This is a genomic window from Actinophytocola glycyrrhizae (assembly GCF_042653545.1).
Classification (GTDB): Bacteria; Actinomycetota; Actinomycetes; order Mycobacteriales; family Pseudonocardiaceae; genus Actinophytocola; species Actinophytocola glycyrrhizae.
Window position 1 is genome coordinate 508643 of sequence record NZ_JBHSIS010000020.1, and the last position, 56775, is coordinate 565417.

The 56775-nt window shown below is 70.2% G+C and carries 53 protein-coding genes (2 of these 53 only partly in view); 35 read left to right on the top strand and 18 right to left on the bottom strand.

Going from position 1 to position 56775, the window contains the following annotated elements; all coding sequences use genetic code 11:
• A protein-coding gene (locus ACFPCV_RS30575) for a ChaB family protein (RefSeq protein WP_378059914.1) crosses the window boundary here: on the bottom strand, window positions 1-216 show its 5' portion. The gene continues 192 nt to the left of window position 1, outside the view; 216 of the gene's 408 nt are visible here — the first part of the coding sequence; the start codon lies at window positions 214-216; its stop codon lies beyond the left edge, outside the window.
• An 842-nt stretch (window positions 217-1058) separates the two neighbouring features.
• Between ACFPCV_RS30575 and ACFPCV_RS30580 the strand changes: the two genes are divergently transcribed.
• The 18 genes from ACFPCV_RS30580 to ACFPCV_RS30665 all read left to right on the top strand — a co-directional run bounded on the left by ACFPCV_RS30580 (window position 1059) and on the right by ACFPCV_RS30665 (window position 19562).
• Window positions 1059-2318, top strand: a complete 1260-nt coding sequence (locus tag ACFPCV_RS30580; RefSeq protein WP_378059915.1) for a class I adenylate-forming enzyme family protein — start codon at window positions 1059-1061, stop codon at window positions 2316-2318.
• A 59-nt stretch (window positions 2319-2377) separates the two neighbouring features.
• Window positions 2378-2653: an acyl carrier protein gene (locus ACFPCV_RS30585; protein ID WP_378059917.1), complete on the top strand. Its 276-nt coding sequence runs from the start codon at window positions 2378-2380 to the stop codon at window positions 2651-2653.
• Window positions 2654-2724: 71 nt separating this feature from the next.
• Window positions 2725-2967 carry a hypothetical protein gene (locus ACFPCV_RS30590; protein ID WP_378059918.1) on the top strand — a complete coding sequence of 81 codons (243 nt, stop codon included), beginning with the start codon at window positions 2725-2727 and terminating at the stop codon, window positions 2965-2967.
• Window positions 2964-4055 (top strand): beta-ketoacyl synthase N-terminal-like domain-containing protein, encoded by a 1092-nt coding sequence (locus ACFPCV_RS30595; RefSeq protein WP_378059919.1) that lies wholly within the window; start codon window positions 2964-2966, stop codon window positions 4053-4055. Before ACFPCV_RS30590 ends, ACFPCV_RS30595 begins: the two co-directional genes overlap by 4 nt.
• Window positions 4052-4543, top strand: coding sequence for a beta-ketoacyl-[acyl-carrier-protein] synthase family protein (locus ACFPCV_RS30600; protein WP_378059920.1), 492 nt, complete (start codon window positions 4052-4054; stop codon window positions 4541-4543). Before ACFPCV_RS30595 ends, ACFPCV_RS30600 begins: the two co-directional genes overlap by 4 nt.
• Window positions 4540-6147: a class I adenylate-forming enzyme family protein gene (locus ACFPCV_RS30605; RefSeq protein ID WP_378059921.1), complete on the top strand. Its 1608-nt coding sequence runs from the start codon at window positions 4540-4542 to the stop codon at window positions 6145-6147. Before ACFPCV_RS30600 ends, ACFPCV_RS30605 begins: the two co-directional genes overlap by 4 nt.
• A complete protein-coding gene (locus ACFPCV_RS30610; RefSeq protein WP_378059922.1) occupies window positions 6144-7457 on the top strand; it encodes a beta-ketoacyl-[acyl-carrier-protein] synthase family protein in 1314 nt (437 codons plus the stop codon). Before ACFPCV_RS30605 ends, ACFPCV_RS30610 begins: the two co-directional genes overlap by 4 nt.
• Window positions 7454-8518: a 4-hydroxyphenylpyruvate dioxygenase gene (gene hppD / locus ACFPCV_RS30615; protein ID WP_378059924.1), complete on the top strand. Its 1065-nt coding sequence runs from the start codon at window positions 7454-7456 to the stop codon at window positions 8516-8518. Before ACFPCV_RS30610 ends, hppD begins: the two co-directional genes overlap by 4 nt.
• Window positions 8519-8528: 10 nt before the next feature.
• A complete protein-coding gene (locus tag ACFPCV_RS30620) occupies window positions 8529-9452 on the top strand; it encodes a phytanoyl-CoA dioxygenase family protein (protein WP_378059925.1) in 924 nt (307 codons plus the stop codon).
• A 12-nt stretch (window positions 9453-9464) separates the two neighbouring features.
• Entirely contained in the window at window positions 9465-10262 is a 798-nt protein-coding gene (locus ACFPCV_RS30625; RefSeq protein WP_378059927.1) for a DUF3050 domain-containing protein, read from the top strand.
• An 8-nt stretch (window positions 10263-10270) separates the two neighbouring features.
• The gene (locus tag ACFPCV_RS30630; RefSeq protein WP_378059928.1) at window positions 10271-11296 is read left to right on the top strand and encodes a methyltransferase; all 1026 of its coding nucleotides are present in this window, start codon (window positions 10271-10273) and stop codon (window positions 11294-11296) included.
• A gap of 34 nt (window positions 11297-11330) precedes the next feature.
• The gene (locus ACFPCV_RS30635; RefSeq protein WP_378059929.1) at window positions 11331-12593 is read left to right on the top strand and encodes a cytochrome P450; all 1263 of its coding nucleotides are present in this window, start codon (window positions 11331-11333) and stop codon (window positions 12591-12593) included.
• A complete protein-coding gene (locus tag ACFPCV_RS30640) occupies window positions 12590-13846 on the top strand; it encodes a 3-oxoacyl-[acyl-carrier-protein] synthase III C-terminal domain-containing protein (RefSeq protein WP_378059931.1) in 1257 nt (418 codons plus the stop codon). The genes ACFPCV_RS30635 and ACFPCV_RS30640 overlap by 4 nt, the downstream gene beginning before the upstream one ends.
• A 4-nt stretch (window positions 13847-13850) precedes the next feature.
• Window positions 13851-14720: a hypothetical protein gene (locus ACFPCV_RS30645; RefSeq protein ID WP_378059933.1), complete on the top strand. Its 870-nt coding sequence runs from the start codon at window positions 13851-13853 to the stop codon at window positions 14718-14720.
• Window positions 14721-14961: 241 nt separating this feature from the next.
• Complete coding sequence (locus ACFPCV_RS30650; RefSeq protein ID WP_378059934.1) at window positions 14962-16197, top strand: MFS transporter; 1236 nt, start codon at window positions 14962-14964, stop codon at window positions 16195-16197.
• Complete coding sequence (locus ACFPCV_RS30655; RefSeq protein ID WP_378059935.1) at window positions 16187-17608, top strand: condensation domain-containing protein; 1422 nt, start codon at window positions 16187-16189, stop codon at window positions 17606-17608. Before ACFPCV_RS30650 ends, ACFPCV_RS30655 begins: the two co-directional genes overlap by 11 nt.
• On the top strand, window positions 17605-18588 hold the full coding sequence (locus ACFPCV_RS30660) for a thiamine pyrophosphate-dependent dehydrogenase E1 component subunit alpha (RefSeq protein ID WP_378059937.1): 984 nt from the start codon (window positions 17605-17607) through the stop codon (window positions 18586-18588). Before ACFPCV_RS30655 ends, ACFPCV_RS30660 begins: the two co-directional genes overlap by 4 nt.
• Window positions 18588-19562, top strand: a complete 975-nt coding sequence (locus tag ACFPCV_RS30665; protein ID WP_378059939.1) for an alpha-ketoacid dehydrogenase subunit beta — start codon at window positions 18588-18590, stop codon at window positions 19560-19562. The genes ACFPCV_RS30660 and ACFPCV_RS30665 overlap by 1 nt, the downstream gene beginning before the upstream one ends.
• A 20-nt stretch (window positions 19563-19582) precedes the next feature.
• On the opposite strand, the gene ACFPCV_RS30670 is transcribed toward ACFPCV_RS30665, so the two are convergent.
• Window positions 19583-20290: an SGNH/GDSL hydrolase family protein gene (locus ACFPCV_RS30670; protein WP_378060057.1), complete on the bottom strand. Its 708-nt coding sequence runs from the start codon at window positions 20288-20290 to the stop codon at window positions 19583-19585.
• 59 nt (window positions 20291-20349) lie between these two features.
• Between ACFPCV_RS30670 and ACFPCV_RS30675 the strand changes: the two genes are divergently transcribed.
• From ACFPCV_RS30675 to ACFPCV_RS30695, 5 genes are all read left to right on the top strand, one after another.
• On the top strand, window positions 20350-20940 hold the full coding sequence (locus ACFPCV_RS30675) for a TIGR03086 family metal-binding protein (RefSeq protein ID WP_378059941.1): 591 nt from the start codon (window positions 20350-20352) through the stop codon (window positions 20938-20940).
• Between the two features lie 438 nt (window positions 20941-21378).
• A complete protein-coding gene (locus ACFPCV_RS30680; RefSeq protein ID WP_378059942.1) occupies window positions 21379-22701 on the top strand; it encodes an SGNH/GDSL hydrolase family protein in 1323 nt (440 codons plus the stop codon).
• A 180-nt stretch (window positions 22702-22881) separates the two neighbouring features.
• Entirely contained in the window at window positions 22882-23820 is a 939-nt protein-coding gene (locus ACFPCV_RS30685; RefSeq protein ID WP_378059944.1) for an alpha/beta hydrolase, read from the top strand.
• Window positions 23810-24907 (top strand): alpha-hydroxy acid oxidase, encoded by a 1098-nt coding sequence (locus tag ACFPCV_RS30690; protein WP_378059946.1) that lies wholly within the window; start codon window positions 23810-23812, stop codon window positions 24905-24907. The genes ACFPCV_RS30685 and ACFPCV_RS30690 overlap by 11 nt, the downstream gene beginning before the upstream one ends.
• A complete protein-coding gene (locus tag ACFPCV_RS30695; RefSeq protein ID WP_378059948.1) occupies window positions 24904-26310 on the top strand; it encodes an aminotransferase-like domain-containing protein in 1407 nt (468 codons plus the stop codon). Before ACFPCV_RS30690 ends, ACFPCV_RS30695 begins: the two co-directional genes overlap by 4 nt.
• A 144-nt stretch (window positions 26311-26454) precedes the next feature.
• On the opposite strand, the gene ACFPCV_RS30700 is transcribed toward ACFPCV_RS30695, so the two are convergent.
• Window positions 26455-26613: a hypothetical protein gene (locus tag ACFPCV_RS30700; protein ID WP_378059950.1), complete on the bottom strand. Its 159-nt coding sequence runs from the start codon at window positions 26611-26613 to the stop codon at window positions 26455-26457.
• A 173-nt stretch (window positions 26614-26786) separates the two neighbouring features.
• Window positions 26787-27734 (bottom strand): 3-oxoacyl-[acyl-carrier-protein] synthase III C-terminal domain-containing protein, encoded by a 948-nt coding sequence (locus ACFPCV_RS30705; RefSeq protein ID WP_378059951.1) that lies wholly within the window; start codon window positions 27732-27734, stop codon window positions 26787-26789.
• 50 nt (window positions 27735-27784) lie between these two features.
• Here ACFPCV_RS30705 and ACFPCV_RS30710 point away from each other — a divergent pair, with 50 nt between their 5' ends.
• Window positions 27785-28216: a PaaI family thioesterase gene (locus ACFPCV_RS30710; protein ID WP_378059952.1), complete on the top strand. Its 432-nt coding sequence runs from the start codon at window positions 27785-27787 to the stop codon at window positions 28214-28216.
• A 10-nt stretch (window positions 28217-28226) separates the two neighbouring features.
• Here ACFPCV_RS30710 and ACFPCV_RS30715 read toward each other — a convergent pair whose 3' ends face one another.
• Together ACFPCV_RS30715 and ACFPCV_RS30720 are read right to left on the bottom strand one after the other, a co-directional pair.
• Window positions 28227-29501: an MFS transporter gene (locus ACFPCV_RS30715; protein ID WP_378059954.1), complete on the bottom strand. Its 1275-nt coding sequence runs from the start codon at window positions 29499-29501 to the stop codon at window positions 28227-28229.
• Entirely contained in the window at window positions 29498-31066 is a 1569-nt protein-coding gene (locus ACFPCV_RS30720; protein ID WP_378059956.1) for a class I adenylate-forming enzyme family protein, read from the bottom strand. Before ACFPCV_RS30720 ends, ACFPCV_RS30715 begins: the two co-directional genes overlap by 4 nt.
• A 237-nt stretch (window positions 31067-31303) precedes the next feature.
• Between ACFPCV_RS30720 and ACFPCV_RS30725 the strand changes: the two genes are divergently transcribed.
• Complete coding sequence (locus ACFPCV_RS30725; protein ID WP_378059957.1) at window positions 31304-32191, top strand: hypothetical protein; 888 nt, start codon at window positions 31304-31306, stop codon at window positions 32189-32191.
• A gap of 132 nt (window positions 32192-32323) precedes the next feature.
• Here ACFPCV_RS30725 and ACFPCV_RS30730 read toward each other — a convergent pair whose 3' ends face one another.
• The 4 genes from ACFPCV_RS30730 to ACFPCV_RS30745 form a co-directional block, all read right to left on the bottom strand.
• Window positions 32324-33421 (bottom strand): sensor histidine kinase, encoded by a 1098-nt coding sequence (locus ACFPCV_RS30730; protein WP_378059958.1) that lies wholly within the window; start codon window positions 33419-33421, stop codon window positions 32324-32326.
• Window positions 33414-34109, bottom strand: coding sequence for a response regulator transcription factor (locus ACFPCV_RS30735; protein ID WP_378059959.1), 696 nt, complete (start codon window positions 34107-34109; stop codon window positions 33414-33416). Before ACFPCV_RS30735 ends, ACFPCV_RS30730 begins: the two co-directional genes overlap by 8 nt.
• A 90-nt stretch (window positions 34110-34199) precedes the next feature.
• A complete protein-coding gene (locus ACFPCV_RS30740; RefSeq protein ID WP_378060058.1) occupies window positions 34200-35564 on the bottom strand; it encodes a UDP-N-acetylmuramoyl-tripeptide--D-alanyl-D-alanine ligase in 1365 nt (454 codons plus the stop codon).
• Between the two features lie 5 nt (window positions 35565-35569).
• A complete protein-coding gene (locus ACFPCV_RS30745; protein ID WP_378059960.1) occupies window positions 35570-36526 on the bottom strand; it encodes a D-alanine--D-alanine ligase family protein in 957 nt (318 codons plus the stop codon).
• Between the two features lie 163 nt (window positions 36527-36689).
• On the opposite strand from ACFPCV_RS30745, the gene ACFPCV_RS30750 reads away from it, so the two are divergent.
• The gene (locus ACFPCV_RS30750; RefSeq protein WP_378059961.1) at window positions 36690-37382 is read left to right on the top strand and encodes an aspartate/glutamate racemase family protein; all 693 of its coding nucleotides are present in this window, start codon (window positions 36690-36692) and stop codon (window positions 37380-37382) included.
• Window positions 37383-37975: 593 nt separating this feature from the next.
• Here ACFPCV_RS30750 and ACFPCV_RS30755 read toward each other — a convergent pair.
• Entirely contained in the window at window positions 37976-40003 is a 2028-nt protein-coding gene (locus ACFPCV_RS30755; protein WP_378059962.1) for an AAA family ATPase, read from the bottom strand.
• Window positions 40004-40247: 244 nt separating this feature from the next.
• Window positions 40248-40715, bottom strand: coding sequence for a hypothetical protein (locus ACFPCV_RS30760; protein WP_378059963.1), 468 nt, complete (start codon window positions 40713-40715; stop codon window positions 40248-40250).
• 93 nt (window positions 40716-40808) lie between these two features.
• Here ACFPCV_RS30760 and ACFPCV_RS30765 point away from each other — a divergent pair, with 93 nt between their 5' ends.
• The 3 genes from ACFPCV_RS30765 (at window position 40809) to ACFPCV_RS30775 (ending at window position 43832) form a co-directional block, all read left to right on the top strand.
• Window positions 40809-41630, top strand: coding sequence for an NYN domain-containing protein (locus tag ACFPCV_RS30765; protein WP_378059964.1), 822 nt, complete (start codon window positions 40809-40811; stop codon window positions 41628-41630).
• A gap of 103 nt (window positions 41631-41733) precedes the next feature.
• On the top strand, window positions 41734-42774 hold the full coding sequence (locus ACFPCV_RS30770; protein ID WP_378059965.1) for a fatty acid desaturase family protein: 1041 nt from the start codon (window positions 41734-41736) through the stop codon (window positions 42772-42774).
• Window positions 42775-42902: 128 nt separating this feature from the next.
• Window positions 42903-43832: an HflX GTPase family protein gene (locus ACFPCV_RS30775; protein WP_378059966.1), complete on the top strand. Its 930-nt coding sequence runs from the start codon at window positions 42903-42905 to the stop codon at window positions 43830-43832.
• Between the two features lie 55 nt (window positions 43833-43887).
• Here the strand turns inward: ACFPCV_RS30775 and ACFPCV_RS30780 are convergent, their stop codons facing one another.
• The 4 genes from ACFPCV_RS30780 to ACFPCV_RS30795 are packed head-to-tail and all read right to left on the bottom strand — an operon-like array spanning window position 43888 to window position 47806.
• A complete protein-coding gene (locus ACFPCV_RS30780; protein ID WP_378059967.1) occupies window positions 43888-44649 on the bottom strand; it encodes a PIG-L deacetylase family protein in 762 nt (253 codons plus the stop codon).
• A gap of 46 nt (window positions 44650-44695) precedes the next feature.
• A complete protein-coding gene (locus ACFPCV_RS30785) occupies window positions 44696-45589 on the bottom strand; it encodes a carbohydrate ABC transporter permease (protein WP_378059968.1) in 894 nt (297 codons plus the stop codon).
• Between the two features lies 1 nt (window position 45590).
• Window positions 45591-46493, bottom strand: a complete 903-nt coding sequence (locus tag ACFPCV_RS30790; protein ID WP_378059969.1) for a carbohydrate ABC transporter permease — start codon at window positions 46491-46493, stop codon at window positions 45591-45593.
• Window positions 46490-47806, bottom strand: a complete 1317-nt coding sequence (locus ACFPCV_RS30795; RefSeq protein ID WP_378059971.1) for an extracellular solute-binding protein — start codon at window positions 47804-47806, stop codon at window positions 46490-46492. The genes ACFPCV_RS30790 and ACFPCV_RS30795 overlap by 4 nt, the downstream gene beginning before the upstream one ends.
• Before the next feature lie 210 nt (window positions 47807-48016).
• Between ACFPCV_RS30795 and ACFPCV_RS30800 the strand changes: the two genes are divergently transcribed.
• On the top strand, window positions 48017-49066 hold the full coding sequence (locus tag ACFPCV_RS30800) for a LacI family DNA-binding transcriptional regulator (protein ID WP_378059973.1): 1050 nt from the start codon (window positions 48017-48019) through the stop codon (window positions 49064-49066).
• Window positions 49067-49218: 152 nt separating this feature from the next.
• On the opposite strand, the gene ACFPCV_RS30805 is transcribed toward ACFPCV_RS30800, so the two are convergent.
• Together ACFPCV_RS30805 and ACFPCV_RS30810 are read right to left on the bottom strand one after the other, a co-directional pair.
• A complete protein-coding gene (locus ACFPCV_RS30805; protein ID WP_378059974.1) occupies window positions 49219-49488 on the bottom strand; it encodes a hypothetical protein in 270 nt (89 codons plus the stop codon).
• A 121-nt stretch (window positions 49489-49609) separates the two neighbouring features.
• Window positions 49610-51241, bottom strand: a complete 1632-nt coding sequence (locus ACFPCV_RS30810; protein WP_378059976.1) for an ABC1 kinase family protein — start codon at window positions 51239-51241, stop codon at window positions 49610-49612.
• 428 nt (window positions 51242-51669) lie between these two features.
• On the opposite strand from ACFPCV_RS30810, the gene ACFPCV_RS30815 reads away from it, so the two are divergent.
• The 5 genes in view from ACFPCV_RS30815 to ACFPCV_RS30835 are tightly spaced (at most 29 nt apart) and all read left to right on the top strand, a layout consistent with a single transcriptional unit that may run on beyond the window.
• The gene (locus tag ACFPCV_RS30815; protein ID WP_378059977.1) at window positions 51670-51936 is read left to right on the top strand and encodes a phosphopantetheine-binding protein; all 267 of its coding nucleotides are present in this window, start codon (window positions 51670-51672) and stop codon (window positions 51934-51936) included.
• Between the two features lie 29 nt (window positions 51937-51965).
• A complete protein-coding gene (locus ACFPCV_RS30820; RefSeq protein ID WP_378059979.1) occupies window positions 51966-52916 on the top strand; it encodes a beta-ketoacyl-ACP synthase 3 in 951 nt (316 codons plus the stop codon).
• Window positions 52917-52943: 27 nt separating this feature from the next.
• Window positions 52944-53972: a 3-oxoacyl-[acyl-carrier-protein] synthase III C-terminal domain-containing protein gene (locus tag ACFPCV_RS30825; RefSeq protein ID WP_378059981.1), complete on the top strand. Its 1029-nt coding sequence runs from the start codon at window positions 52944-52946 to the stop codon at window positions 53970-53972.
• 14 nt (window positions 53973-53986) lie between these two features.
• Window positions 53987-56605 carry an aminotransferase class III-fold pyridoxal phosphate-dependent enzyme gene (locus ACFPCV_RS30830; protein ID WP_378059983.1) on the top strand — a complete coding sequence of 873 codons (2619 nt, stop codon included), beginning with the start codon at window positions 53987-53989 and terminating at the stop codon, window positions 56603-56605.
• Window positions 56606-56620: 15 nt separating this feature from the next.
• Window positions 56621-56775, top strand: the start of a protein-coding gene (locus ACFPCV_RS30835; protein WP_378059985.1) for an acyl-CoA dehydrogenase. It continues 955 nt past the right edge of the window; the window shows 155 of its 1110 coding nt (coding positions 1-155); it begins with the start codon at window positions 56621-56623; the stop codon falls past the right edge of the window.

Consider the following 56775-nt stretch of genomic DNA (forward strand, 5'->3'; position numbering starts at 1 on the left):
CGCGGCCTGCTCGTCGGAGGGGCCACGCTCGTCCTTCGCCTCCCAGTGGTCACCGACCTTCTCGAACGAGTGCTTGAGCGCGGCGAAGGCGGTCTGGTGAGCCCGCCGCCCCTCGCCGTAGGTCTCGACCGCTGAGTCGTGTGCCTTCACCCAGGTCCGCTGCGCCTTCTTCGGTGAGCGCCGCAGCGTACTCGGCATCGCTTCTTCACCAGGCATGGTCGTCTCCCCGTCGCCGTCGACTGTGCGCCGAAAGGGTTGCCTGCCACCACCGTTTCAAACCGTCGGCCGTGCTGGTCGCGCTCGGCGACGGTGGTAGCGCCACCGGAGCGGCCGACGACATCGCGCTGGGCGGTCCGCGTGACGACCGATATCGGTATCGGCATCGGCTGCGCTTACTGATCCGTCACAGCGGCTGCGGAACACCGAGGCCGAACGGCTCGGCATGCCGGCTACCGCTTTACCGGTCCTTTATGTACCTCACGCTGTGTGTCGACACGGTCGGTGAGAATCGTCGCCCTTGCATTGCGGACAGTCATCGAATTGTTTTCCGTGGCGACGAAAAGGAGGCGGTCAGACCAGTGATGCTACTCCGTTCTGCCGTATTCGGTGGGATGCTGAGCCTATGCGGGAAATGTGCTCCGGGTGTTCGGCTCACCGGACGGTCAACGGGCGCGTCATGCCGTCCCGCCTGTGAAGTGCCGGGAAAGGTGCCTGGTCAAGTGGCATGTGTGTCGTGTATGAGCAGGGCGTCGGCAACCGCCGCGTGATCACGTAATCACGTAGAGCATCGTTCACGTTTTGTCTTCTCAGCGCATGGAATCTGACGTACGCTCCAGTTCGCCGCCAGGACGGAGCTGGCGGTAACCCGGTGAACAACCCTTCGGGGTGTATTTGTGCTGCTCATTTCTCCATGGGAGGTGTCCGCAATTACGGCCAGTGAAGTGCTGCGGACCGGCTCGTCGGAATGGGTCGACGAGATATTGCTGAATGGCCCAGACAACGGCGTCTGTCTACATCTGGGGAATACGCCGGTTGCGCGTTCCGCACTACGCCGCCTGGTGGCCGCCAAGCAGGAAGCGCTGGTCACGGCGGGGTTGCGGGAAGGTGGCTGCGCCGGGTTGAACCTCCCGCCGTCGCTCGCCTACGTGGCCAACCTGCTCGCCGTCTGGCGGATCGGCGCCCAGGCCGTACTGCTGGACCACCGGCTGACGCGGTACGAGGTCGACGCCGCGCTCGAGCGGCTCGGCGTGCAGGTGCTGGTCGGCGTCGGCGGCTCGAAGGGCAGCCCGCTGGCCGTGTTCCACGACGTCACCGAGGCGATCACCGTCCGGGAGGGCAGGCAGGCGGCGACACCGCACGCCGTCCTCCAGCTCAGTTCCGGCTCGACCGGACCGTCCAAGGTGATCGGCCGGACGGCCGAGGACCTCGTCGCGGAGGTCGAGCGGTACACCCGGATCGACGGCGTGCCACTGCCCGGTGAACGGATCATCCTGCTGCCCTCGATGGTGCACGTCCTCGGGCTGGTCGGCGGACTCCTGTACGGATTGCACGCGGGTGTGGAGCTCGTGCCGCCGCGCAGGCTCACCGGCGACAGCGTCCTCGACGCGATCGCCGCGGGCACCTCGCTGGCCACCGTGCTGGGTGTGCCGTTCCACATCGGACTCCTGAACTCGGTCGCCGATCCCGGCAAGCTCCCGCAGCTCAAGCGGATGACCACCGGTGGCGAGCTCGTACCCACCGCGGTCGCGGCTGCCTTCGACGAGAAGTACGGCGTGCCGCTCGGGAACATGTGGGGCATGACCGAGCTGGGGGTCATCGCGACCGACCTGTTCGGCGAGCACCGTCCCGCGTTGCTGCCCGCCCCGGGGATCGAGGTCCGGGAGAGCGGCGGCGAGTTACTGATCCGCCGCCAGGAGTCGCCCTACGTCGGACTGTCCGACCCGTCCCGGTGGGCCGATGGCTGGTTGCACACCAAGGACGCCGGCCGCGTCGACCCGTCGACCGGGCTCGTGACCGTGCTCGGCAGGCTCGACTCCCAGGTGTCGGTCGGCGGGCTCAAGGTCGACCTGACCGAGGTCGAGCACACCATCACCGACCTACCCGGCGTCGAGGCCGCGGTCGTCCTGTACGACAAGGAGATCACCGCCTTCGTCCAGTTGGCCGGTGACCACCCCGAACAGTCGGTGGAGGCGGCACTCGCCGAGCGCCTCGCGGGTTACAAGCGGCCGAGGACGACGCACTTCGTGCCGGTGTTGCCGCGCACCACGACCGGGAAGCTCGTCCGGGACCGTGTGGTGCTCCGCGACGCGGTCTCCTGACAAACCCTTGAACGACAGCGGTTTCCCGATGGACACGCGATCACACTGGAAGGTGAGCGATGAAGGCTGAAGAGGTTCGTGAGTTCGTGCTGGAGTCCCTCCAGGAGATGAACTACGACATCGAGGGGATCGACGACGACAGCACGCTGGGACCCGCGGGTGTCGACCTCGAGTCACTCGCGATGGCGGAGCTCGCGGTGCGCGTCGAGGACCGGTTCGGCGTCCAGTTCGCGGAGGAGGAGTCCGAGGGGCTGGCGCTGATGACGGTCGGGGAGTTCACCAGGACGGTGGCGGAACGGGCGGCGAACGTCGCGGGCGCCGGCCAGGTGCAGTGAGCGAAGCCCGGAACGGAACCGGTGTCACAGGGCGCCCGCGAGCGGCGCCACCGAACCTTCGAGGGGACGGCGTGAACGACAAGACAGCCGTGGAGCGCGACGACGTGGTGTCCATGATCGCGAGCCTCGGTGACCGTTCGGTCAGCGAGGTCGGCGACCGGATCGACTCGCTCCAGCTCGCCTGGCTGGTGAACCAGGCCGAACAGCGTTACGGCGTGGAGATCGACCTGAACGACGGGCAGTACGCCCGGATGAGCACAGTGGACGGTGCGGTCGAGGTGTTGCGAGAGGCGATCGCGGCGGTCCCGAGATGACGGAACCACCGCATCGCGCCGCGATCACCGGACTGGCCGCGGTCAGCGCACTCGGCAGGGGAGCGCAGGCACAGCTCGCGGGTGCCCTTGCGGGTGCCGCCGCGTTCGGGCCGGTGCGCCGGTTCGACACCGGTGGGCGCCGGGTCGCCGACGCGGCGACGCTCGCGGACGCCGGCACCCTGGCCGACGAGCTGACCGGCGTGATCGAGGAGGCGTGCGCGGGCCTGTCCACGGCGGAACGCGCGGAAACCCCGTTGCTGCTGGGAGTTCACGGGCATCCCGACGCCGGGCGCTCGACCACGGCGACCACCGCGGGCTTCGCACGGGACCTGGCCGCGCGGACCGGGCTCGCCGGAGTGGCGCGGATCTACACGTGTGCGTGCGTGTCCGGCAGCACCGCGGTCGCGGACGCGGCGGCGGAGATCCGCGACGGCCGGTCGGGCCGGGTCGTGGTGGCCGCGGGCTATCTCGTGGAACCCGACCAGTTCGCGCTCTTCGACGCGGGCCGCGCGCTCGCGAACGACGGCGCCGCGCGGCCGTTCAGCTCCTGCCGGAGTGGACTGTTGCTGGGTGACGCCGTGTCCGCGGTGGTGCTCGAACCGTTCGGTGCCAGGGAGACGCTTGCCGAGGTCGCCGGGTGGGGCCGGGCGGGGGACGCACACCACGTGGTCCGCCCCGACCCGGAGGGCGCCGGCATGGTGCGGGCGGTCGAGGCCGCCCTGCGCCGCGGCGGGATCGGGCCTGCCGACGTCGGATACGTGAACGCGAACGCGAGCGGCGCGGACGGGGACAGCGCGGAAGCCGCCGCACTGCGCCGGGTGTTCGGCGCGGCACAGCCCCCGGTCAGCTCCACGAAGTCCGTGCACGGGCACGGACTCGAGGGGTCCGGGCTGCTCGAACTGGTCATCACCGTCCTCGCCGCCCAGGCGGGCAAGGTGCCGGTGAACGTCGGCCACCTCGGCCCCGACCCGGCGTGCGACCTGGACCTGGTCCTCGACGGACCGAGGAACGCCGCGAGCCCCTACGCGCTGACCGTCAACGCCGCCTTCGGCGGTGCCAACACGGCCTTGCTGGTGAGGTCGGTATGACCATCACCGAACTGGCCACCGCGACGCTGCCGGAAGGAACGGTCCCGCCGCCGCTTCCGGGGTTCGTGGTGTCGGAGTTCAGCCCGCTCGTCGCCGCGGCCGCCGACCGGTGTCTGTCCGCCCGCCACGGGAGTCCGCCCGCCGCCGACGAGGTGGGACGGCGGACCGCGATCGTTCTCGTCAGCGGGAGCGGCGACGCGCGGATGGCCGGGCACGTCGCCGACGCGGTCGACACCCGCACCCGGATCGGCCCGCTGCTGTTCTTCCAGGCCGTCCCCAACAGCGTCGCCGGGCACGTGGCCGCCCGCTGGCACCTGCGCGGACCCGTGGTCTGCCTGTGCCCGGTGGCCGACCCGCGGGCGGAGGGGCTGGCGTACGCACGACTGCTGATCGAGGACGGAGACGTGGACGAGGTCCTCGTCGTCGAAGTGGAACAGGCGTCCGCACACGCCGTGCTCGTCGGTACCAACCAAGGAGAGTCACGATGAACGCGAAGGGCCTGCGCGCCGTCCTGGCGGCCGACCCGGAGATCGGCGCGGGCAACGTCCTGCGCACCGTGCTCGCCAGCGGCGCGGACCCGGACGGACCAGGGCTGATCTTCGACACCGAGGTCGACGGTCGTCCGGCCGAACACGAGTTCACGCTCGGCGAGCTCGACACCATGGTCGACGCGCGTGCCGCGTGGCTCCACGCCCGCGGGATCCGAAGGCGCGACCCGGTCGCGGTGTGGGCGACCGCCGCGGCGGACACGGTACTGAGCTTCCTCGCACTCACCCGCATCGGCGCGATCCCCGCGCTGATGAACGGGAAGATGGCCCCGGACATCGCCGCCGAGTTCATCCGCAGGCTGCGCGCGCGGGGCGTGCTCGCGGACGCGGCGCACACGGAACTCCTGTCCGGCCACGACCTCGGTGCCGAGCTGCTCGGGCAGCCCGCGGAGCTGGGGAACGGCGACCCCGCCACCGCGCCCCCGCACTACCGCCACCACCAGGACGACCCGGTCGTCATCACGCACACCTCCGGCACCACCGGCGTGCCCAAGGCCGTGCTCCACCTGCACCGCACGCTGTTCGCCTCGCAGCGCCACCTGCTGTCGATGCCACAGGCACAGGGCACCGGACGGGTGCTCAACGCGCTGCCGATCCCGCACACCGCCACCGTGCTGATGGTCAGCCAGATCCTGTGCAACCGGGGGAAGATGCTCTGCCTGTCCCAGCAGGACGGTCCGACCGTGCTGTCCGCCATCGAGCGGTGGCACCCGGAGGCGGTGTACGGGTTCGCGGTCACGTGGGCCGACCTCGCGCGCCAGGACCTGTCCACCCGGGACGTCGGCTCGGTGCGGATGTGGTTCAACACCGGCGACTGCGCGCACGAGACCCACATCCGGCGGCTGGTCGCGGTCGGCTCGCGGGAGGTCGTCACCCGGGCGGGGCGCAAGCGGATCACCGGCTCGCACTTCATCGACGGTCTCGGCTCCTCCGAGATGGGGCACAACGGGTTCCACGTCACCCACACGCCCGACAGCGACCACTACGGCCGCCGGATCGGCAGGCCGTACAAGTTCGCCGAGGTGGCCGTTCTCGACGCCGACGGCAACGAACTTCCTCCCGGCCGGGTCGGCAGGCTCGGCTTCCGGTCGCCCACCCTCTCGCCCGGCTACTGGAACGACTCGGTCACCACGTTCCGGTCGCGGCTGGCCGGCTGGTTCCTCACCGGTGACCTCGTCCACCGGGACGAGGAGGGCAACTACTACCACGTGGACCGTGACCCGGACGCGCTCGTCGGGGACGGCTTCTACACGGCGCTCTCCGAGGAGCGGATCCTCGCCGCCTGCCCCGACGTGCTCGACTGCACGGTCGTGATCGTGCCGGAGGACGGGCGGATCGTCACCGACGTGCTGCTGGAGCTCGCGCCCGGCGCGCGGGCGGACACCGACCGCACCGAGACCATCCGCGCCGCGCTCGGCGAGCCGGTCGGCGCCACGCTCCACCGCGTCGTCGCCGTGCGGCAGGAGGACATCCCGCTGACGGTGACCGGCAAGGTCCGCAAGTTCCTGCTCCGCGAGAAACACCTCGCGAAGGACCCGGCATGACCGCGGCCATCCACCCAGCGGCGATCACCGGCATCGGTCTGCTGACCCCGGTCGGCCGGGGCGTGGAGGAGGTCTTCCACGCGCTGTGCGTCGGCAAGTCCGGGCTGTCCGCTCCGCCGGAAGGCCATCCCGCCGCGGACTCGGTGGACGTCGGCGGCTTCGTTCCGGACGTCGACCCGCGCACCGTGGTGTCGGGCCCCGCCGCCTCGGTCGTGGACAAGGTCGTCGTGCTTGCGTTGCTCACGGCGGCGGACGCGCTCGCCGACGCGGGCATCGTGGTCGGCCGCGACGTCGACCCGCACCGCGTAGGAGTGGTCGTCGGCGGGGTCGGCGGTATGGCCACACTGGAGAAGCAGGTGCTGGCGCGCGGTGCCCGTGGCCGCACCGCGGTGAGCCCGTACCTGCTCACCGGGATCCTGCCGAACATGCCGGCCGCCCGGATCGCGATCGCCCACGGGATCCGGGGCTACAGCTCGAACATCGGCACCGCGTGCGCCTCCGGTGCGCAGGCGGTCGCCGACGGGCTGCGGCTGATCCGGTCCGGCGACGTCGACGTGGTGGTGTGCGGGGCGAGCGAGGCGCCGCTGTTCGGCACCTTCGCCGACACGTTCGGCAACGCGCGGGCACTCGCAAGGCGCTGGCCGGACCCGACCGCCGCGAGCCGCCCGTTCGACACCAGGCGCAACGGGTTCGTGCTCGCGGAGGGGGCCGGGATGCTCGTGCTGGAGCGCGTCGCACACGCGAACGCCAGAGGGGCCGCCGGGTACGCCGACGTGCGCGGCTGGGGTGCCACCACGGACGCACACCACCCGACCACGCCGCGGCCCGACGGAGCGGGCGCGGCCGAGTGCATGCGCAGGGCGCTCGCGAACGCGGGCCTGGCCCCCGGCGACATCGGCTACGTCAACGCACACGGCACCGCGACCAAGCTCGGGGACGTCGCGGAGACCGCCGCGCTCGCGGCGGTGTTCGGTGACGCGTTCGACGGCGGTGGCCCGCCGGTCAGCTCCACGAAGGCGCTGACCGGGCACATGCTCGGCACCTCCGGGGTGGTCGAGGCGGCGGCCAGCGCGCTCGCCGTCGCCCGCGGGGTGCTGCCACCCACGTTCAACCTCGACGAGGTGGATCCGGCGTGCCCGGGCGCCCACATCCGGACCATGCCCCTGGAGAAGGAGATCGACCACGCGCTGACGAACTCGTTCGGGTTCGGCGGCCAGAACGTGAGTCTCCTGTTGAGCGGGGCGAGCACCGACAAGAAGCGAAATGGCCAGGGCGAACAAGCGATGCTTGCGGAGCGAGAATCATCATGAACCTTTCAGGGATTGACCACATCGAGTTGTACGTCGGGGACGCGCGCCAGGCGGCGTTCTACTACTGCACCGCCTTCGGCTTCCAGATCGTCGCCCAGGGCGGCCAGGAGACCGGCCTCAAGGGCAGACGATCGCTGCTGCTGGCCCAGGGCGACATCCGCATGGTCCTCACCTCGCCGCTCGTCGCCGACGACCCGGCCGCCGAGTTCGTCCGCAGCCACGGCGACGGCGTCGCGGTGATCGCGCTGGAGGTCGACGACGCGGAGGGGGCGTACGAGGAGCTGGTGCGCCGAGGGGCGACGGCGGTCTCCGCGCCTGCCAGGTACGCCGATGGCGAAGTGGCGGTGACGACCGCCGAGGTGACCGGGTTCGGCGACGTGACCCACCGCCTCGTGCAGCGCACCGGCCCGAGGACGGAGTTCCTGCCCGGCGTGTTCCGGATGTCCGACGTGGACCCCGCGGCACCGGACCTGCTGAAGGTGATCGACCACTTCGCCGTGTGCGTGCCAGCCGGGGAGCTCGACACGGTCGTGCGGCACTACCAGGAGGTGTTCGGGTTCTCGCAGATCTTCGAGGAGTACATCGAGGTCGGCGCGCAGGGCATGGCGTCCAAGGTGGTGCAGAGCCCGTCGAAGCTGATCACGCTCACGCTCATCGAGCCGGACACGAGCCGCGAGCGCGGGCAGATCGACGACTTCCTCCAGTGGCACGGCGGCCCCGGCGTTCAGCACATCGCGTTCACCACCGACGGCATCAGCGCCACGGTGGGTGCGCTCGCCGAGCGCGGCGTCCGCTTCGGCAGCCCGCCGCCCGCGTACTACGACGCGCTCGCCGAGCGGGTGACCGACCTCGCCGTGCCGGTCGACGAACTGCGGCACGCGAACGTCCTCGTCGACCGCGACCACTGGGGGCAGCTGCTGCAGATCTTCACCGAGTCGATGCACGTCCGCAGGACCCTGTTCCTGGAGATCATCGAGCGCCGCGGCGCACTCACGTTCGGCAGCGGCAACATCAGGGCACTGTACGAGGCAAAGAACCGCGAGCTGACCGGCGTCGCGTGAGGAGGAGTCAGTGACCACACTGGAACGGTTCGCACTGTCCGAAGAGGACAAGGCGCTGCTGCCGTCGGACGAGGACGTCGCGTTCTACGCCGAACACGGCTGGTACCTGAGCAAGAAGCTGTTCACCGACGCCGAGGTCGACGCGCTGGCCGCGGCGAGCGAGCGGTACTACGCGGGCGAACGGTCGCGGCTGCTGCCGGTGCGGCCCCCGAGACTGGCGTACTGGACGCCGGAGAACGGGGACGTGCAGCGGCACAACGACTACGTGCACTACGAGAGCGACGCGCTGGCGGCGCTGCTGCGCAAGCAGATCGTCGGCGCGGTCGCCGCGCGGCTGGCCGGGGCCAGGGAGACCCGGATCTTCCAGTCGACGCTCATCTTCAAGCCGCCGATCGCGGGCGAGCCGTCCAACGTCGTGCCGTGGCATTTCGACAAGCACTACTGGGCGTCGTCCTCATCCGAGAACATGCTGACCGCTTTCATCCCGTTCCACGATTGCGACGAGGAAATGGGCACCATTACGATGGTGGACGGCAGCCACCGGTGGACCGAGATCGGTGCCGACGACAGTACCACCCGCCATTTCGCGGAACGGGACCGGTCGCAGCTGGAGCAGATGCTGACCGAGAACGCGGCGCACAACGGCGTCGAGGTGCGCAAGGTGCCGATGGTGATTCCCAAGGGGCACATGAGCTTCCACCACTGCAAGACCTACCACGGCAGCGGGCCCAACGTCAGTGCCCGGCCCCGGCGCGCAATTTCCCTGCACCTGCAGGACGGCGCCAACGAATTCCGTGAATTCACGTTGTCGGACGGCAGTTCCGCGTTCTACAATCACGACAGTCTGGTCCGGAGAACGGCGGACGGCCGCCCGGACTACGCCGATCCGGATTACTGTCCCGTTTTGTGGCGCGACCAGGACGCCCTTTCCTGAAGGAGTACGAACATGTCCAGATACGACTGGGGACAGACCCATCCGGGAATCGAGAGGCTCGAGGAGGCCGTCACCGAGGCCCGTGACCGGGTCGTGCGGCACCCGCTGTACGCCGGTCTGGACACACACGACGCCATCGTCACCTTCATGGAGCACCACGTCTTCGCGGTGTGGGACTTCATGTCGCTGCTGAAGTCGCTGCAGCGCGAGCTCACGTGCGTCACCGTGCCGTGGATCCCGACCGGTCCCACCGGCAGCCGCAGGCTGATCAACGACATCGTGATGGTCGAGGAGTCCGACGAACTCGGCGACGGGTTCATCAGTCACTTCGAGCTGTACGTCAACGGCATGCGCGAGGCTGGTGCGGACACGACCGCCATCGACAAGCTGATCGACCTGCTCCGTGGTGGTGCCAAGGTCACCGACGCGCTCGTCGAGGCCGGCGTGCCCGCTGCTTCGGTGGCCTTCGCCGCCACCACCTGGAACATCATCGAGAACATGCCGGTGCACTGCCAGGCAGCGGCGTTCGCGTTCGGCCGGGAGGACCTGATCCCGGACATGTTCACCCAGGTGGTGGCGATCAACGAGCGCAGCAGGAAGCTCGGCACGTTCCTCGACTACCTGGAGCGGCACATCGAGGTCGACGGCGAGCAGCACACCCCGATGGCCATGCAGATGGTCACCGACCTGTGCGGCGACGACGAGCAGAAGTGGCAGGACTGCGCCGACACCGTGAACACCGCGCTCGCCGCGAGGGCGACGCTGTGGGACGAGATCCTGACCGCCATCAAGAACCGCGCCGACGGGTGAGACCGGTCGTGGCGGAGACACCGGCGGGCGGCGGGTTCGCGCGGCGCAAGATGCTCGGCATCCTGTCCGGCAGCTGGGTGGCGCAGTGCTGCTACGCCGTGGCGAAGCTCGGGATACCGGACCTGCTCGCCGACGGGCCGCGTTCGGTGGACGAGCTCGCCGAACGGTGCGGGGCGGACCACGGCGCGCTGGCGCGGCTCATGCGGGGCATGGCCTCGATCGGCCTGTTCCGCAGGACCGCGCCGGGGACCTACGCACTGACCGCGGTCACCGAGTGTCTCCGTTCCGACGTGCCGGGTTCGCTGCGGCAGAACGCGGTGCTGGACGGGGAGGAGGTGTTCCGGTCCTTCGCGGACATCATGCACACGCTGCGGACCGGGACGCCCGCCTTCGACAAGGTCTACGGGGAGCCGTTCTACGACTACCTGGGCGGCAACCCGGGGACGGCCGCGTCGTTCACCGAGTCGATGAACGCGAACCGCGTGCCCGCCACACTCGCGTCCTGTGACCTGTCCGGTGTGGACGCGATCGTGGACGTCGGCGGCGGCAGTGGCGGCCTGCTCACCGAGGTGCTGGCCGCCCACCCGGCGATGCGCGGGGTGCTCCTCGAACTGCCGGAGGCGGTCCGCCAGGCCGGGAAGACGCTCGCCGAGGCGGGCCTGGCCGGCCGGGTGGAGCTCGTCGAGGGCAGCTTCTTCGACGCGGTGCCCTCGGGCGGCGACGCCTACGTGCTGGCACGGGTGCTGCACAACTGGACCGACGAGAAGGCCCTGCGGATCCTGCGGTGTGTGCGGGCTGCGGTGTCGCCGGGCACGCGGCTGATCGTGCTCGAACAGCTCGTACCCGACGAGGACAGTGCTCCAGACGGCGCGTCCGGGATGGTCGACCTGCTGATGCTCGTGCTGATGGAAGGCTACGACCGGACCGAGGAGCAGTACCGCGGCCTGCTGACCGAGGCCGGGTTCGTGGTCGGCGAGGTACACCACGGCGACAAGCCCGGTGCGGACAGCGCGCTCGTCGCGGCCGCCGCATGAGATCCCTGCCAGTCCCGGATGAGGAGGTGCGGTGATGACCGAACCGGTTACAGCGGTCCACAGTGGGCCGATCAGCTCGCTCGGCGCGCTGCTCTCCCGACAGGGGCGGCGGGACCCGAACCCGTTCTACGCCGAACTGCACCGGCAGGGACCGGTGTGCGCACTGACCGGCCCGACGGACCGGTTCGACGTGGTCGTGCACGGCTACGACGCGGTGCACGACGCGTTGCGCGACCCGGCCCTGCAGGTGATGACCGGCGAGTACCGCGACCAGATCGGCGGTAAGCGGTGGCGCGACCACCTCTCGCTGCGGGTGCTGGCCGACTCGATGTTCCTCACCGAGGGCGCCCCGCACACCCGTGCGCGGCGGCGGTTCAGCCACGCGTTCAGCGCCCGGCGGGTGGCCGCGCTCGAGCCCGCCGTCGAACGGATCGTCGCGCGGCGGCTCGACCGGCTCGCCGAACTCGGCGCAGGCGGCACGCCGGTGGACCTGCTCGCGGAGTTCGCGCTGCCCATTCCCAGCGACGTGGTCGGCGAGCTGCTCGGTGTGCCGGAGGTCGACCGGGACTGGTTCCCGCCACGGGTGCGGGCCTTCGGCGCGATCCTCGACCTCGGCGCCGGGGTGTGGCGCCACCAGAAGGCGGCCGACGAGGCCGCCGAGGAGCTGACCGCCTACTTCGCCGGCCTGCTCGCCGCACGTCGCGCGGAACCGGAGGACGACCTCGTCAGCGCGCTCGTCGCCGCGCGCGACGACGAGACCGACGGCGAGACCGACGACGCCGAGCTGATCGCGAACCTGCTCACGACCTACAACGGCGGCTTCGTCACCACGACGCACCTCGTCGGCAACGGCGCGCGGCTCCTGATGGACGACCCGGACGAGAAGGCGCGCGTACTGGCCGACCCTGCGCGGTTGGACGACCTCCTGCAGGAGGTCCTGCGGTACGAGCCGCCGGTGCACTTCTCCACCCGCTGGGCGGCGGCCGACACCGAGATCGCCGGCATGCCGGTGGCGAAGGACAGCCGGGTCCTCGTGCTGCTCGGCGCCGCCAACCGCGACCCGCGTCGGTTCACCGACCCGGACACCTTCGACCCGGGTCGTGCCGAAGGACCGCCACTGTCCTTCGGCGCCGGTGTCCACTACTGCCTCGGCGCTGTGCTGTCCAAGATGGAGGGCAGGATCGCGCTTCCCGCGCTCCTGCGCCGCTTCCCGGCCCTGGCACTGGCAGGCGACCCCGGCGAACGCACCACCCTGATGCTCCGCGGCTATGAGTCCCTTCCGGTGAGGGTGTCATGACCACCACTCTCGCGGACGTGGCCGCGTTCCTGCCCGAGCGTGTGGTGCCCGTCGAGGAGATGGGGCCCGAACTGGGGCTCACCCCGACACAGGTGCGGGTGCTGCGCCGGTTCAACGGGCTCGGGGAGGTGCGCAGGCAGCGGCACGGGGAGACGCTGGTCGACCTCCTCGAAGGGGCGGCGCGGGCACTCTCGTCGCTGCGCGGCCGCGAACACCTGGTGCGCTACGTGATCCACGCACGCGGTGTGCCGGTCGTGGTGCCCTACCCGGTCAACCCGGTGCACGAGCTGCGGACACGCCTGGGCCTCACGTGTGCGACCGCGTTCACGGTGACGCACCACGCGTGCGTGTCCGGCCTGCTCGCCATCGACATCGCAGGGCGCCTCGTCGCGAGGCATCCCGATCCGGGCGCGCTGGTGCTGGTGGTGGCCGGGGAGCAGGTGTTCACCCTGGACCGGCGGCTCACCCCGGACCACCGCGTGTTCGGTGAGGGGGCGGGCGCCTGCCTGGTCTCGGCAGGCGGGCCGGGCGACGCGGTGCTGTCCTTCGCGTCGGGTCAGCGCAGCGACCTCGACCACTACGCCGAGGACGGCCTCGCCGCGATGGACCGGTTCGCCGGGGAGTACACCGAGTTGCTCGCCGACGTGATCCTCGCCGCGGTCAAGCAGGCGGACCTGTCGCTGGACGACATCGCGCTCGTGCTGCCGCACAACGTGAACGTCGTGTCGTGGCGCCGGGTGTGCAGGCGGGTCGGCCTGCCGGTGGACCGCGTGCTGCTCGACAACGTGCCGCTGGCGGGACACACGCCGTCGGCGGACACCTTCATCAACCACGCGTCGGCGGTCGCGCTCGGGCGCCTCGCCCCCGGCGACCGGTACCTCACCGCGGGAGCGGGGTTCGGCGCGGTCTTCTCGGCGATGGTCCTCGAACACCGGGTCGCCGGACACACGGCCTTTCCACGACAGGGGAGCGGGAACATGGCGGCAACCGAGGTCACGGACTTGCGCACACGGGTCGTCGGCACCCTCGGCGTCCTGCTGGGACGGCTGCTCGGCGGGGACCTTCCCGCCGTGTCCGAGGAGACCAGGCTGTTCGACGACCTGGGGCTCAGCTCGTCGAAGACCCTCGAGCTGTTGCTCGCGCTGGAGGACGAACTCGACATCCAGGTCGACATCGAGGAGATCGAACGCCGCGACCTCGCCTCGGTCGGCACGCTGAGCGACTTCGTCGTCGCCAACGCGGACGGTGTGTGAGCCGATGTTCGTGACCGGTCCGCCGACGGCGGGAACAGGGCTGGCGTTGCGGCGGGTTGTCCACCGCGGCCACGCGGGTCCGCCCCTCGCCGACTCGGCCCTCGCCGCGCACCCGACCTTGCGGCCGTACCTCACCGACCTCACCGCCACCCGCGGGCTGGCGTTGCGCGAGGAGGTGCTCGGCACCGGGCAGGCGTACGTGGAGCTGGCGGCGCCCGTGGTCGAGGCGGTCACGTCGCCGGACGAGCCCGTCGACCTGCTGGTGCTGGCCTACGGCGTGCCCGACGTGCAACCCGGCCGCAACGCCGCCCTGCAGCTCGCGGCGCACTGCCCCGGCCACCCGCTCGCGTTCGCGGTCTGCGACCAGGGTCCCGCCGCGGCGTTCACGGCGCTGCGGCTGGCCGCCGACTACGCCGCCACCGGCGCGTGCACCCGTGCGGTGCTGGTGGTGGCCGAGCAGACGGCGGTGCCCTACGCGCTCACCACGCAGGCACCCGTGCCGGACCGGCACGCCGCGGTCGCGTTGCTGCTGGAGGGCGGCCCCGCGCCCGCCGACGTCCGCGGGCACCCGGCCCTGCCGCAGGAGGCGGTCGGTGCGGTGCTCGCCGCCGAGGTGGCCGAGCTGACCGGGGAGCGCACCGGCGTGACGCTCGTGCTGGGGCCCGGGCTGGGCGCCGTGCCCGGCGTGCGGGCGGACGAGGTGCTGCTCGGTGCGCCGGGCCTGCCCTACAGCGGGTCGTGGGCGCGCCTCGCCGACGGCGCGCCCGGCCGGTTCGTGGTGATCGCCGACTACGACCCCGCGCTCGGCTACCTGTGCGTGGCCGGGCTCGAACCAGGTCCACGGCCGACCGCCCGCGTGGCGGTGGCCGGTTGAGTGTCCACATCGGACAGTTGGTTGGAAGCCGGAAGGAGGTAACTGCCCATGCGTATTGCCGAGAAGCCGATCGTCGAAAAGCCGATCGCGGAGAAGCCGATCGCGGAGAAGCCGATTCTGGAGAAGCCCTGACGACGTTCGTTCGTCTGAGGCCGGTGGGCGGGGGCGCGGTCAAGCGCGTCCCCGCACACCACACACCACGCGTCGCGTCGTAGGCGCGGGCAGGAGAAAGGGCCGTGCGATGCGCCTTCTCGGTCTCGACGTGCCGAGGGAGAGCAGGCTGCTGGTCTTCGTCGGGTTCGTCGACGCGATCGGCACCGGGTTGTACATCGCGGGCTTCGCCGTGTTCTTCACCCTCAGCGCTGGCCTCTCCGTCGCCGAGGTCGGTCTCGGTCTCACCGTCGCGAACGCGTGCGGGCTCGTCGCGCTCACCCCGATCGGCATGGTCGCCGACCGCATCGGCCCCCGGCTGGCGTCGATCGTGCTGCACTACTGGCGCGCCGCCGGGTTCGTGGCGTTCGCGTTCGTGCACGACTTCGTCGCGTTCCTGGTGGTCTCCTGCATCGTCGGCATCCCAACCAGGGCCATCGAGCCGGTCAGCCAGATGTACGTGGACCGGCACATCGGCAAGGACCTGCGCATGCGGGTGTTGTCGGTGCTGCGGGTCGTCTACAACATCGGCTTCTCCGTCGGCGGGCTGCTCACCACGCTGATCCTCGTCGTCGGCACCCGGCCGGCGTTCCTGGCCATCGTGCTCGGCAACGGGGCCACGTTCTTCCTCGCCGCGATCCTGCTCGCCAGGGTGCCGTTGCTGGCCGACGACCCGCCGGACGGCAGGACGGCCCGAGGGTGGCCGAGGTCGCTGCGCCAGGGCAGGTACCTGATCGTCACCGGGCTCAACGCCGTGCTGGTGCTGAACATCACCGTGCTGACGCTGGGCATCCCGCTGTGGATCGCGACCCGCACCGAGGCGCCGACGGCGGTCGTGGCACCGCTGATGGTGCTGAACATGGTGCTCGTCGTGCTGCTGCAGGTCCGGTTCAGCAGAGGCACCGACACGAGAGAAGGCGGTACTCGCGCGTTGCGCTGGTCGGCGCTGTCGTTCGCGGGCTGCATGGCCGTGCTGGCCCTGTCCGGCCAGCTCGACCCGGTCGGCGCGGTGATCGCGGTCGTCGTCGCGACGGTGCTGCTGACCTTCGGTGAGCTGTGGCACTTCGCGGGCAGGTTGTCGGTGTCCTACGCGCTGGCACCCAGGGACCGGCAGGGCGAGTACCTGTCGGTGTTCTGGCTCGGCTCCGCCGCCGCGCTCATGGTCGGCCCGGCACTGATCACGGTCGGGGTCGTCGAACAGGGATCGTTCGGGTGGCTCGCGCTGGCCGCGGTCTTCCTCGGCGTCGGCCTGCTCATCGGGCCCGCCGTGTCGGCGGCGGCCGCACAGTTGGAAGAGGAACACGAGGTGGCGAACAATGCGACGTGACGACGTGCCGCGCGGTGCGGTGACCGACCGGGTGCCGGTCGCGTTCTCCGGCGAGGGCGACGGCGAGGGCGAACTGGCTTTCGGCCAGCTCGGGCTGTGGCAGTCGATCATGCAGTCCGGCAACTCGAAGACGGTGGCCTACGTCGCGGAAGCCGACCCCGGCACGACGGTGGACGAGGTCGCCGACATGCTCGGCTTCATGGTGGGCAGGCACCAGTCGCTGCGCACCACGCTGGTGTTGCGCGACGGTGAGCGCCCGCCCCGGCAGCGGGTGGCGGCGGCGGGGGAGATCACGCTCCTCGTCGTGGCGGCAGGTGAGGACGACCCGGCCGCGGTCGCCGAGGCGATCTCCGAGCACTGGCAGGTCGTCCCGTTCGCCTACGAGACCGAGTGGCCGGTGCGGATGGCCGCGGTCGTCGCGGGCGGTGCGGTCACGCACGTGGTCACCGTCATCCTCCACACCTCGATCGATGCGTTCGGGCTGAGCGCGCTGGCGGCCGACATCGGCGCACGCGACCCGGTGACCGGTGCGCCTGCCGGGCCCGTCACCGCACTCCCGCCGCTCGCGCAGGCCGCCAGGGAGGCGACCCCGGCCGGCCGGAAGCAGAACGAGCGCTCGCTCAGGTACCTGGAGCAGGTGCTGCGCACGGCACCCACGCAGCTGTTCGGGCCGCCGCGCTACGACGGCGAGGCGCGGTACGAGATGGTGCGCTACCGGTCGCCGGCCATCGCCATGGCCCTCCAGGCGTTCGCCGCGCGGGAGCACAGCGACGACTCGTCGGTGCTGCTGACCGCGTTCCTCGTCGGCGTCGGCCGGGTCACCGGCGTCAACCCCCTCGCCACGATCGTCCTGGTGAGCAACCGGTTCCGGCCCGGGTTCGCCGACTCGGTCAGCGCGTTGCTCAAGGTCACCCCGTTCGTGTTCGACGTCGCGGGCCGCACAGTTCGCGACGCGGTCGCCGCCGTCACCGGCAAGGCGCTCAACGCGTACAAGAACGCCTACTACGACGCCTACGAGCAGGAGGCACGGGTCGAGCAGATCGAACGTGAACGCGGCACGGCCTTCGACCTGTCCTGCTACTACAACGACCGCAGGCAACGGGACCGGGTACACGCCGGGGCGGCGTCGCCTGCCGACGAGGAGATCCGGGCCGCGCTCGCGGACAGCGAGCTGTTCTGGAAGCAGGAGCCCAGCGTCGCCAAGGCGAAGGTGTACCTGAGCATCGACGACCCGGCAGGCGCCATCGAGCTGGTGCTGTCCGCGGACCGGCGGTACTTCTCCCGGGACGACATGACGGCGCTGGCGCTGGCGATCGAGGAGGTGGCCGTGCAGGCGGCGATCGAACCGGACACACCGACCGGCGTCCACGGTGCCGTGGACAGTGCCGTCGACGCGGAGGCGGTCCGATGACGGCATCCACAGTGGACACCGCGGTCGGCTTGTACCGCACGATGCGGTTGATCCGCCGGTTCGAGGAGCGGGCGATCGAGCTGGTGCGGTCGGGCGACATCGTCGGCGGCATCCACCCGTACATCGGGCAGGAGGCGGTCGCCGCCGGGGTCTGCGCCGCCCTCGGTCCCGACGACCTCGTCACCGGCACCCACCGAGGACACGGGCACGTGCTCGCGAAGGGCGCGGACCCGGCGGGCATGATGGCCGAGCTGACCGGCCGGGTCACCGGGCTCAACAAGGGCCGGGGTGGCTCCATGCACGCCGCGGACCTCGGCGTCGGGGTACTCGGCGCCAACGCGATCGTGGGGGCCGCGGGTGCCATCGCAACCGGCGCGGCGTGGGCACGGCAGCGGCTCGGGACCCCCGTGGTCGCGGCGACCTTCTTCGGTGACGGCGCGGTCAACGAGGGCATGCTGCTGGAGGCGTTCAACCTGGCCGCGCTGTGGCGGGTGCCGGTGGTGTTCGTGTGCGAGAACAACGGCTACGCGACCACCATGCGCGTCGACGACGCGGTCGCGGGCAGCATCACCGGGCGGGCCGAGGCGTTCGGCATCCCCGCGGCCACAGTGGACGGCCAGGACGCCGAGGCGGTGCTCGCCGTCACGCGGGAGGCCGTCGCGCGCGCCCGCGGCGGCGGAGGACCGTCGTTCGTCGAGTGCCTGACCCAGCGGTTCGAGGCCCACCACACGTTCGAACACGTGGTGCGCCTGCGCTACCGCACCGACGAGGAACTGGCGCACATCCGCGCCCGCGACCCGCTCGACATCCAGGGCGCGCGGCTCGATGCCGCCGTGCGGGCGGACGTGGACGAGGAGGTGGACGGCGTGCTCGGCCGCGCCGTCGAGTTCGCGCTGGCGAGCGAGTTCCCCGATCCGCTGACCGCGCTGGACCACCTGTACGCAAGCGGGCTGCGCCCGCGGTCCGGGAGTGGTGTCTGATGCCGAAGCTGTCCTACCTGAAGGCGCTCAACCGGGCGCTCGCCGACGCGATGACGGCCGACGAGACGGTGTTCGTGCTCGGCGAGGACGTCCGGGTCGCCGCGTCGAACCTGACCGCGGGCCTGGTCAAGCGGTTCGGGCCCGACCGGGTCCTCGACACCCCGCTGTCCGAACAGGGCTTCACGAGCTTCGCCACCGGTGCCGCCATCGCGGGCATGCGCCCGGTCATCGAGTTCCAGATCCCCGCGCTGCTGTTCCTGTCCTTCGAGCAGATCATCAACCACGCCCACAAGTTCTCGTTGATGACCGGCGGTCAGGCCACCGTGCCCGTGACCTACGTGGTGCCGGGGTCCGGGTCGCGCACCGGATGGGCCGGCCAGCACTCCGACCACCCCTACAGCCTGTTCGCGCACGTCGGGGTCAAGACCGTCGTGCCTGCCACCCCCGCCGACGCCTACGGGCTGCTGCGCTCGGCGATCTCCGACCCCGACCCGGTGGTGGTGTTCGCGCCGTCGGCCGCGCTGGGCGTCCGCGAGGACACCGACTTCACCGCACTCGCGCCGGTGTCGCTCGGGTCCGGCCGGATCCACCGGCACGGCACGGACGTCACGGTTGTCGCCGTCGGACACCACGTGCACGACGCCGTCGCGGTGGCCGACGACCTCGCGGGCAGCGTGTCGGTCGAGGTGTTCGACCCCAGGACGCTCTACCCGTTCGACTGGGACGGACTGACCGAGTCGGTGTCGCGGACCGGGCGGCTGGTGGTCATCGACGACTCGAACCGGATGTGCGGGATCGCGGGCGAGGTGATCGCGACGATCTCGGAGCGCGTGCGGCTGGCGTCCCCGCCGGCCAGGGTCACCCGCCCGGACGGTGCGGTGCTGCCGTTCTCACTCGAGCTGGACCGCGCGACCCAGCCGAGCAGGGCGCAGCTGGCCGCCGCCGTGGCACTGACGGTGAAGGAACGACCGTGAACCCCGGCCGGGGCGCGGGCTCACACGTGGTCCATGCGCACCGGCCGGGTCGCGGCGAGGTGGGCGCCGAGCACCCGCACGGTCTCCGCGAGCGCGATCGCGTCGCCGCGTGCGTTGACGTGCCTGCCGTCGGCGGCGAACAGACCGGGATCCGTCGCGGCCGGGTGCGCGGTGAGGTTCACGTGCAGGGTGCCCAGCTCCGCCGCGATCACCGCGGTGCGCTCGGAGAGCGTCCGCATCCGGGTCCGCAACCCGGGGCGCAGCCAGTCGGGGACCCTGGGGGAGGGGGAGTAGGAAAGGTTGTACAACCCCACCGTGATCACCGCGGCCCCCGCCGCCCGCAGCGCGGTGACCATCGCCCGCAGTTCGGCGTCCACCGCGTCCGGCCGGTACGTCGCGGGGAACGCGTCGTTGCCGCCGCACACGACGAGCGTGAGGTCGGGCCGGAAGTCCAGTGCGGGACCGAGCTGGGTGGCGCGGACCTCTCTCGTCCGCAGCCCCCGGCGGCCCAGGTTGAGGTAGTCGAAGCCCGGCGCGGTGGCGGCCAGCTCGTGCGCGACCCGGTCGGCGAACTGCACCTCGCTGTAGCCGGGCAGAGGCTCGGCCAGTCCCTCCGCGACGCTGTCACCGAGGACGGCGAACCGCCGCCACGGATGCCCGGCGAGCAGGCGCGCGCTGTCGCCCGCACGCAGGCAGTGGGGATCTTCCGACTCGGCGAAGGAGCACATGTTCAATGAGTGACCATCCGGTCCGGGGCCCGTCGAGGGCCGGGAATGCGGTGACTGCCATGGATCTGCGCGACCTGCGGGAACCCAACCGCCGCGTGCTGGCGACGACGACGGGGATCGTCGCACAGGTGCGGACCGGCGACCTCGACCTGCCGACGCCGTGCGCGGGCTGGTCGGTGCGCGACCTGCTGCGGCACATGGTGGGCAACAACAACGGGTTCGCGGCCGCGGCACTCGGCGCGCCGCCGGACCCCGCCGTCTGGGACGGGGTGGACGTGACCGACCCGGTCGGCGAGTTCCCGGCGTCCGCGGCGCGGGTGGTCGCGGCGTTCGCCTCGGTCGAACCGCTGACCGGCACGTTCGCGGTGCTCGGCTACGGGGACGTGCCCGCGGGACAGGCCGTCGCCATGTACTTCATCGACTACCTGGCCCACGGCTGGGACGTCGCCGTGTCGATCGGGGTGGACCCCCGCCTCGACGAGGAGGCATGCGCGGCCGTGCTGCGGATCGGCGCCGCCTGGCCGAAGGACTCGCAGGCGATCTGGGGGCCGGGCGCCCCGTTCGTCCACCGGGTCGAGATGCCCGCGGCCGCGTCGGTGCCCGACCGGATGCTCGGCTTCCTCGGCCGGTCCCCGGCGTGGCCGGGATGACGCCGTGCAATTTTCGGGACGAAAGGTGGTGACCCGTTTCCCCATTCGCTTCCCGCGTTCCGGATCGGGGCCGGCCACCTTATCCATGCGCCCGTGTGTCTCCTCGGTGAAATCATCCGCCGTGTCGATCCTTTTCGGACGGAGACTACCCGCCAGGTACGTGCCCCGCCAGGAACCGTTGCCGGTTGTGCCGGTAGAAGTGCCTGTTGTGGCAACGCATCTCCGTATACGGGGAGGTAGCAGCCCGCCATCAGGGAAACGCACTCCGTTCACCCGTAGTGCGGATGGGTAGGAATGACTGGTCTGGTCGTACGAACACCGGGGGTGCCGTTCGCGAACGGCATTGACCTGGAATCGACGCGCGGCTACGTTCCGGATCCACCACTCGCGTGCTGCCGCCACCGGCACCCCTGACGTTTTACTTGGAGGATCCACCGAATGAACATTTCCAGAAAATGGCGATCGCGATCGCTGATCGCCACCGGGCTGGCGGCGGCGGTCACGGCGAGCGTGCTCGTCGCGGGTGCGGGCGCGGGTGCGGCGGCCGGCGGGCGGGACGACTCGAAGCGGGACTGGGTCGGCAGCTGGGGCGCGGGCGTCACCCGCGGCAACCTCACCGGCACGTCGTCGGTGGGCTTCGACAACCAGAGCGTCCGCATGATCGTGCACGGATCCGTCGGCGGTTCGAAGGTCCGGGTCCGGCTCTCCAACGTCTACGGGGAGAAGGCGGTCGAGGTCGGCAACGCCACCGTCGCGAAGCCGGACACCGCCACCCCGGCGCTGTCCGACGTCGATCCGGCCACGGTCAGGCAGCTCACCTTCGGCGGTTCGCCCTCGTTCGTCATGCCCAAGGGCGCCGAGCTGCTCAGCGACCCGGTCGACCTGCGGGTAGGTGACGACCAGGACCTGGTGGTGAGCGTCTACTTCCCCACGCCGACGGGGCTGACCACGTTCCACTCGACGTCCCGGCAGAACAGCTTCTCCGGCAACGGTGACCTCGCGGACGACGCGGCGGGCACCGGCTACACCCTCACACGCACCTGCTGCTGGTTCTTCCTGTCCGGTGTCGACGTGCTCCGCGACAAGGCGGCGGGCTCGGTGATCGTGTTCGGCGACTCGCTCGGCGACGGCAACGGCATCGCGCTCAACAGCAACCTGCGCTGGCCCGACCAGCTCTTCGACCGGATGCAGAGCAAGGTCCACCACAAGCAGCTGCCCGGCGTGCTGAACGTCAGCCGCGCTGGAGCACGGCTGAGCCACGAGGCCCTCGAACCCGGCGCGGGCGGCTTCCCCGGCTTCCCCGAGCTCGGCGACAACGCGTACTCCCGGCTCGACGAGGACGTGTTCTCCGAGACCGCGGCACACGCGGTCATCCTGGACCTCGGCATCAACGACATCTGGATGAACAACGACTCGTCCGCCACGATCATCGCGGCGATCCGGCAGCTCAACCAGCAGATCCAGCAGCGTGGGTACACGGTGCTCGTCGGCACCCTCGGACCGTTCGAGGGCCTCATGGGCTTCGACGGCACGACGGTGTGGTCGCCCGAGAAGGAGGCGACCCGCCAGGCGGTCAACGACTACCTGCGCACGCACCGCAACGAGTTCGACGCGGTCGTGGACTTCGACCGGGTGCTCCGCGACCCGGCCGCCCCGACCAAACTGAAGCCGGAGTTCGACTCCGGTGACCACATCCACCCGAACGACGCGGGCAGCAAGGCGATGGCCGAGGCCGTCCCGTTGCACAAGATCGTTCGCTGACCGACGCCGGTCCCGGTGGCCACATCAAATGCCACCGGGACCACCGGCGTTCGTGATCAGGCTGAGTGCTTCGCGGCCGCAGCTCAGGGGAACGTGAAGCAGATCAGCCACAGGAACGTGGCCAGCAGAACCATCTGTCCCCAACGCAACCGACACATCGGATTCCGGAGAGGCGGAACAGTGCCGCTTGATCCGCAGGTCGCCGCCATGCGTGCGGAGCGCATGGCGCGCGGGGTGACACCGCTGTACGAGATGACGCTCGCACAGGCACGCGCGGCCGACCTCGCCGACATCCGCGCGGCAGGCGGGGCCGCCGAGCCCGTGTTCGAGGTGACCGACGGGACCTTCCCCGGCAGGAAGGGCGTGCTGCCGGTACGCGTCTACCGGCCCTCCGCCGACCGTCCACTCGCGACCTTGGTGTACTTCTTCGGCGGCGGCTGGACCCTGGGCGGCATCGACACCTCGGACGGGGTGTGCCGCGCGCTCGCGAACGCCGCGGGGTGCCTGGTCGTGACCCCTGGCTACCGGCTGGCGCCGGAGCACCCGTTCCCCGCGGCAGTGGACGACTGCCTCGCCGCGGTGACGTGGGTGGCCAGGAACGCGGAGGTGCTCGGCGCCGACCCCGCCCGGATCGCGGTCGGCGGTGACAGCGCGGGCGGGAACCTGGCCGCCGTGGTGGCGCTCCAGGCCAGGGACCACGGCCCTCGGCTCGCCGCGCAAATGCTCGTGTACCCCAACACCTGCTACCGCGCCGACACCGACTCGCTGCGGGACAACGACGACAGGTGGATGTTCAACCGCCACTCCGTCGACTGGTACTGGCGCAACTACCTCCCGGACCCCGACGCGGGCCGCGACCCCATGGTGTCGCCGCTGCTCGCTCCCGACCTGTCGGGGCTGGCGCCCGCGCTCGTGATCACCGCGGAGTACGACCCGCTGCGTGACGAGGGAGAGCGGTACGCCGAGCGGATGCTTGCGGCCGGGGTGCCCGTCGAGCTGACCCGCTACGACGGGATGGCGCACGGGTTCTTCACCATGTCCGGGGTGCTCCCGGACGCGCGCCGCGCCGTCGCCCAAGCTGCGGAGTACCTGCGGAAGACCCTGTCCGATGACGCGTGACGAACCACTGACCGTCGCCGACATCGCCCGGCTCGCGCAGGCGAGGTTGCCGAGGGAGCTGTGGGACTACGTCGCTGGCGGCAGCGGCGCGGAGACGACCCTCGCGGCCAACCGTGCCGCGCTCGACGAGGTCGCGGTGCTGTCCAGGGTGCTTGCCGGCACGACGGAGCCCGACTCCGCGACCCGGCTGCTCGGCTCGGCGTCGTCGATGCCGCTCGCGGTGGCACCGATGGCCTACCAGCGGCTCCTGCACCCCGACGGGGAGTTCGCCGCCGCGGAGGCCGCGCAGGCCGCTGGGGTGCCGTACGTGGTGAGCACGCTGGCCAGCGTGTCGGTCGAGGAGATCGCGAAGACCGGCGCCACCACCTGGTTCCAGCTCTACTGGCTGCGCTCGCCCGGTGTCGTCGAGTCGCTCGTGGCACGGGCCGAGGACGCGGGCTGTGAGGCGTTGATGGTGACCGTCGACGTGCCGGTCATGGGACGGCGGTTGCGGGACGCGCGCAACTCGTTCGTGCTGCCGGACGACGTGGTCGCCGCCCACCTCACCGACGGCGCGGTTGGCCGCGCGCACGACCGGGTGCCGGGGTCCTCGGCGATCGCCGCGCACACGGCGGCCGTGTTCGCCCCCGGTCTCGGGTGGCCGGACATCGAGTGGCTGCGCGACCGGACGTCACTCCCGTTGGTGCTCAAGGGGATCCTCGATCCCCGGGACGCCGTGCGCGCGGCCGAGTCCGGGGTGGACGCCGTCGTGGTGTCCAACCACGGGGGCCGCCAGCTCGACGGCGCGGCACCGAGCATCCTTGCCCTGCCCGCGGTCGCCGAGGCGCTCACCGGGCGGGCCGCCGTGTACCTCGACAGCGGGATCAGCACGGGCACCGACATCCTGCGCGCCCTGGCCTCCGGGGCGGACGGCGTGCTCGTCGGCAGACCCGTGCTGTACGGGCTCGCGGCCGACGGCGCGCGGGGTGTCGGCCGCGTGCTGTCCCTGCTGACCGAGGAGTTCCGCGCCGCGATGACGCTGGCCGGGTGCACCGACATCGCCGCGGTGCGGGCACTGTCCACCGTTCGAACTGTGAGGGCTTCATGAGTGTCGCCGACATGACCGGAGTGCTGTCCGAGGACGGGCCGCCCGCCGTGGCCCTGGCGCCCGTCGCCGAGCTGCCGCCGCCCCGGCCGCCCGTGCGCACCGACCTGACCACCGAGGAACTGCACCCCTCGCTGGCGGACCCGGCGCTGACGTCGATGAACCTGCTCAACGAGATCGCCAACGACTACCCGGACGCGGTGTCGTTCGCGGCTGGCCGCCCCTACGAGGAGTTCTGGGACGTCGACGACCTCCCGCGCCACCTCGCCCGGTTCAGCGATTACCTGCGCACCGAGCTGGGGTACAGCGAGGAACGGGTGCGCAGGACCCTGTTCCAGTACGGGCGCACCAAGGGGATCGTGCACGAGCTGGTGGCCGCCAACCTGGAGCTGGACGAAGGCATCCGTGTCGACCCGGAGTCCATTGTGGTCACGGTCGGCTGCCAGGAGGCGATGGTCCTGGTGCTGCGTGCGCTGCGGTCCGGCCCGAAGGACGTGCTCCTCGCCGTGTCCCCGACCTACGTCGGGCTCACCGGTGCGGCACGGCTGGTCGACATGCCGGTGCTGCCGGTGGCGAGCGGCGAGGTCGGCATCGACCTCGACGACCTGCTCGAACAGGTCCAGAGCGCCCGCGCCGCCGGGCTGCGGCCACGAGCCCTGTACGTCATGCCGGACTTCGCGAACCCGTCGGGCGTCAGCATGACGGAGAAGACGCGCCGGACGCTGCTGCAACTGGCGCGTGAGGAGGACTTCCTGCTGCTGGAGGACAACCCGTACGGCCTGTTCCACGGCGGCGAGCGGGTGCCGACCTGCAAGGCACTCGACGAGCATCGCCGCGTCGTGTACCTCGGCTCGTTCGCGAAGACGGTCCTGCCGGGCGCGCGGGTCGGCTACGTGGTCGCCGACCAGACGGTGACCGACCAGGACGGTGCGGTCGGCCTGCTCGCCGACGAGCTGTCGAAGATCAAGAGCATGCTGACCGTCAACACGCCGGCACTGGCGCAGGCGGTCGTGGGTGGCAAACTGCTCGAGCACGGGTGCAGCCTGGTGCGCGCCAACGAGGACACGCGGGCGGTCTACACGGCGAACCGCGCCCGGCTGGTCGACGGGCTCGCCGCCCGCTTCGGGGCCGGCTCCCCGGTCACGTGGAACGTGCCCGCCGGTGGCTTCTTCGTGGTGGTCACCGTTCCCTTCCCGGCCGACGACGCGCTCCTGGCCCGCTCGGCCCGCGACTACGGCGTCCTCTGGACCCCCATGCACCACTTCTACGACGCCGGTGGCCACGGCAGGAACGGCCTGCGGTCGCTGCGGCTGTCCTGCAGCGCGCTGACCCCCGAACAGATCGACACCGGTCTTGACCGCCTGAGCCGGTTCATCACCGACGAGATGGCGCGAACGCGGAGGTGACAATTTCTTGATTACCAGGGCGGCAAATCGGCCGCCCTGGTTTTCGGCATGCGCCGGAGAATTCCTGCCGGTTTCGGCGTATCATTTTTCAATGACAGTGGGCCCGTGCCGCGGAAATCCGCGGCACGGGCCCACTGGTCTCAACTAGCTGAGCCCGGCGCCGGACTCGAGCTCGCCGCCACCGAACGCGCGCTCGAGCTCGCCGCCACCGAAGGCCGCGACCTCGCTGCCGCCGAAGGCCAGCTCGGCCTCGCCGCCACCGAAGGCGATTTCCTCGAACTCACTGCCACCAAATTTGCCCATGTTCGGGGCCTCCTTCGTCAGGGGTATTACAGAAAAAGTATCCAGAGTTCGTCTCCGCATTGCAAGCTGCATTCGCTCCGAGATATTGCGCCAAACGGCCTGCGGCCCCTGCGCCAATAGGTGTCTTATGTGGATTGCTCGCCGTCGGTGACGGTTTTCGCGAAAGATACCGCTCAGTGTTCGAGGACCATCGCCGAGAAGATCGCGCCGTACGCGGCCGAGGCCATGAGGTAGCGGTCGCCCGCCCTCAGCAGGCCGCTGTCCACGGCGGTGCGGTAGTTCAGGAAGGGGTCCGCGGCGAACGTGTGGCCGAACAGGGGCACGTTGTCCAACAGCACCGACGTCGGCGGCAGGCCGAGCTGCCTGCACACCTTCCGCCACGAGCGCACGTTCACGTTGTGCGGCAGGATCAGCGCAAGCTCGTCGACACGCAGCCCGGCCCGCTCGGCGGCGGTGCTGATCACCTCGGCCACCAGCACCGTGTACTCCTTCGCGAAACGCTCCGCGTGGTCCGGGCGGTCGGTTGCCCAGTGGTCGAGATCACCGCGCTGCAGCGTCGCGTAGCTCAGTACCCGGTCGCGTGGACCGTCGGCGGCCACCAGGCAGGCAGCGGACGCCTCGCCGAAGATCCGCGCCTCCGGTCGCAGTGTCTCGTCGAGGGTGAAGACCTGCTCGGCGGCGACGATCAGTGCGAGCGCGTCCCGGTCGCCGCCGGTGTCCGCGTCCATGGCCAGCAACCGGCCGGCCATGTCCACCGCGAGAAGGCCTGCGGCGCAACCGTGGTGGGTGACCGCGAAGGCGGTCGCGTCACCGAGGCCGAGCTGTTCGCACACGTCCGGCAACGGGTTGTACGGGTGGGGCTGCGAGACCGGCACGGTGCGCGCGTAGAGCACGTAGCGGACCCGGCTCAGGTTGCCTGCCAGCGACGGCAGGTTGTGCGCGGCCTGGACGAGGAGGTCGGTCAGCGTCTCGCCCGGCTTCTGGCGGCGGACCTCCGAGTAGCCGTAGGACCGCCGTAGAGTGTCGACAGTGGACGCCGGCAGCTGCCAGCCTGCCAGGAGTTCCTCGAGCGGAACACGGTGATCGGGCAGGTGACCCGCGATCTCCCGGAGAGCGGTCATGAGTGGTTCCTTCGCGCACAGGGGAGGGTCCGGCGTACTACTGTTGCCCCATGACGGGAGAACGCACCGGCCATTTCTGGGATGCCGTCGAGGGTCGGACGCCGATGCCTGCGGCGACGACGACGTTGGGCTGGTCGCTGATCCACGCCGACACCGAGCGGGGCGAGATCGAGGTCTCCTTCGAGGCGTCCGAGGAGTTCCTCAACCCGGCGGGCACCGTTCAGGGCGGCTTCCTCACCGCGATGCTCGACGACACCATGGGGCCCGCGCTCGCGGCCACGCTGGGGCCCGGCCTGTACGGGGCGACCATCGAGCTCAAGGTGAGCTTCCTCCGGCCGGCCAGACCGGGTCGGCTGGTGGGACGCGGACGCGTCGTGCACAGCGGCGCCACCATCGCCTTCCTCGCGGGCGAACTGCTGGACGACGCCGGGCAGGTGGTGGCCGTGGGGTCGGCGACCACCCGGATCGTGCGGACCGGCTGAGCCGCCGATCTCACTGATGGGGATCACCCTTGGTGTCAGCGGTGAGCCGGGCGTCCACACCGGACCGGTAACGCAGCAGGGGAATGACGGTAACCACCAGGCAGACGGATCCGGAAAGGACGATCGCGGGCTGCAGCCCGAGCCCGGCGACCGCGAGTCCGGCGATCGTCGCGCCGAAGGCGAGGCTGCTGCCGCTCACCGCCGTCACCATGCCGAACACCCGGTTCTGCAGCTCGACCGGGACGCGGGCGTAGAGCATCGCGCCGAGGATCGGCCGGAACGCCGCCTGGCTCACCCCGCACAGCACCGAGACGACGAGTACGACGACGAGGCTGTCGGTCAGCCCGAGCGTCAGCTGCCGGGGAGCGACGCACAACGCCACGCTGACGCAGAAGGTCAGGTACTGCGGCAACTTCGGCCCGAAGATGGTGAACGCGATGTTGCCCGCGATCGCACCGCACGCGAACGCACCGAGGATGAGGCCGACCGCGGGAGCCGCGCCGAAGTGCTCGTCGACCCACAGCGGTACGAACACCGCGTAGTTGGCGACGGTGAACAGGTTCACCACCGAGGTCATCGCGAGCATCCCGACCAGCAGCCGGTCCTGCCACAGGTGACCGGCACCGCGCCGAAGTGCGGTGAAGTATCCCTCGTTCGCCGCCGCGCCCCGGTCCGGCATGGTGCCGGCAGGCGGGTGCACCAGCAGTCCGATGAGCAGTGCGGACAGGGCGAAGCTCGCCGCGTCGAACCAGATCGCGCCCTGCGGTCCCAACCAGAGGATCAGCAGACCGCCGAGCGGCGCGGCGGTCACCATCGCCACGTTGCCGGCCCCGTCGTAGATGGCGGTGGTCCGGATGATCTGCATGCCAGCGGCGTCACTGACCGGGCGGAGCAGGACGTGCTGGGCACGGCCGCCGACGCCGGTGAGCGCGCCCTTGACCGCGACCAGTACCGCGAGCGGCAGGAACCCGATGTCCGGTGTGGCCGCGACGACGGCCATCGCCAGCGCGGCGACGCACTCCGCGACGATCAGCGTGCGCCGGATGCCGAACCGGTCGGTCAGCGGGGTCGCGAACACACCGGCGAGCAGGGCGGGCACGACCGAGGCCATGGAGATCAGGCCCATCTTCGCCGCGCTGCCGGTGCTCGTCAGCACCAGCCACGGCACGGCGACCGTCGTCACCACGCTGCCGAGCATGGACACGATGTGGCCGGTCAACAGCGCGCCGAGCCCGATCCGGCTCGCGGTTCGACTCCTGCCCGTGTTCTCGCCGACCGTGCTCAATCCGCAGTGCTTTCGGCCAACACGTGCTCAGCGGCGTACTTCTCACGCAGCCGCCGGGTGTTCGTCTTGCCACTGCCGGTTCTCGGCAGGTCGTCGACGAACTCGAACGACCGCGGCGTCCACACCCAGCTCAGCTTCTCCTTGACCAGTGCGGAGAGTTCCTCCTCGGTCACCGTGGCGTCCTCGGTGAGCACCAGGTAGGCGTGGGCGGCCTCACCGAGTTCCTGGTGCGGCACACCGATCACGGCGGCCGCACGGACCTGCGGGTGCGTGGTCAGCACGTCCTCGATCGCACGCGGGAAGATGTGGTGGCTGCCGTACGTGGTGATGATCATGTCGCTGGCGCGGCCGGTGAGGTGGATGTAGCCGTCGTCGTCGACATGGCCGAGATCGCCGGTGCGCACCCAGCCATCGACGAGCGTCGCCGCGGTCTGCTCCGGGTTCCCGACGTAGCCGGTGAAGTTGAGCTTGCTCGCCACCCACAGCTCGCCGGTCTCGCCCGCGGGCAGTACGGTGCGGCCGTCCTCGCCGCGGATCTGCAGCCGCACGTCGCCGTACGCGGGTCCACATGAGCCGATCCGGTCCGGGTCGGTGCCGACGCCGGGATAGGCGGAGATGAACGGCGATTCCGACAGCCCGTAGGTGATGCGCACGACCGGGCCGAACCGGTCGACGGCCTGCCGCAGCCGCACGGGGTTGGTGGCCGCGGTGCCCACGCTCAGCACGGCCATCGCCGACAGGTCGCGCTTGTCGATGTCGGGGTGGTCGAGCAGCTCGTAGAGCATCAGCGGCGTGATGAAGGTGGAGTTGACCTGCTCCCGTTCCAGCAGTTCGAGGAACTCGGTGGCGCGGAAGAACCGCGAGACCACCAGTGTGCCGCCGGTGAACAGGTAAAGGAAGGCCGAGGTCTGCCCGGCCACGAACCACATCGGTGTCACGGTGAGGTGGCGGTAGCGCGGTTCGTCCGCCGCGAGGATGTGCTCGGCGAGGGTGATGAGCTGCTCGTAGAGGGCCGCCGTGTGGAGCAGTGGCTTCGGGATTCCGGTGGTACCGCTGGTCTGGAAGACCGACTCCGGCGTCCCGGCCGCCTTGTCCACATCGAACGGTGCGACGCCGTCCCTGCGCGGCGCGAGGATGTCCGGGCCCGCGCCACCGGGCCCGACGCAGAACGCCGGGATCCCGAGCCGGTCGACGATGTCCTTGCCGATGCGCTCGTGCACCGCCACCTCGTACAGCAGTGCCTCCGGTCGCACCTGGTCGAGATAGGCCCGGAGCTCCAGCGGGGTGCTGGCGTTCGACACCCACGCGGTGCGGCAGCCGATCAGGTGCAGAGCGAGCTGGATCGCCTGCGCGTGCGGGGGGTAGCCGAGGAGGACTCCCACCATGGTGCCCGGTCGCAGCCCCGCCTCCTCGAGGTTCGCCGCGATGTCGAGGACCGCGGCGCGCAACTCGGCGTAGGTGAACCGGGACTCGCCGTTCACCAGGGCCACACGGTCCCCGTACTCGGCGAAGAGTTCCAGTGCGCGCACCACGTAGTCCGGTCCGGAAGCGGGCAGGGAACTCATCACACACTCCAGGTGAACTCGGGCGAGAAGTCGCCACCGACGGATGCGAGCGGGCGAAGCGTACCCGGGAAACCGCGGAAACTGACCGGCACAAAAGAGTTCCTGTCACAGGGTGTGGTGGTGCACGGCTGAACGGATCAGGGAAGTGCTCCCGTCTGGGGAACGTGCTTGGTACGAACAACACCGCGGCGTCCTGACCTGCGCGGGCGGTGCCGCGGACGGCGTACTGTCGCCCGCATGCGTGGAATGTTCGTCACCGGTCCGCCGACCTCGGGTGACCTGAACGGCGACGGCACCGTGCTGCGGGTGCACAGCGCGATGGGCCGGACCTTCGACGAGCTGACCGGCCAGGTGCTGAACCCGACGCTGCGCGGCTACGTCACCGACATGGCGGCACCGTACGGGATCGCGGTGCGCGAGGACCTGATCGAGCAGGGGGTCGGGCACTCCTACGGGGAGATGTGCGCGCCGCTGCTCGGCGACCTGGTGGCCGAGGAGCAGCGGGCCGATCTGCTCGTGCTCGCCACCGCCATCCCGGATGTCCGTTACGGACGGTCCACCGCGACCTACCTGAGCTGGCACTGCCCGGGCGCGCCGCTGGCGTTCACGGTCTGCGACCAGGGGCTGCTGGCCGCGTTCACCGCACTGCACCTGATAGCGGCCTACGCACACAGCGGCGCGTGCGGGCGAGCGGTGCTCCTGGTGGCCGAACAACCGACCCTCTACCACGAACTCCCCGTACCCACCCCGCTCCCGGACCGGGCCGCGGCGGTCGGTGTGGTCCTGGAGGTGGACGGGTCGCGGGACGCGCTGTCGGTCCGGCGGCACACGAGGATCGCGGAGCACCGGGTGCCCGAGGTGCTGGCCGCCGAGATGTCCCGGCTCGCGGGCGGCCGGGCTGGGCCGACGGTCCTGATCGGCGCGGGCCTGGCCGAGGTGACAGCGGACCGGCCTGGCGACGGCAACGTCCTGGTGTGCCGGGAGAACCAGCCGCTGACCGGCATGTGGCTCGAACTCTCGCGTGGACTGCCTGGCTGGCGGGAAAGCGGAGAACAGGTGTTGCTGGCGGAGTACGACCCGGCACTGGGCCACCTGTTCGCCGCGACCCTCCGTTTCGGCCGATGAGTGTCCGGCCGGCGGTTGGGGGACCGGCTCGATGGGGCTCCAGTTCGCACAGCCGGGGGTGGTGAGGACTTCTCGCTGACGTGGAGGAGCCGGGAGAGCCACGTGGGCCGGCGGACCTGGACTCGTCCCGTACTACGTGCGGGGCGGTGGTGGGGCGGGCAGCCGGACGGCGATGCGGAGTCCGCCTGCGGGACGCGGGAGGATGGTGAGGGATCCGTCGTGCACGTCGGTGATGCGCTTGACGATCGCGAGGCCGAGGCCGACGCCCGCGTGGTCGTGGCGAATTCGTTCGCTGCCGCGCTGGAACGGTTCGGTGAGTGTCGAGACCCACTGCGGGGACAGTACCTCGCCGGTGTTCTCGACGGTGAGTACCACGGTTCCGGGACCGACGCCGGTCTCGATCGAGACGGTGCCCTTGTCGGGCAGGTTGTGCACGATGGCGTTGTGCAGGAGGTTCGTCGTCATCTGCAGCAGGAGCGCCGGTGACCCGGACGCCGTGGCGATCTCACCGGAGTTGTCGATCGTGACACCGCGTTTCTCGGCGAGCGGGAGCAGTGTCTCGATGGCCTCTTCCGCGAGCAGCGACAGGTCGACGGGTCTGCGGACGAAGGTCCTCTGGTCGGCGCGGCTGAGCACGAGCAGCGCTTCGGTGAGGTTGATCGCCCGGGTGTTCACGGTGTGGAGGCGGTCGACGAGCTCGCCGGGGTCCTGGCCCGGATCGTTGCGAGCCACGTCGAGAAGCGTCCGGGTGATCGCGAGCGGGGTGCGCAGTTCGTGTGACGCGTTGGCCGCGAACCTCCGCTGTTCGGCGACGTGTGCTTCGAGCCGTGCGAGCATCGCGTCGAAGGCGTCGGCGAGTTCGCGGAACTCGTCGTTGCTGCCTTCCAACCGGATCCGGTGGGCGAGTGACCCGTTCGCGGCCGCGCGGGTGGCGTCGGTGATCCGGGTCAGCGGGGCGAGCATGTGGCCCGCGAGGATCCACCCCCCGAGGAGACCGAACACCAGCAGGAAGACCAGGGCCGTGCCCACGGCCGACACGAAGCCGCGCAGGAGGAACTCCTGTCCGGCGAAGGGCGGCCCCCCGGGAGCCCTTGGCGCACGGCCGTCGGGCACGTTACGCACCAGGTACACCCACACGACCCCGAGCACCAGGACGCCGGCCAGCATGAGGAAGCCGGCGTAGCTGAGAGCGAGTTTGAGGCGAATGCTCAAACCGGGCGCTCTAGCCACCGTCTCCACCCTCGCGGCCGGTGCCGGTTCGAGTGTCGATGCGGTAGCCGACACCGGGCACCGTCGCGATGATCCAGGGCTCACCGAGCCGTTTGCGCAGCGCCGAGACCGTGATGCGCACGGCGTTGGTGAACGGGTCCGCGTTCGCGTCCCATGCCCGTTCCAGTAGTTCTTCCGCGCTGACGACGCCGCCCTCCTCGGCGACGAGGACTTCGAGCACCGCGAACTGCTTCCTGGTCAGCGCGACGTAGCGGCCGTCGCGGTAGACCTCGCGGCGGAACGGGTCCAGCCGCAGATCCGCGATCTCCCGCACGGGCGGCCGGTTGTGCGCACGCCTGCGGTCGAGTGCCCTGAGCCTGAGCACGAGCTCCTGGAGCTCGAACGGTTTCGTGAGGTAGTCGTCGGCGCCGAGCTCGAACCCGGAGGCCTTGTCGTCGAGACGGTCGGCGGCGGTCAGCATGAGGATCGGCATGCCGCTGCCGGACGCGACGATGCGCCTGGCGACCTCGTCACCGGAAGGGCCGGGAATGTCCCGGTCGAGGACGGCGATGTCGTAGGCGTTGATGCTCAGCAGTTCCAGAGCGGTGTCGCCGTCCCCCGCGGTGTCCGCGGCGATGGCTTCCAGGCGCAGGCCGTCGCGGATGGCTTCCGCCAGGTAGGGCTCGTCCTCCACGATCAACACTCGCATGCTCCGATGCTACGAGCCGGGCATGTCGTCGGCGTACGACGGACCGGATCGGTGTGGTGGACGGTGCCGTGGCGGTCTTCGATGACGTGCTCACCGCGCGGCCAGCTCACGTGCGCAGACGCCCAGCCCGTACTCGCTGGACGCCTTGACGAACACCACGTCGCCCGGTTCGATCAGCCCGGTGGCCACCGTGACGGCACCGGCCACGTCGTCGACCGCGTGCACCGCGACGTCCGCGTGGGCCGCCTCCCGTGCCATGGCCCGTGGGTCGTCGTCGCCGACCGCGATCAGCACGTCGATGCCGAGCTCGGCCACCAGCCGGCCCACCTGCTCGTGCCGGGCCCGCGAGGCGTCGGCCTGCTGCCCCATCCCGCCGAGCACCGCGATGGTGCGGCGGTCCCCGGCCAGCGCCCTGAACGCGTGCAGCCCTGCTCGCATGGATTCCGGGTTGGCGTTGTAGGCGTCGTCGACGACGGTGACGCCGTCGGGCCGCTCGGTGATCTCGAAGCGGCCCGGCGAGCGGCGCCTGGCACCGTTCAGCCCGGCGGCGATCTCGGCGGGGGACAGCCCCAGGACGGTGGCGGCCGCGGCGGAGCCCAGCGCGTTGACCACCTGGTGCTCGCCGATGAGGTCGAGTGCGACCCTGGCCCGGCCGGCCGGGGTGACCAGGTCGAACGCGGGCCGGGCCCCGGCGCCGATGGACACCTCCTCGGCCCGCACAGCGGCGTCCGGTGTCCTGCCGAACAGCACGATCCGGGCCCTGGTGCGCTCCGCCATGCCCATGACGTACGGGTCGGCGGCGTTGAGCAGCGCGTACCCGTCGGGCGGCAGCGCCGCCACCAGCTCCCCCTTGGCCTCGGCCACGTCGGCCAGCCCGCCGCCCATGCGCGACACGTGCGCGGCGCCGACGTTGAGGACCAGGCTCACCTGCGGTGGCGCGATCCCGGTGAGGTACGTCAGGTCGCCCTTCCTGCCCGCGCCCATCTCCAGCACCAGGTACCGGGTCCTGCCATCGGCCCGCAGCACGGTGAGCGGCAGCCCGAGCTCGTTGTTGAACGAGCGGTCGGTCGAGACCGTTGGCGCGTGCGGTTCGAGTATCTGGGCCAGCAGGTCCTTGGTCGTGGTCTTGCCGACGGAGCCGGTCATGGCGATCACCGTGCAGTCGAGGTGCGTGAGCACGTGCCTGGCCAGCACGCCGAGCGCCACCTGCACGTCCGCCACCACGATCGCGGGCACCCCGACGGGCCGGGCGGCCAGCACGGCGACGGCGCCGCCTGCGATGGCCGTGGCCGCGTAGTCGTGGCCGTCGACGTTGGCGCCGGCCGTCGCGGCGAACAGGCCACCGGGTGCCACCTCGCGCGAGTCGACCGCCGAGGGCCCCGTGACCAGCGTCTGCGGGTCGGGCACGCTGTCCAGGCCCGCGTCCAGGACGCGAGCGATCTCGGCCAGCGTCATCGGTATCACGCGTTGCTCCTCGCGAGTCCCAGGTCGATGAGACGGTCCACCAGATCCGCGTACGAAAGCCCGCTGGCTTCCCAGCCCCTGGCATAGACGGAACGAGGGGTGAAGCCGGGCATCGTGTTGATCTCCAGTACGTACAGGCGGCCCGTGTGCTCCTCGTAGAGGAAGTCGACCCTGGCCAGGCCGTAGCCGCCGATCGCCCGGTAGGCGCGCAGTGACAGCTCGCGCACCTCCTCGGCGATCCGCTCGGGCAGCGCGGCGGGAACAGTGGCGAGCTCGTGGTCGCTGAGGTATTTCCCCTCGTAGTCGAGCCAGTCGCCTTCGACGTTGAGCTCGACGATGGCCGAGGCGGTCGCGGTGTCGTGGTCGCCGAGCACTCCGCAGGTCAGCTCGCGGGCGACGACGCCCTGCTCGACGACGGCGACCCGGTCGTGGCGGAGGGCCAGCTCGACGCCCGTGCGCAGTTCCTCGGTGGAGGTGACCCGGGAGATGCCGATGGAGGAGCCCATGTTGGCCGGTTTGACGTACATCGGCCAGTCGAGCGACTTCACCAGGCCCCACCGGTCGGTCGTGGTGTTCCAGTCGTGCTCGGTGAACCAGACGTGCGGGGTGACCGGGATGTCCTCGGCCAGGAACACGCGCCGCATCACGGTCTTGTCCATCGCCACGGCCGAGGCCAGGACGCCGCAGCCCACGTACGGCAGGCCCAGCGCCTCGAGGTGCCCCTGAACGACGCCGTCCTCGCCGTACGGGCCGTGCAGCACGGGGAAGACGACGTCGACCACGCCGCGGCGCAGCTCCAGCGACCAGCTGCCCTGCCGGTCGATGACGACGAGGACGGGGTCGTACCGCGCCCTCGGCAGCGCGTCGAGCACCGCCTGCGCGGACTGGAGCGAAACCTCGTGCTCGGCAGACGGTCCGCCTGCCAGCACGGCCACGCGCAGGCGTTCGGTCATGATCGTTCAGCCCTCCTCGCCAAGGTCGACGCGGGGAGTGTCGGATGTCCGGCTGACCGATTACCAGAGCATTCTCTGCCCGATTTCTGGTCATCCCGGGAGCAGTACTCGGACAGTTTTTGGTCTGCGATATGAACAGGGTTTCCGTCTAACCTGCCGGGCCATGCGCACTATCGGGCTGATCGGCGGGTTGAGCTGGGAATCGACGGTCATCTACTACCAGATCGTCAATCAGCGGGTGCGCGAGCGCCTTGGCGGCAGCCATTCCGCCAACAGCCTGATCTGGTCGGTCGACTACACGACCGTCGAAGACCTCATCTTCGCCGACCGGTGGGACGAGGTGGGCGAGCTGCTCGCGGACGCGGGTGTCAAGCTGGCTGCCATGGGGGCCGAACTGCTGCTCATCTGCAGCAACACCTTCAGCCGGGTGAACGACGAGGTGGAGCGGGCGGCGAGCGTGCCGGTGCTGCACATCGCCGACGCCGTCGGCGCCGAGGTCAACGCCGGCGGGATGCGCAGGGTCGGCCTGCTGGGCACCCGTTTCACCATGGAGGAGCCCTTCTACCGGGACCGGCTGACCGCGCACGGCTTCGAGGTGGTCGTCCCAGAACGCGACGAGCGCGAGCTGGTCCACCGGGTGATCTTCGAGGAACTGATACGCGGGGTGCTGCGACCCGCGTCCAGGGACGCCTATGTGCGGACGATCGACGGCCTGGCCGCCCAGGGTGCCGAGGCCGTCATTCTCGGCTGCACCGAGATCGAGCTGCTGATCACCGACAAGGACACCGCCATCCCGTTGCTGCCGAGCGCCCGACTGCACGCGGAGGCAGCGGCCAGCCTGGCCATGAACGATTAGTGGCCCATGATTTCCCGCCCGGGCCCCGCAGGCCGGGCCGGTGCCGTGAAAGGCGCGTTGACGGCACAACCGCTGCCGTGAAAGGCACATTGACGGCGCTGAGCGCCGTGAATGGCACATTGACGGCATCCCGAATGCCGTGAACGCGCCTTTCACAGCACCAAACCCAGAGCGCTCCGCGCCCGGCCCCCGCGAAGCGGGGCCCGAACCGACGCAACCCCGATGGTGGCGCAAGCCCACCAGCAAGGGGCTCCCTGCCATCCCGTCGACCTGGCAGCGCCCGATCACGCCGTGTCAAGGGGGGCCAAACACCCGAATCACAACACGCGGAAAAGGCCCCCCTAGGCGCGGTGTGATAGCCCGTAGGGAGGTCGACGGGATGGCAGGCAGACCCGAACCCAACCGCAGCCGACCTGCCCCTCCGCCACCCCCGAGACCTGCCCGTCCGGCGAGGACAAAGACCACCACGACGTGACCCCGGGCAAGGACAAACCCACAAACAGGCAACCCGTCCGGCGAGGACAAAGAGCACCGATCAGGCAGCCCCGACCCGGAGCCATGAGCGAACGGGCGGCCGGAACGCAACCAACACGTCAATTCCGGGCAGGCGGAGCAAGTTCTTGCCGCCAGAGGTCTTCGCAGATTCGTTCGATACCGGCGATCAGGTGACGGCGGTAGGTGGTGAAGGACAGCCCTAGGCGCTCGGCGGCGGCCTCCTGGGTGGGGGTGCCACGCAGGTAGGTGACGTCGAGCGCGCGGTGCGGCTTACCGGCCCTCGGATCCCGCCCCAGTTCCCGGATGCTCTCTTCGAGCAGCTCGCGCACCGCCCTGCCGGGGTCCGCGCGGCCGGCGAGCAGCCTGCTGCGGGTGAGGGGGTTGGCGGCCAGCTCCCCGTGTTTCGACAGGTGACGCAGGGCCTTGCGGACGGCGTCGGTGAACTCCTCCCGTGACAGCACCGCGAGCGCCGGTTCGTGCTGGACCGGGGTTTCCTGCGCGCCTGCCGACAGCAGCCGGTCGAGCCACACCTGCGCGGGCACGGCCCGCCAGTCGTGGGCGGGCAGGCGGTACTCGACGTCCCCTTCCCGTGCGTGAATCCCGAGATCGCGCATGTTGTAGTACTCGTGGTGGCCGCTCACCGGGTCGTCACCTCGGACGGCCATGAACGACCAGGCCATGCGTTCCGAGCGCAGGAACCAGGCCACGGCCCGCCACTGGATCAGGTTCGTCACCGGCGACCTGCCCCGGTGGCGCCTGCGCACCCAGCTCCGGTGGACGGCCAGGTGCTCGCCGGGCCGCAGCGGGGCGGTGGCGTGGGCGTTGGCCCAGGCCGTGGCGACGACCGGGTCCCCGTGTGCTTCCGCCTCCGTGTCGAGGCGGAGCAGGGCGGCGGCGCCAACCAGCTCGCCGTTCGCGGTGTGCCGGTAGAGCCGGAACGCCCGCGGCTGCCGGGCCGTCCAGTGGGCGACGGCGGCCACGGTCCCCGCGTCCCACTCGCGGGCCAGGCGCAGCAGGTCCTCGGCGTCCCCGGGACGGAGCACGTCCTCGTAGACCTCGCCGACACCGCGCCAGAAGTGCGGCTGCGGTGTCCGGCCTTCGGCGCGGTGCAGGTGGAACAGCGAACCGACGGCCCCGAGCACGTCCGCGTCCCGCGCGGTGCGGACCTGCTGGGTGAGGTGGGCCCTGACGCGCCGGTGCAGGTCGGCGTGGCCCTGCGGGTCGCGCCAGCGCAGGTCGGTTTCGAGGATCTCGCGTACGAGGTCGTGCGGGTACAACCCGAACGGGCCGGACTGGACGAACGGCAGCCGGCGCAGCCAGGAGAACAGCGCCGCCGCGTCCTCGTCGGGCAGCATCGCGCGCAGCAGGTCCTGCGTGGACATGTACGTGTGCGCGCAGACCTCCAGGGCATGCCGGTGCGCGGGACCGGGCACCTCGCCGACGAGCTGGTCGAGCAGGGTGGCGACCACCTCGTGGGTGGGCGTCCAGCGGGAGTCGGTGGCGCTGTCGTCGACCGCCGCCGCGGCCCCGAGCGACAGGGCGAGCGGGTGCCCGCCCGCGAAGGCGAGCAGCGGGTCGTGCAGCTCACCGGCCACACCCCGGGAGTCCAGCAGCGCGGTGGCGTCCATGGGCTCCAGGTCGCCGAGCCCGATGACCCGCAGCAGGTCGGCCCAGCCCGGGTCGGCCCGCCACATCATGTCCGGCGGTGTGCGCCCGGCGACCACGACCAGCGCGCCGACCGGCAGCGTCGGCAGGAACCGCTCGCGCAGCCAGCTCTCCATGCCGTGGAGGCGCTCGAAGGTGTCGACCAGCAGCACCGCGCTCTCGTCGGCGAGCGCGAGCATGGGCCCGGTCCGGGACATGAAGGCCGCTGGGGACTCATCGAGCACCCGCCCGTCCAGCGTCAGCACGGTGCGACCGGCCTCCTCGGCGCGCTGGGCGAAGCGCCGCAGCAGCGCCGACTTGCCGACCCCGCCGGGGCCGTGCACGAACAGCACCCCGCCGTCGCCGCAGAGCGCCTCGTCGAAGGCGGCGAGCTCCTCCTTCCGGCCGACGAAGGCACGTTGCCTCGCCGCGTGGAGCCGCCCTTCCCAGCGCCGCCCCTCGTCACCGAGCTTGCGGAGCACTGCGGATCTCCTGGCTTGCCGGCAGTGTGCCGCCGCAGGCCGGGCGGTCCTGGCGGGCTGCCGCTCGTGCTGGTCCGCTCTCGGTCATGCCGCCATTCAAGGCAGCGTGGTGTTGCCGGCACGTATCCGGTTTTCGATATGCGGACGATATGTGGCCCGCCGGGACACCGTCAGGATGCGGGGAGGTGGAACAGCCAGTCGCCCTCGGACCGGACGAACGTGAGGTAGGCGTCGTCGCCGGTCATCACCGGGGTGCGGTACGGGACGTTCTTCGTGTCCGGTTCGGTGCCGTCGACGGCCGAGGTGAAGACGGCGCCGTCGAGGTGGTCGCCGAGTTCGTGGACCCGTCGCGGATCGTGTTCCGCGCGTCGGCGAGTTGTGCCTCGCTCATGTCGACGGCGTGCTCGCGGACGCAGGCCGGACGCCCGACGCAGGCCAGCTCCAGCAGTTCTTCGCCGGAGCCGGTCTCGGCCGCTGCCGCGAACGACTCGGCGGCCGCCTGCGGGGTGCTGAGGTCGTAACCGGTTCCAGGTCTGGCGGAACCGGTGGTCGTGCTCGTGGCGGCGGTGCTCCGGTCGTCGCTGTCGGTGCCGCCGGTGGCCAGCGCCGTCGTGGCCACCACCGCGGCGGCGACCAACACGGTGGCGGCGAGTGCCCACGGCCATGGCGAGCGTCGTCGGGCCGGGGGCGTGGGGTGCGGGCTCGTCGTCATGACCGGCTTTCTCGAGGCGGGTGTCAACCAGGGGACGTGGACGACACGCGATCGGTTCTCGGCACGTCCCGGCGGGCCGTGGAGGATGATCCGATGAGCAGGGGACCCGGTCGGCGACTGCCGACCACGAGGGAAAGGTCGTACATGGTCAGCGAGAACACCGCGAGACTGGCGGTGCTCATCGACGCCGACAACGCTCGGCCGTCGATCACCGAGGGCTTGCTGGGGGAGGTCGCCAAGTACGGCACAGCGCACGTGAAACGTGCCTACGGCGACTGGACCGGCACGAGCCTGAAGGGCTGGAAGGACCAGTTGCTCGCCCAGTCGATCCAGCCCGTGCAGCAGTTCGCCTACACCACCGGCAAGAACGCGACCGACGCGGCGATGGTCATCGACGCGATGGACCTGCTGTACTCGGAGCGTTTCGACGGGTTCTGCATCGTCTCCAGCGACAGCGACTTCACCCGCCTGGCCGCCCGTCTGCGGGAGTCCGGCCTGACCGTGTACGGGTTCGGCGAACGCAAGACACCGAAGCCTTTCGTCGCCGCCTGCGACAAGTTCATCTACGTCGAGAACCTCACCTACCCGGACAGTCCCGACGCGGCCCCCGACGCGCCGCCCCGGCTCAAGACCGCCACGTCCGCCGCTGCGCTCAAACGCGACTCCGCGTTGCTGAACCTGCTGCGCAACGCCGTCGAGGCGGCCTCGGACGACGACGGCTGGGCGGCGCTCGCGTCCGTCGGCCACATCATCACCAACCAGCAGCCCGACTTCGACTCCCGCAACTACGGCTACGCCAAGCTCAGTGACCTGATCACGGCCACCACACTGTTCGAACTGGACCGTCGCAGCTCGAGCGACGGCAAACCCGGCAGCCTCTACGTCCGCGACAAACGCCGCCGCTCCGGGAAGTGACGCGGCACGGCCGGGAAGGTCCCGGACCATGGGGCTACCCCCCGTATCGACCGGGGTGCCACCTGGCTGCCGTCGCGGTCGGCCCATACCGGATGCTGGGGGCATGACTATTGATGCCGCTCCACCGGTTCCGTCGTCGACCGGCAGCGACTTCGCGCGGTTGTCCCGGCGCATCAACGAAGCGGGGCTGCTGAAGCGGCGTCCGGGCTACTACACGGTACGGATCGGACTGCTCGCGGCGTGTTACCTCGGTGGGCTGGCGGCCTTCGTCGCGCTCGGGGACACCTGGTGGCAGCTGCTGCTCGCGGTGGTGTTCGCCGTGCTGTTCGGACAGGTCGCGCTGGTCTCGCACGACCTGGCGCACCGGCAGGTGTTCCGCACCAGGAAGCTCTCGGAGGTCGCCGGGCTCGTCGCGGGCAACCTGGGCGTCGGCATGAGCTACGGCTGGTGGATGGACAAGCACACCAGGCACCACGCCAACCCCAACCACGAGGAGCTGGACCCGGACGTGGCGCCGGACATCCTGGTCTGGTCGGACGACCAGGCGAGGGCCAGCCGCGGGATACCGCGGTTCCTCGGTCGTTGGCAGGCGTTCCTGTTCTTCCCGCTGCTCACACTGGAGGGCCTGAACCTGCACGTTGCCAGCGTGCGGGCGCTGCTCAACCCGAAGCTGCGGCGGCGCGGCATCGAGGCCACCCTCCTGTTCGGACACTTCGCCTGCTACCTCGGCGCGTTGTTCCTGGTGCTGTCCCCTGGCAAGGCGCTGCTGTTCCTGGTCATCCACCAGGCGCTGTGGGGCCTGTACATGGGCTCGATCTTCGCGCCGAACCACAAGGGCATGCCCATGCTGTCCGGTGACGACCGCCCGGACTTCCTGCGCAGGCAGGTGCTGACCTCCCGCAACGTGCGCGGCAACTGGTTCGTGGACAACGCGCTCGGCGGCCTGAACTACCAGATCGAGCACCACCTGTTCCCCAGCATGCCCTCCCCGCACCTGCGCCGCGCACAGCCGATCGTGCGCGGGTACTGCGCTGAACTGGGTGTGCCCTACACGGAAACCGGTCTCTTCGACTCCTACGCGCAGGCGCTCCGCCACCTGCACCGGGTGGGGGCGTCACTGCGCGACCGGCCGTCCCCGGAGTGACCCTCGGTCGCCGCCTCGGGTAGGTGGCCCGTCACCGACCGGTGCTCGTCACGTCGTGGGCGACCCCCGTCGGCATGGCCGGTGTTCGTGCGGGGTAGCCAGTGGCAAGACGGATGAGGGAGCGAGCGATGGCGGGCGCGTGGCTGGTGGGCACCGACGTGGCGAACCGGCGCGTCCCGCGGCGGACGGTGCTCGTCGCCGTCCGGCAGGGGGACGGCACGGGGGACCGGCCGCCGCTCGCCGAGTTGCGGCGCCTGGCCGACGCCGACGGGCTGACCGTCGTCGGCGTCGTCGTGCAGACCAGGGCCCGCCCGGACCCGGCCACCTACCTGAGCGCGGGCAAGGTGGCCGAACTGGCCGTGACGGCGCAGGTGGCGCGGGCCGATGTGGTGATCGCCGACGACGACCTGAGCCGGCGGCAGACACGTGCGCTGGAGGAGCGGACGAGAACGCGGGTGGTGGACCGCACCGCGCTCATCCTCGACATCTTCGGCGGGCACACCCGCGAGGACGGCCCCGTCACGCTGCCCGTGGCGGACCGGCCACCCTGCGCGGTGATCGCCGGCTACGCCAACGCGGGCAAGTCGATGCTCCTCAACCGCCTGTCGGGGGCGCGGGCCCGGACCGGGGACGGCCTGTTCGCCACCACGGCACCCGTGGTCCGGGAGGTCGGCGTCGACGGCCGCACTCTGACGCTCGCCGACACGGTCGGCGTCGTTCGCCACCTCCCGTACCGGCGGGTCGACGCGTTCCGGTCCACCATCGAAGCCCTCCGGCACGCCGACCTGACCATCCATGTCGCCGACGCCTCCGCACCCGACGTGCTCGACCAGATCAGCACCGTGCACGCCGTCCGCCAGGAGATCGGTGCCGGTCGCGTACCCGAGCTGCTCGTGCTCAACAAGATCGATGTGGCCCGCCCGGACCAGCTGGACGTCCTCCACCACACCTACCCCGACCCGGTCGCCGTGTCGGCGCGGACCGGCGAGGGGATCGCGGAACTGCTCCGCACGGTGGCGACGAGGCTCAGACAGCTCGAACTGGGGCCGGTGTCCTGACCGTCGGCCCCGGACCTGCCTGCGCCGGGTGGGGGTCGTGCTGGAGGGCCAGGGGTCAGTCCTGCGTGGCCTCGGGGAAGAACTCCGGTGGCGCCTGCAGGTCGTGGGCGCGGAACAGGACGGCGTGCTCGACGCCCATGGCCTTGCCGCTCATCGCGGTGAACATCGGGATGATGTCGGCGGGGGCGGGGTGGTCGGGGAGCGCGGCCAGGTACGCGGCGTGCGCCTCCAGCGAGGCGACGCCCCGGCGCAGCGGCTCACCGGTGACCTCGACGCCGTGGGTCGCGCCGGAGCCGGCGAGCCCCGGGACGATGAGCCAGCGCACGGAGTGCGGTTCGAGGTCCTCGTCGTCGATCTGCTCCGGGAAGACCCACCGGTTGCCCGCGTCGCGCACCGCGTCGAGCGTCGCCAGCCCGGTCGCGCGGTGATCGGCCTGGTCGAAGCCATAGGGTGTCTCGATCTCGTAGCCGGTGCCGAGTACGACGTCGGGCCTGAACCGGCGGATCTCCCGGCAGATGTCCCGGCGCAGGTCGAGGCCGTAGACGAGCACGCCGTCGGGGTGTTCGAGGACGGTCAGGTGCCGGACGCCGACGACGGCGCAGGCGGCCTGCTGCTCGGCGACCCGCAGGTGTGCCGTCTCCTCGGGAGGGTTCGGCATGCCTGCCTCACCGCGGGTGAGCAGGAGATAACCGACCTCGATGCCGCGCGCGGTCCAGCGGGCGACGGCCGCGGACGTGCCGTACTCCATGTCGTCGGGGTGCGCGACGACGCAGAGCACGCGCTGGAAGGACTCCTCGGGGAGGGCGGGCAACGTCATGCCGGCCATCCTCCCGCGTTTCCGGACCCGTCGCCCGCCCGGCCGGTCACCGGCTGAAGCCGGCGGTGAGGCCGCTGAGCAGTTGGCGGCGGCCGAAGGCGTAGAGGGCCAGGATGGGCAGCGTGGTGAGGACGACGGCGGCGACGATGGCGGGGACGTTGACGCTGTACTGGCCCTGGAAGGTCCACAACGCGAGCGGCAGGGTTCGCTTGTCGGGGCTTTGGGTGAGGACCAGTGGCAACAGGAAGCCGTTCCAGATGTTCAGGGCGCTGTAGACGGTCACCGTGAGGATGGCGGGCCGGGTCAGCGGTGCCGCCAGCCGCCACATCGTCATCCACTCGGTCGCGCCGTCGATCCGCATCGCTTCGAACAGTTCCTTTGGCACGTCGCGGATGAAGTTGGAGAGCACGAGTACCGACAGCGGGATGGCGAACGCGATCGAGGGGAGGATCAGCGCCAGCAGGCTGTCGTACAGCCGCAGCTTGATGATGATCAGGTAGATGGGGATCACGGTCGCCTGCAGCGGGATCGCGAGGCCCATCAGGAACAACCCGTTCACCAGCCGCAGGAACCGGAGCCGCCAGCCCCGCACGATCGCGTAGGCGGCCATGAAGGAGAACACCACCGCGGGCACGACCGCGCCGGCCGTCGCCACCACGCTGTTGACGAAGTAGGTGACGAAGCCGGACTCCAGGACGAACCGGTAGTTGTCCAGTGTGGGGTCGCCGGGCGGCACCATCGGGTTGCTCGAGTAGTAGTTGGCCTGGACCTTGAAGCTTGTGATGAGCACCCAGTAGATGGGGATGACGATGATCGCGAGCCACAGCCAGCCGGCGAGTCCGCCGAGCCAGTTCCGCCGGCGGGTGGCCGGGTCGCCGCGTCGGCGCCGCTCGCGGTGGGCTCTCGCCGGTCGTGGTGTCCTGGTCAGGGTGAGGCTCATGTCAGGCGCCCTCGGACTGGCTCTGTGCGGCGTCCCGGCCGCCGAGCCTGCGTAGCAGCAGGGCGATCGCGAGGCCGACGAGAACGAGGATGACGGCGATGGCGCTCGCGGGACCCATCAGGCTGGCCTGGAAACCCCGTTTGTACATGTCCAGTGCGAGCACGCGGGTGGCGTCGCCAGGGCCGCCTTCGGTCAGGACGAAGATGAGGTCGAAGAAGGTCAGCGAACCGACCACCATGAGAGTCGACGAGGTGATGATGGTGTATTTGAGCTGGGGCAGTGTGATGCTGAAGAACTGGCGGACCCGTCCTGCGCCGTCGATCTGCGCCGCCTCGTACAGGGACCGGGGAATCTGCCGGACGCCGCCCTGGTAGATCAGTGAGTGGAACGGGATGAACTGCCAGGACACGACGAACACGACGAGGCTGAACGCGAGTGCCGGCCTGCCGAGCCAGTCCTGGGTGAGGAAGTCGATCCCCGTCCCGGCGCCGAGGCCGAAGTTCGGGTCCAGCAGCGCCTTGTAGGCGATCGCGATCGCCGCCGAGCTGAGCAGCAACGGGATGAAGTACACCACCGCCAGTACCGCGCGGTAGCGCTGTTGTCCCGCCAGGAACGTGCCGAGCAGGATGCTCAACGGAGTCTGTACCGCCCAGGACACGACCATCACCAGGAACGTCACCCAGACCGCGTGCAGTAGCCCGGGATCGGCCAGCACGGCGCGCCAGCTGTCCAGTCCGGACGGTTGGATGGCGCCGATCCCGTCCCACGTCGTGAAGCTCAGCAGGAACACGCCGATGAGCGGGATGACGGCGAAGCCGATGAAGAACACCAGCGCCGGGGCGGCCAGCCACGGCAGCACGCCGCTCCGGCCGCCACGCGTCGCGGGCGACGTGCGTGGGCTCACTTGCCGATGACCGCGTTGAGACCGTCGGCGAACTGCTGCGGCGAGATCGACAGCTGGAACAGCTTGACGATGTTGTCCAGGAGCGTCTCGGCCGCGGTCGGGCTCAGTGCCTGGTCCCAGGACTGGGCGAAGACCTCGGCGTTGCTGGCGATGTCGTAGACGAAGGTGACGAAGTCGGCGTTCTTGTTGCCTGCCAGCTCACCCTGCGTGCCCTGCAGGATGGGGACCGCGCCGGAGTCGATCCAGTCCTTCACCTCCTGGTCGTCGAGGACGCCGGTGCTGAAGAACTTCTTGGCGACCTCCTTCTGCTCGGCACTGGCCTTCGAGGAGATGGCCAGGTACTGGCCGGGGTTGCCGACGGCGTTGCTCGGGTCGCCGGTGCCGCCCTCGACCGGCGGGAAGTTCATGTAGCCGAGCCCGTCGCTCTGGACGAAGTCGCCGCCCTGTTCCTGCTGGATGCCGTAGGACCAGGAGCCGTGCAGCATCATCGCGGCCCTGCCGGTGTAGAGCAGCGCCTGGTCGGCGTTGGAGTCCGCGGTGATCGAGGAGAAGCCCTCGACGAACCCTCTGGCCCTGACCAGGTCCTGGAGCTTGGTCAGCGCGTCGATGGCGGCCGGGTGGGACCAGGCGTTCTTCTCGCCCTCGAAGGCGGCCTGGAACACCTCGGGACCGCCGATGCGGTCGAACAGGAACTCCAGCCACATCATGTTCGTCCAGCGGGACTGGCCGCCGAGGGAGAACGGCGCTATGCCCTTCGCGTTGAACCTGGGCACGAGAGCCATGATGTCGTCCCACGACTGCGGCGGCTCGACACCGACGTCGTCGAAGACCCTCTTGTTGTAGTACAGGACGATCGGCTCGACGGTCTCGCACGGCATCGCGTAGATCCTGCCGTCGATGGTCGCCGGGCCGAACGAGGACGGGATCAGCTTGTCCTTCACCTTCTGGTTCTGGTCGAACCACGAGGTGAGGTCGTCGACCTGGCCCGCCTCGACCCAGGTGCGAAGCCCGCCGCCGCCCCAGCCCCAGATGATCGTGGGTGCCTGCCCGGCGCCGAGCGCGGTCTTGATCTTCGTCTTGTACGGGTCGTTCTGGAACGTGGTCGTGGCGATCTTCGCGTCGGGGTTGGCCTGGTTGAACCGGTCCACCGCGCCCTGCCGGATGCCTTCCTGCGGCGGCCCGCTCAGGAACCAGTACGTCGCGCCGCCGTCGCTGCCTGGACCGGACGTGCCGCAGGCCGAGAGTGCCAGCGAGGCGGGCACGCCGGCGGCGAGGAGACCGAGAACGGTACGTCGGGAAAGGTGTGTAGGCACGCTGGTGCTCCGATCACGGGCCGAGGCTTCGCTGGCTGACCTTTTCGAAAACTCTCGAAAACTTTCGAAAACCGGTGGCGCAAGCCTAGGTATCCCGCCGGATTAGTGTCAAGGCGGATCCCGGCTGATTGCCCGAAATAGACTACAAAAGTATGCTCAGCCGGTACGTCGAAACATTTCGAAACTTTCGGTCCTCGCAAAGGAGGATGAATGGCGACGGTCGACAGGTCGCCGGCGGCGGGCTCTGGGAAGCCGGCACCGGCGGGCGCCAGGCGCACCACGCTGGCGGTCGTCGCACATCTGGCCGGGGTCTCGGTCGCGACCGTGTCGAAGGTGGTGAACGGACGCAGCGACGTGGCGCCGGGGACCCGCTCCCGAGTGCAGGAACTGCTGCGCAGGCACGAGTACGTCGCACCCGTCGCCCGCCGCGCGCAGCCCGCGCCGCTCCCGACGATCGAGGTGCAGTTCGCGGGCGACCTCAAACCGTACGTGGCCGAGGCGCTCGGCGGGGTCGTCGACGCCGCGGGCGAGCTGGGCGTCGCCGTGGTGGTCAGCCAGCCGGACCGCGGCCCGCGGTGGGCACGGGACCTGGTCTCGACGGGTCGTCAGGCCCTCATCGCGGTCACCAGCGTGTACACCCCCGCGTACCTGGACGCGCTGACCCAGGCGGGTTTGCCGCTCGTCGTGCTCGACCCGCAGCACCAGCCGCACAGCGATGTCAACAGTGTCGGGCCGACCAACTTCGCGGGCGGCTTCGCGGCGACCCAGCACCTGCTCGGACTCGGCCACCACCGCATCGCCTACCTCGGCGGGCCCGCCGTCGCCGCCGCCAACCAGGCACGTGTGCACGGCTACCGGGCCGCGATGGAGGCGAAGAAGGTGCCGGTGCCCGGCGCGTACGTGCGGTCGGGAGAGTTCACGTACGAGACCGGCATGCTCGGCGCGGCGGCGTTGCTGGACCTCGCGGAGCCGCCGACCGCGGTGTTCGCGGCGAACGACGAGATCGCCCTCGGTGTCGTCGAGACCGCCCGCACCCGCGGCCTGCGCGTCCCGGAAGACCTGAGCGTGGTCGGCTTCGACGACACGCTCCTCGCCAGGGTGGCCTCACCACCACTGACCACGGTGCGGCAGCCCCTGCGCGAGATGGGCGGGGTGGCCCTGCGGACGGCGCTACGTCTCGCCGTAGGCGAGAAACTCGAGTCCCATCACGTCGAACTCGCCACCGAACTGGTGGTCCGGGCCTCGACGGCACCCATCTGACCCGCCGATGTCCCGGACGACGCCTTCGGGACGCCCAACGTCCCGAAAGCGTCGTTCAGGGCATGGCACCCACGCCCGCACAGCGGGCCCGGCGGGGGACCGCCGCGTCGTGGCGGCCGGCGGGAGGTTGTGCACGCCGTTCAGGCCACTGTCTACGGTTGTCGGTCGATGGGCGAGGTCATCCGGCCGGTGTCCCGCAGGCTGTCGGCCGGCCGGGCAGCGAGGTGACGCACCAGGAGGGACATCTGCTCGGTGAGTGCCTGCAGTTCCTCGTTGTTCCGCTTCGCGAGCTTGCGGGTACTGCCTTTCTTCCTCTTCTTTCTGCTCCCGAGACTGCGGCGGCCCGCACGCCGCACGTCCCTGCTGATGTCGTCCGCGCGGTCGAACATGTTGTCGAAGATGTTCTTTTTCCGCTTGGCCATTGTCACTCCGTTCTCTGTTCGGCTTTCCTTTATCAGTTTGGCACGCGCGCGAGTTCTCTTGTGGCCGGTGGAAGAGCCGTTGTGATGAACGTGTTGACCCGGTGCCGGGAAATGCGATCCGCTATGGCCGGTGGCGCCGTGCCAGCAGGAGCCCGACGAGTGCGCCGATGCCGACGTGTGCCAGTCTGCCTGTCCTGTCCGGTTTCTGCTGGTTCCGGCCGTCGACTGACTCGGTCCGCACCGTGAACTCCCTGTCGTTCAGGCTGCGGAGGATCTGGCGGGAGTTGTCCGGCGCGATGGCGCTGCCGAGCATGAGCTCCAGCGCGAACCGGCCACCCTGCCTTTTGGAGAGGAAGTCTTCGACCATGTCCGCCATGATGTCGACCATCGCGTCCTCGAAGACGTCCACGAGGGACAGTTCCGGCGCGAGGTTGCGCACGGAGCCCTCGATGTTGGCGAAGGACTTGCTCACCATGGAGATGTGCGGGCTCGTGTGGATGCGCCGCCTGGTGGAGTAGTACAGGACTTTGCTGAGTATCAGTCCGAAGTTGAGTTCGCCCACCGTCGCGGTCGACACCTTCGGCACCAGCATCGACAGGTCGCTCGCGAAGCCGTGCAGGTCGGCCCGCGCGGTGGCGTGCCCCATCTCGACCCAGGTGCGGGCCGTGGCCGCCGCGTCGTTCTGAGCTATGTTGATCATCAGCAGAGCGAGTTTTCTGCTCAGGGAGCGGTCGATGCGACCGACCATCCCCCAGTCGATGAGGGTGGCTTTCTCTCCCGGTTGTACGAATATGTTCCCCGGATGCGGGTCGGCGTGGAAAACGTGGTCGGTCAGGTAGCCCTGGTACATGAACTTGAGCAGGTCACGGCAGATGTTCTTGCGTTCCTTGGTGGCGAAACCGGCGCGGTCCGCCGTCGCGATGGAGGCGCCGGGAGCGAGGGTCTGCACAAGGATCCTCGGCGTCGCGTCCAGCACTTTCGGCACGGTGATGTGCTTGAAATCCCGCGCGGCGCGCCGCGCGTCCTCCATGTTCTGGGCCTCGATGGTGAAGTCCAGCTCCGGCTCCATGCCGTTGAAGATCACCCGCAGCATGGCGTCCAGGTCGATGAGCTCGTTGAACCCGGGCGCCAGCTTGCCGACGAGCCGGGCCACGCGCCGCATCCTCTTCATGTCCTCCAGGACCTGGGACCGGATCCGCGGCCGCTGGATCTTGACCACGGCCGCGGCTCCGTCATGCAGAACGACCCGGTACACCTGGGCCAGCGAGGCCGAACCCAACGGGTTCACCAGGTCGATCGACCGGAAGAGATGCCGCCAGTTCGGCATTTCCTGGTCGAGGATGGCGCCGAACTCGCCGAAGGGGCGCAGCGCAACGCTGTCGTGCAGATGCTCCAGTTCCTCGATCAGCACGTCGGAGATCAGGTCCGGCCGGGTGGAGAGCATCTGCCCCAGCTTGATGTAGAAGGGGCCCAGTTGTTCCAGCGCGTGCCGGACCGCCTTCGCGCGCCGCTGCGGCCGCGCGTCCGCCGGATTCGTCGCCGCGTCCCTGGCCGATTCCCGAGGACGGGACACGGTGTCCGCCGCGATGTTGCCGACCACCGTGGCCAGCAGCCGCGACCGGCTGGTTCTGTCGTGCGGACGGGTGTCGCCACGAGGGCGGGCGACTTCTTCGCCGGTGACGCGGGTGGTCGGGGACGCCAACGAATTACCTCCGTTGCTGTGGCCGCCGGAAAATGGTCGTGCGGACGACACCGTGTTCGCGGCGTCCGGCCGGTGTCTTCAGCATCAGAACACGGCGCAGGAAGAGTCACAACCGCAGCGTTGTGCCTTCATGATGAATCTGTTGAATGCATCACAACCGACATCGTGGACCGGTGCGGCATACGTTCTTGTCGTCCCGCGCATCACTCGAACGGAACATTCGCCCGGCCCCTGGTGGGTGCCTGTTGAATGAGTCGCACCCACCAGGTCGACGGCCGGTATTCGCCGCCGTGTCAACGGGTGGCTGGTTCCGTCCGTGACGGTTTCTTCAGGTGTGGCCGCATGATTTGCGTGACAATGATCTTAACCTGTTCGGGACGGTCGTCATCCGGATGTGTACCTTGCCGTTTCGCCGCGATCCGTGCCAGCGTGGAGCAGGAAATCATTTTGACTGTCTGTCCCGATGGGAGATGATTGCGATGACACCTGCGGACCTGGAGCAGATCCTGAACAGCGTGGTGAATGCGGACGCTAATTCGCCGAGCCAGGCGATCACGTTGTCCGAGCAGGACCTCGACCGCTCGCTCGACGAGTTGGAGGTCGATTCCCTGGCAAAGGCGGAAATGCTCGCCGTGCTGGACGACAAGTACCGGATCGCGGTCAAGGACGAGGACGCGGCGGGATTCAACACGCCGCGCGACGTCCTTGATTTCGTGACCAGACAATCTCGGCAGGGTGTGCTGTGAGCCTCGAAAACGGCCGGGGTTCGGCAATCATGGCGGCGGGTGCGTACCGGCCTGTCGCGGTGGACTCGGAGGAGGTCGCGCGCCGGCTGGGGGTGGACCGGGAATGGATCGTGTCCCGCACCGGTGTGGAGTCCCGAGGTCAGGCCGGGGGAGCCGAGTCGGTGGTGGCGATGGCGACCACCGCGGCCATCGAGGCGTTGCACGCCGCGGGGACGAGGGCGACGACGGTGGACGCGGTGGTGGTGGCGACGTCGACCAACCCGCAGCCCTGCCCGGCGATCGCGCCGCAGGTCGCCGCCGCGCTCGGGCTGTCCGTGCCCGCGTTCGACGTGAACATCGCCTGCGCCGGGTTCTGCTATGCGCTGCAGGTGGCTCGGTCGTTGATCGCCGTCGGTGACTGCGCCACCGTGCTCGTGATCGGGGCGGACCGGATGCTGGACATCGTCGACCCGGACGACCGGAACACCGCGTCGGTGTTCGCCGACGGTGCCGGTGCGGTGGTGGTGACCGCCGTCGACGGTCCTTCGGGAGTGGGGCCCGTGGTGTGGGGGTCGGTGGGCTCCCGGGCCGACGCGCTGGAGGTGCGGCCGACACAGTTCGAGGCCGCCAGTCCCGGTTCGGCGCGGCCGGCGTTGCGGATGGACGGTCTGGCCGTCACCCGGTGGGCCTGCGCCACCGTGCCGAAGGTGGTCACCGAGATCCTCCGGGTGACCGGGCTGGGCTGGGACGACGTGGCCGCGTTGGTGCCACACCAGGCCAACTGGCGGCTCATCAAGAAGATCGCCGCAACGCTCGAGGTGCCGGAGAAGGTCGTGGTCGCCGACGACGTGCGGGTCACCGGCAACACCAGCGCCGCGTCGGTGCCGCTGGCCCTGCACCGCCTCGTCTCCTCGGGGCAGGCTCGTTCCGGCCAGTGGGCGGTACTCGTCGGGTTCGGGGCCGGGCTGGCCTACGCCGGGCAAGCCGTCCGCATCCCCTGAACAGGTCGTGAGATGAGAATTCGATCAGTGGGTACGGCGCTGCCGTCCCGCACCGTCACGAACGACGACATCCTGGCCGAGATCACCGCCCACAGCGCGGACGGTTTCGACGGCGATCTCGGTCAGGCCGTGCGCAAGATAGGGAACTACCTGCGCTACACCGGATCCGACGAACGCCGCTGGCGGGCCGACGAGGAGCGGCCGATCGACCTGCTGCGTGACGCGGCGAACACCGCGCTGGCACAGGCGGAGCTGGCACCGGGGCAGATCGATGTGCTGGTCTACACCGGGATCGGCCGCGGATTCATCGAGCCGGGCGGTGCCTACCACTCCGCCGCGGCACTGGGCCTTGGCAACGCGCACTGCTTCGACATCCTGGACGCCTGCATGAGCTGGACCCGTGCCGTGCAGGTCGTGGAAGCCCTGTTCGCGTGCGGGCAGTACCGCACGGCGATGATCGTCAACGCCGAGTTCAGCCTGGGCAGTGGGGGAGCGGTGTTCCCGCACCTGTACCGGCTCGGCAGCATCGCCGACCTGGAATCGGTCTTCCCCGCCTACACCCTCGGCGAGGCGGCCACCGCGACCGTGCTCACCGCGGAGGACAACGAGCCGTGGGAGTTCCGCTTCATCTCCCGGCCGGACCTCGCTCCCCTGTGCAACGTGCCCCTGGAGGGTTACGAAGGCTACAGCGACCCCTCGGGCAAGCTCGCCGCGAACGGGGTCGGCCGCTTCACCTCCTACGGTTTCGAACTGCACCGGGAGGGCGCGGCGCACGCCATGGCGGTGTTCGAACGGCTCGGCGTGCGACCGGACACCGTCGCGGCCCTCTTCACGCATGCCTCTGGCAAGAACTACTGGCAGGGGATGGCCGACAAGGTCGGTCTCGGCGGGATTGTCGAGCACGTCTACCACAAGACCGGCAACGTGGTGTCCGCGTCCGTCCCGGTCGCCATGTCCGAGGCGATCGCGGCCGGCCGGTTGCGGCGGGGCGAGAGGGGCGTCGGCTGGCTCGGCAGTGCCGGAATGTCCTTCTGCGCCTTCACCTTCGTCCTGTGAAAGTGAGCTAGCCGATGATCACACATGTCGCCAGGGCGGCCGCGTGCGCCGCGCTGGGCGCCGCGCGGTACGCCGTGACCTCGATGTTCGGCCGCGGTGGCGGCCGAGAGCAACGGCGTGCCGACGTCGTCCTCGCGTTCCTGATCCGCATGGGCCCGATCTACATGAAGATCGGCCAGATCGCCGCGACCCGGTCGGACCTGTTGCCCGCGGAATGGGTCACCACCCTGCGGGCGTTGCAGGACCAGGCCCCGCACATGTCGCCGGCCAGGACCCGCCGGGCCGTCGAGCGCGAGCTGGGCGGGCCGCTGGAGCGGACGTTCCGCCGCTTCGATCCGAGCCCGGTGGCCAGCGCGTCGGTGGCGCAGGTCCACGTCGCCGAGCTGCTCGACGGCCGCAGGGTGGCGGTGAAGGTCGTCAAGGACGCGGTACCCGGGCAGATCGAGAAGAGCCTGGCCGCGCTCGCCGCGGTGCTGCGGCTGGTGCACCTGGCGGTGCCGAGGGCGCGCGAACTGAACCTGCCTGCGCGGTTCGACGAGGTGGCGCGGCTGCTGCGCCCGCAGGCGGACATGATCCGCGAAGCCGAGGCACAGCAACGCATCGGCGCCAACTTCGCGAAGCACCCCTACGTGAAGGTGCCCGGGGTGGTGCGCGGCCTGGTGACGTCGCGCCTGCTGGTCATGGAGTACGTGGACGCGATCGCGGGAAAGCACGCGGACAAGGTCGGGTTTCCTCGTGAGCGGCTGGCGCAGCGGCTGCAGGACACGATCTACACGATGCTGTACATGCACGGGGAGAGCCACGGCGACCCCCACCCGGGAAACGTCATGTTCACCCCGGACGGTGGGCTCGTCCTGCTGGACTACGGCGTGACGGTGGAGCTGAGCGAGGACGAGAAGTGGGGCCTGTCGTCGTTCTACTACGCGTGTTCCCGCAAGGAGTGGCACCTCGCGGTGGACCGGTTCGTCCGGTACTTCGTGGTCGCTTCGGAAAGGCTCGACCGCGACCGCGCCGCCTGCGACGCGGAGCTGACCGAGGTGCTGCGCCACCATTTCGACACCTGCTCCAACCAGTGGTCCACGGTCTCCTACTTCAACGACGTGAGTGCCGTCCTGCACCGGTACGACTCGCGGTACACCACCAAGTTCACGAAGGTGGAGCTGGTCTTCCTGTCCTGTGAGGGATTCGCGTCACAGATCGACCCGGAGATCGACATCTGGGCCAACGCGCGCAAGTTCACCGACCGGTACTCGCCGTACATGAACGACGAGGTGCGAACGCGGTTCACCGAAACGTTCACCGAGCGGATGCCCTCCTCGCTCCGGCTGCGGGACCGGGCCGCGACCACGCTCGTCGCGCCGACACACATCGACAGGTACTTCTTTCCCAGCTCGTTCCCCGTCTTCGTCGCCGAGGCCATCGACGGCAGGGTGCGTGACGTCGACGGCAACGAGTACGTCGACCTGTCCGGCGGATACGGGCCGCACCTCCTCGGCTACGCACACCCCGCGATCAACGCCGCGATCGTCGCGGCCACCGAGCGGGGCCTGGTGAACGGAATCGGCCACACGGCCGAGGTAGAACTGGCCGAGCTGCTCGTCGACGCGCTGCCGACGGCGGACAAGGCCGTGCTGTGCAACTCCGGGACCGAGGCGGCCCTGCTCGCCATCCGGATGTGCCGCGGCTACCGGCGGCGCAGCAGGGTGGCGAAGCTGGAGGGCCACTACCACGGGTTCTCCGACCAGGCGATGGTCAGCTCCTGGTTCCGGTTCGGCGGTGACCGGGACCAGCCGGAACCGGTCGCGGGCACGCTGGGCACCCATCCGTCCATTGTGGACGACACGGTGGTGTTGCAGTACGGCGACCTCGAAGGGCTGGCCCGGTTGCGCGACCACGCCGACGAGCTGGCCTGCGTGGTGCTCGAGCCCATGCCGACGTCGGTGGTCGCGCTCGAAGTGGAGTTCCTCGCCGAGCTGCGCGGGATCTGCACCGAGCTCGGCATTCCCCTGATCTTCGACGAGGTGGTCACCGGGTTCCGTGCGGCGTACGGCGGTGCGCAGGTGCTGGCCGGCGTCCACCCCGACCTCACCTGTCTCGGCAAGGTCATCGGCGGTGGCCTGCCGTGCGGCGCGGTGGTCGGCAGGGAGTACCTCATCGACATGGCGAGGAGCTCGCAGGATCCCTTCCACGACTACGAGAACAAGGTCTTCGCGGGCGGCACCCTGAGCGGCAACTCGCTGACCTGTGCCGCGGGCCTGGCCGCCCTGCGCCACCTCCGCGACCACCAGGAGATCTACCCTCGGCTGGAGTACAACACCCAGCTCCTGGCGGCACGGCTGCGCAAGGCGGCCGAACAACGCGACATCCCGTGCCGCGTCAACGCCCGCAACTCCTTCTTCAGCGTCACCTTCAGCCACCGCGCGGCGAAGCTGTACCGGGAACGCATGGCGGGCAGCAACTTCAAGGCCACGATCGCCCTGTCGTACTACATGCGCAAGCACCACGTGTACCTGCCGGAGCTGCACGTGTTCCTGATCAGTGCCGCACACACCGCCGAGGACCTGGACCAGGTCGCGATCGCCTTCGAGAAGTGTCTTGACGAAATGCTCGACGACGAACTGTTCGTCGTCTGATCGTGGAGGTTGCAAATGCGTTTCATGGCGCGTGAGCGCGAAACAGCGGAACGGTACCTGCCAGGGCTCGACGCCAGGCTGGGTGAGGTGCCGCAGGACACCCTGGAGTCGGGGCTGAGCCCGGGACTCGCGATCTTCCGCGACGTTGGCGGCCCCGGGCTGATGGTGGG

Bases quoted from the DNA above. Each gene is read 5' to 3' on its own strand.
- ACFPCV_RS30655 (WP_378059935.1), top strand. From the start codon at position 16,187: ATGCGACGTGACGACGTGCCGCGCGGTGCGGTGACCGACCGGGTGCCG.
- ACFPCV_RS30830 (WP_378059983.1), top strand. From the start codon at position 53,987: ATGATCACACATGTCGCCAGGGCGGCCGCGTGCGCCGCGCTGGGCGCC.
- ACFPCV_RS30745 (WP_378059960.1), bottom strand. From the start codon at position 36,526: ATGACCGAACGCCTGCGCGTGGCCGTGCTGGCAGGCGGACCGTCTGCC.
- ACFPCV_RS30775 (WP_378059966.1), top strand. From the start codon at position 42,903: ATGGCGGGCGCGTGGCTGGTGGGCACCGACGTGGCGAACCGGCGCGTC.
- ACFPCV_RS30725 (WP_378059957.1), top strand. From the start codon at position 31,304: ATGCGTGGAATGTTCGTCACCGGTCCGCCGACCTCGGGTGACCTGAAC.
- ACFPCV_RS30625 (WP_378059927.1), top strand. From the start codon at position 9,465: ATGTCCAGATACGACTGGGGACAGACCCATCCGGGAATCGAGAGGCTC.
- ACFPCV_RS30675 (WP_378059941.1), top strand. From the start codon at position 20,350: ATGGATCTGCGCGACCTGCGGGAACCCAACCGCCGCGTGCTGGCGACG.
- ACFPCV_RS30700 (WP_378059950.1), bottom strand. From the start codon at position 26,613: ATGGGCAAATTTGGTGGCAGTGAGTTCGAGGAAATCGCCTTCGGTGGC.
- ACFPCV_RS30815 (WP_378059977.1), top strand. From the start codon at position 51,670: ATGACACCTGCGGACCTGGAGCAGATCCTGAACAGCGTGGTGAATGCG.
- hppD (WP_378059924.1), top strand. From the start codon at position 7,454: ATGAACCTTTCAGGGATTGACCACATCGAGTTGTACGTCGGGGACGCG.
- ACFPCV_RS30635 (WP_378059929.1), top strand. From the start codon at position 11,331: ATGACCGAACCGGTTACAGCGGTCCACAGTGGGCCGATCAGCTCGCTC.
- ACFPCV_RS30820 (WP_378059979.1), top strand. From the start codon at position 51,966: ATGGCGGCGGGTGCGTACCGGCCTGTCGCGGTGGACTCGGAGGAGGTC.
- ACFPCV_RS30780 (WP_378059967.1), bottom strand. From the start codon at position 44,649: ATGACGTTGCCCGCCCTCCCCGAGGAGTCCTTCCAGCGCGTGCTCTGC.
- ACFPCV_RS30650 (WP_378059934.1), top strand. From the start codon at position 14,962: ATGCGCCTTCTCGGTCTCGACGTGCCGAGGGAGAGCAGGCTGCTGGTC.
- ACFPCV_RS30710 (WP_378059952.1), top strand. From the start codon at position 27,785: ATGACGGGAGAACGCACCGGCCATTTCTGGGATGCCGTCGAGGGTCGG.
- ACFPCV_RS30800 (WP_378059973.1), top strand. From the start codon at position 48,017: ATGGCGACGGTCGACAGGTCGCCGGCGGCGGGCTCTGGGAAGCCGGCA.
- ACFPCV_RS30600 (WP_378059920.1), top strand. From the start codon at position 4,052: ATGACCATCACCGAACTGGCCACCGCGACGCTGCCGGAAGGAACGGTC.
- ACFPCV_RS30695 (WP_378059948.1), top strand. From the start codon at position 24,904: ATGAGTGTCGCCGACATGACCGGAGTGCTGTCCGAGGACGGGCCGCCC.
- ACFPCV_RS30645 (WP_378059933.1), top strand. From the start codon at position 13,851: ATGTTCGTGACCGGTCCGCCGACGGCGGGAACAGGGCTGGCGTTGCGG.
- ACFPCV_RS30660 (WP_378059937.1), top strand. From the start codon at position 17,605: ATGACGGCATCCACAGTGGACACCGCGGTCGGCTTGTACCGCACGATG.
- ACFPCV_RS30665 (WP_378059939.1), top strand. From the start codon at position 18,588: ATGCCGAAGCTGTCCTACCTGAAGGCGCTCAACCGGGCGCTCGCCGAC.
- ACFPCV_RS30640 (WP_378059931.1), top strand. From the start codon at position 12,590: ATGACCACCACTCTCGCGGACGTGGCCGCGTTCCTGCCCGAGCGTGTG.
- ACFPCV_RS30585 (WP_378059917.1), top strand. From the start codon at position 2,378: ATGAAGGCTGAAGAGGTTCGTGAGTTCGTGCTGGAGTCCCTCCAGGAG.
- ACFPCV_RS30770 (WP_378059965.1), top strand. From the start codon at position 41,734: ATGACTATTGATGCCGCTCCACCGGTTCCGTCGTCGACCGGCAGCGAC.
- ACFPCV_RS30610 (WP_378059922.1), top strand. From the start codon at position 6,144: ATGACCGCGGCCATCCACCCAGCGGCGATCACCGGCATCGGTCTGCTG.
- ACFPCV_RS30705 (WP_378059951.1), bottom strand. From the start codon at position 27,734: ATGACCGCTCTCCGGGAGATCGCGGGTCACCTGCCCGATCACCGTGTT.
- ACFPCV_RS30785 (WP_378059968.1), bottom strand. From the start codon at position 45,589: ATGAGCCTCACCCTGACCAGGACACCACGACCGGCGAGAGCCCACCGC.
- ACFPCV_RS30670 (WP_378060057.1), bottom strand. From the start codon at position 20,290: ATGTGCTCCTTCGCCGAGTCGGAAGATCCCCACTGCCTGCGTGCGGGC.
- ACFPCV_RS30765 (WP_378059964.1), top strand. From the start codon at position 40,809: ATGAGCAGGGGACCCGGTCGGCGACTGCCGACCACGAGGGAAAGGTCG.
- ACFPCV_RS30680 (WP_378059942.1), top strand. From the start codon at position 21,379: ATGAACATTTCCAGAAAATGGCGATCGCGATCGCTGATCGCCACCGGG.
- ACFPCV_RS30735 (WP_378059959.1), bottom strand. From the start codon at position 34,109: ATGCGAGTGTTGATCGTGGAGGACGAGCCCTACCTGGCGGAAGCCATC.
- ACFPCV_RS30805 (WP_378059974.1), bottom strand. From the start codon at position 49,488: ATGGCCAAGCGGAAAAAGAACATCTTCGACAACATGTTCGACCGCGCG.
- ACFPCV_RS30605 (WP_378059921.1), top strand. From the start codon at position 4,540: ATGAACGCGAAGGGCCTGCGCGCCGTCCTGGCGGCCGACCCGGAGATC.
- ACFPCV_RS30595 (WP_378059919.1), top strand. From the start codon at position 2,964: ATGACGGAACCACCGCATCGCGCCGCGATCACCGGACTGGCCGCGGTC.
- ACFPCV_RS30750 (WP_378059961.1), top strand. From the start codon at position 36,690: ATGCGCACTATCGGGCTGATCGGCGGGTTGAGCTGGGAATCGACGGTC.
- ACFPCV_RS30720 (WP_378059956.1), bottom strand. From the start codon at position 31,066: ATGAGTTCCCTGCCCGCTTCCGGACCGGACTACGTGGTGCGCGCACTG.
- ACFPCV_RS30690 (WP_378059946.1), top strand. From the start codon at position 23,810: ATGACGCGTGACGAACCACTGACCGTCGCCGACATCGCCCGGCTCGCG.
- ACFPCV_RS30760 (WP_378059963.1), bottom strand. From the start codon at position 40,715: ATGACGACGAGCCCGCACCCCACGCCCCCGGCCCGACGACGCTCGCCA.
- ACFPCV_RS30740 (WP_378060058.1), bottom strand. From the start codon at position 35,564: ATGACGCTGGCCGAGATCGCTCGCGTCCTGGACGCGGGCCTGGACAGC.